The following is a 56,051-nucleotide window of genomic DNA, read 5'->3' as shown; positions in this document are numbered from 1 at the left end:
AAACCCTGCTGATCGATCACAAGAACTGCGAGTTCAAGGCAGCGAGCACCGCCCTCAGCCTGATCGCCAAGTACAACACCCACCTGGACCTGATCAACATGATGTCGCGCCTGGCCCGTGAAGAGCTGGTGCATCACGAGCAGGTCCTGCGGTTGATGAAGCGTCGCGGCGTGCCGCTGCGGCCGGTTTCGGCTGGGCGTTATGCGTCTGGCCTGCGCCGCCTGGTTCGCGCCCACGAGCCGGTGAAGCTGGTGGATACCCTGGTGGTCGGGGCATTCATCGAGGCCCGTAGTTGCGAGCGTTTTGCGGCCTTGGTGCCACACCTCGATGAGGAGCTAGGTACCTTCTATCACGGCCTGCTCAAAAGCGAAGCCCGCCATTATCAGGGTTACCTGAAGCTGGCCCACCAATACGGGGAGGAGGCGGACATCGCCCGCCGCGTCGAACTGGTACGCGCAGCGGAAGCGGAGCTGATCCAGTCTCCCGATCAGGAGCTACGCTTCCACAGCGGTATCCCGATGGCGCAAGCTGCCTGACGCCTAGTAGCGGCGCCCCAGCAGCAGGCCGATCACCAGGCCGAAGCCTGCAGACACGGCCACGGTCTGCCATGGATGGCCACCGATATAGTCCTGGGTGGCCTCCACCACCGGTTGCGCCTTGGCCCGCACCTGGCCGGCGGCCTCGCGCGCCTGGCGCAGTTTCAGGCTGACCTGCGCACGCAGGGTCTCAGCTTCTTCGCCAACCAGCGCGGCGCTTTCGTTGAGCAGTTTTTCCGATTCTTCAATCAATGCCTGCAGTTCACTGAACACCTGGTCCTTGATCTGATCACTGTCGGCCAGTGCGGCGGTTTTTCGGGCCATGAACACGTCCTCGTCGATGGGGGTGGTTTGAACAATGGATGCCTGCGCGCCAGGAAAGTTGCGACGGCTTTGCCGATGATGCGACGCCAGGGTGTAAGATAGCGGCCATTTTCAACAGGCAGGTACCTTCATGAGTTTCAATCTGGCCAACATGAGCTTCGAGGAACGGGCGCAGATCGAGGCAGAAAAGGCCCGGCTGTTCGAGATGTGGCAGAACAACCTGGGCAAGGCCAAGGGTGAAGCCGCGCGGCTGATCGCCGAAAAACCACGCCGCAAAGGCAAGTGGGCGGAATGGGTGCGTACCGAGCTGGACAATCTGTCGCCGCCGGAATACGCCAGCATGGTCCGCAGCGAAGTCAACAAGATGATGGCCGCCGCCAGCGCCAATCGCTGAACCATACCCCTACCAATACAGGCTGCCCTCCTTGGGCAGGTCCAGCTTGCCCTCGTCAGTGAAGCGCACGGTGCCCAACGGCCCGCCGGCGAGCTTGCCACGCAGCTTGTAGGGCATCCCTTGCAGCGAATCGAGCTTGCCCAGGCCATAGGCCTGGCGCAGGAAGGCGAACGCCGTGATGCTCACCGGCACCACGATCACGGCCTCGTCGTAGCGGCCGATGTGTCCTTGCTGGTCGCTTACACCGGCCGCCAGCGGCTGACCATTGACCTCCAGGTTCAGCGCAATGCCGTTGTAGTCGATGGCCGATTTGTTTGGGTTCTGCACCCTCATTTTCACCGCCATGCGCATTTCCAGCTCCTGCCCCGGCAGCGGCTCGATGCCGATCACGCTGATGTTCAGCGGGTCGCCGGCCTGGAACAGCGCGCAGGCGCTAAGCCAAGTGGCCAGCATCAGGACCAGCAGCAGACGAAGGGAGTGGCGTAAACGGGCAGCCATGGGTAAGGACCTTGCCGACACAGTAGTGCTTGCAGTGTGGCAAATGCGCGGCAACGTTGAAAGTGTTGGGTCTTATGAAAGATACTGTTTCTCATTAACGCCCGACAATTCCTCCTACTGGCAGTGCTTCTACCCCATGCTGACGTCTCCCGTGTCCGGTCTGCTGGCAAGTTTCCAGGAGCACTACGACGACCTGCTGCAGTTTCTTACCCGGCGCATGAGCGACCGGCAGCGTGCCGCCGACGTTGCGCAGGAGACGTACCTGAAGCTGGTGAAGATCGAAGAGCAGGCGGTGCCGGTGCTGCATGCGCGCAGCTTCATCTTCCGTGTGGCCGGCAACCTGGCCATTGACGCGCTGCGCCGTGAGCAGCGCATCGCAGCCAGCCATGAGGACAGCGATGGCGCAGGGGAGGTGGCCTGCCCGGCGCCAGCTCCAGAGGCGACACTGCTGGCCCGTGAGCGCCTGCAGATACTCGATGAAGCACTGCTGCAGTTGTCCAGTAATGCTCGCCAGGCGTTGCTGCTCAATCGGGTCGAGGGCCTGACCCAGGCGCAGATCGCGCAACGGCTGGGCGTTTCCGAGAGCATGGTGGCAAAATACATCGGCCAGGCCCTGCGCCATTGCCGCGACTGGCTCAAGCACAACCATGACTGATACCCCGACCATGCACGCTCCGCAGCCGATCAGTGACTTGTCCGACGATGCCCTCGACTGGCAGGTACTGTTGCACTCGGGCCATGCCAGTGCTACCGAACTGGCACGCTACCAGCGCTGGTGCCAGCTGAGCCCCGCACATGCCGAGGCGGCGCATGAGGCCGAAGCGCTGTGGCAGGATCTCGGTCATACGCAGGCTGCCCAAGTGTTTGAAGCAGCGCCCGCGCGCCGCCGCAGGCGCCATTGGGCAACGGGCATCGCCGCCTCCCTGGTGCTGCTGGTGGCAGTTTACGGCGGCTGGCAACAAGCGCCAGTGTGGTTGGCGGACTATCACACGGGCATTGGCGAGCAGCAGAGCATTACCCTAGCCGATGGTTCGCGGGTACTGCTCAACAGCGGCAGCGCGCTCAACGTGGCCTTTAGCGCTGGCGAACGCAGGGTGACGCTCGAGGCCGGCGAGGCCCTGTTCGAAACTACCAATGACCCACGTCCCTTCGTGGTCGAAACCGCCGGTGAGGCCGTGCAGGGTAGTGCGGCAACCTTCAGCGTGCGCCGTGACGGCCATGTGGTGCTGGCCAAAGGTGAAGCGCGGCTCGGCGATCACAGCCTGGCCATCGCAGCCGACGCCAGCGCGCAGACGGCCTGGCAGCGGGGCAAGCTGATCTTCAATGGCAAACCGTTGGGGCAAGTGCTGGCCGAGCTCGAACGCTACCAGCACGGCCGCATTCTGCTCTCCGACCATACGCTCTCGGCACTCGAAGTCAGTGGCGTATTCGACCTGAGCGAGCCACAGGCCCTGCTGCGCACGCTGGAGCAGCGTTACGGCCTCAAGGTCACCTACCTGCCGTGGCTGGCCGTAGTGCACTGAGCCTGTAAAAAATAATCGAAAATTTTTTCATTTGGCGCTGCAAGTTCGTGCAAGCCAGAACGTCGTAGTGGGACTGATCAGCAACCCATTCTCATTTACGACTTGTCTGGAAGCTCATTCGTGCCTCTTTTGCCCATGCCCACCCACCGTCGCGGCGGTCGCCTTCACCATGCCTTGATGTCCTGCAGTGCCCTGGCCATGTTCGCCGGTCCCCTGCAGGCATGGGCCGTCACAGACGTGCCAGCACAGGTTCAGGCGCGCCAGGTTCAACTGGAGCTGCCGGCGCAACCTCTGGATCAGGCTTTGACCGCATTCGCCGACCAGGCCGGCCTGCACTTGCTGTACACCACGGGGGATGTGGCAGGCCTGAGCAGCCCGGCGCTGCAAGGCAGCTACAGCATCGAACAGGCGCTGCAGCTGATGCTGGCCGGCAGCGACATGGCCTGGCAGTTCAACGATGCGCGCACGGTCACCCTGCGCAAGGCCGCGCCTGCGCCGCAGGCGGTCAACCTCAAGCCCATCGAAGTCAGCGTTGCCTCGCGCACCAGCAGTGCCATCAGCGAAATCCCCGGCACGGTGTGGGTGGTTGACCAACAGCAGCTGCGCGAACAGATCGACAGTGGTGTCAGCCTCAAGGAAGCCATCGGCAAACTGGTGCCAGGCCTCGACCTGGCGCCCGAAGGGCGCACCAACTACGGCCAGAACATGCGTGGGCGCAATGTGCTGGTGATGATCGATGGTGTCAGCCAGAACAGCTCGCGCGGCCTGTCGCGCCAGTTCGACAGCATTTCACCGTTCAACGTCGAACGCGTCGAGGTACTCTCCGGTGCCAGTGCGATCTACGGCGGTGGCGCCACCGGCGGCATCATCAACATCGTCACCAAGAAGGGCGAGCCAGGCCCGGCCCGCTTCGAAACCCAGCTGGGCGCCAGCAGTGGCTTCAACAACAGCGACGACCTGGCCACCCGCTTCGCCCAGTCGGTCAGTGGCGGCAACGAGCGAGTCAGCGGGCGCCTGGGAATCTCCGGCGAGCAGAACGAAGCGTTCTACGATGGTGCGGGCGATCAGATCTTCATCGACAACACCCAGACCGACCTGCAGTACAACCGCACCATCGACGTGCTAGGCACCCTCGGCCTGAAGCTCACCGATGAACAAAGCCTCGACCTGCTGGCCCAGTACTACGACTCCGGCAACCACGGCAGTACCGGTATCTACTTCCCCAACCTGAACTACAACGCCCCCTCCGACCTGGAGGATGCCGAGTTGCGCGGCGGCTATTCCTCGGACCTGGAGCCACGCACCCGGCGCCTGCTGCTCAACGCCAACTACCACCACACCGATGTGCTAGGCCAGGACTTCTACCTGCAGGCCTCATACCGCAAGGAAAACGACAACTTCTATCCCTTCCCGTACTACAACCGCGCCACGCCGACCGGTGCGCGCGGCGTGTACTTCGCCGCCTCGCAGCAGAACTTCGAGGTCACCAGCCTCAAGGGCCTGTTCGCCAAGCAGTGGGATACCCTCAAGCTCACCTATGGCGTCGACCTGGACCGCGAGCGCTTCAATGCCGACCAGACCACCTTCGATGCCCTGACTTCATCCGAAAGCGGCGGCCTGGACCTGGACAAGCAGAGCAAGGCCGAGCGCTATCCCAGCTATCGGGTCGATGGCGTTTCGGTGTACGCCCAGCTCGACTGGCATGCCACCGACAACCTCACCTTGTCTGGCGGCGCCCGGCGCCAGCAGATGGATGTGGATGTCAGCGACTTCAAGGGCGTGCCCGGTGGCAGCAACGACTATGAGGTCAACCTGTACAACGTCGGCGCCATCTATGACTTCAAGAACGGCCACCAGGTGTGGACCAACTATGGCGAAGGCTTCGACCTGCCGGACCCGGCCAAGTACTACGGCAAGCCTGGCCTGAGCGTCGCGGACAACCCGCTGGCCGGCATCAAGAGCCGCCAGGTCGAACTGGGTTGGCGTTATGCCGACCTGGATTGGGACGCGCAGGCGGCGCTGTACTACATCTGGTCGGACAAGATCATCAATGTCGACTCGCAAACCCTGACCATCAACGTCGAAGACCAGAAGAGCCGTGACTTCGGCTTTGAAGGCGCGTTGACCCGGCACTTCCAGACGGGCTGGGAGGCGGGGGGTACCCTTCACCTGACCCGTTCCGAGGAGGAAGATACCGACGGCGGCTGGATCAAGCGCGATGCCCGCTATGCCTCGCTGTCCAAGGCCACCGCGTTCGTCGGCTGGAAGGGCGATGGCCGCAGCGCGCGGCTGCAGGCCAACCATGCCTTCAGCCTGAAGGACGATGCCGACCATGAGATCGACGGCTACACCACCTTCGACCTTCTGGGCAGCCAGGACACCGGCTTCGGGACCTTCAGCGCGGGGATCCAGAACCTGCTGGACAAGCAGTACAGCACCGTGTGGGGGCAGCGGGCGACGTTGTTCTACTCGCCGACCTATGGACCGGCCTATCTGTATGACTACCAGGGCCGTGGGCGCACCTACACTCTGACCTGGAGCATGGCTTACTGATTGTCGTTGGCTCAACTGGCCCTTTCGCGGGCAAGCCCGCTCCTACAGGTTCAGCGTCTGCGCGGCCATTGTGGGAGCGGGCTTGTCCCGCGAAGAGGCCAGTTCAGGAGAACGCGTCCAGCAAATCCTCTACAAATGCCACCTGCGCCTCCCCAGGCACCTGTGCCCGATGCCGGGCCAAGGTGAAGGGCACTATAAAATCCAGCTCCGGATCCAGCGGCCGCAACATCCCCTGTTCTTCCCAGCTCGCCGCACAGTGACAGGGCAGATAACCAATATGCCGCCCTGACAGAATCAACGTCAGCACGCTCTCGATCTGCTCCGCCACTGCCATGCTGCGCCGGCTCTGGAACGACTCGCCGCCTTTGAGGAAGCGGTAGGGATGGCGCACCTGATCCGCCTCCAGCAACTGTTCATGGGTCACCTCGGCCGCATCGAACAGCGCATGCCCCTTGCCGCAGTACAAACGCTGCCGCTCCTCGAACAACGGCTGATAGTCGAACGCCGCCTGGTTGCCGGAAAAATAGCTGATGGCAAAGTCCAGCCGTTGCTCCAGCAGCAGCCGCTCCAGCTCCGCCGGGGGGGCGCTGATCAGCTCCAGCTGCACCGACTCCTCGCGCCCACGAAAGCGTGAAATGGCCGAGGCCAGGCGCAAGCTCACGGCCGCATCCTGGTTCTCGGCCATGCCCACCCGCACCGTGCCCAGCAGGCGCCCGGCCACGCCGTTGGCCTGCTGGCGGAACAACTCGATGTTCAGCAACAGGCCTCGTGCCGCCTCCAGCAGCAACTCGCCCTTGTCGGTCAGGCGAAAGCCGCCTTTGCCGCGGCTGCACAGGCGGTAACCCAGGCGTGTTTCCAGTTGCGCCATGCGCTGGCTGATGGTGGGTTGGCTCAAGCCCAGAACGCCTTGGGCAGCACTGAAGCCGCCGGCCTCTACTACAGTGACGAACAGCCGCAGCAGGTGCAGGTCGGGGTCGTGCAGTTGTCCGAGCATCACATTGCTCCCGATGAATGTCAGCTTTGCAAACTTGCCATTCTTGCAATGTTACCCGGCTGGCATGCTGGCGGCATCCACCCATTTGCCGAGGTGCCCGTCATGCGTCGATCGCTGTGCCTGTTGTCCCTGATCCTGGCCCTGCCGCTGCAGGCCGAAGAAAAGGTCGTCAATCTATACAGCTGGGCCGACTATGTCGCCCCGGAAACCCTCCAGCGCTTTGAAAAGGAAACCGGCTACAAGGTGCGCTACGACACCTTCGACACCACCGAAGTCCTCGAAACCAAGCTGCTCACCGGCCGCAGCGGCTACGACGTGGTCGTGCCGTCCGCCACCGTACTGGCCCGGGCGCTGAAGGCCAATGCCCTGCAACCGCTCGATGCGCAAGGCATGCCCGGTTACGCCAACCTCGACAAGGACCTGCTGGCCAAGCTGGCCGAGGCCGACCCAGGCAACCGGTACGCGGTGCCTTACACCTGGGGCACCCTGGGCCTTGGGGTGAATGTCGAGGCAGTGCGCCAGCGCCTGGGCGATGTGCCGCTGGACAGCCTCGACCTGCTGTTCAAACCCGAGTACGCCAGCCGCCTCAAGGAGTGCGGCATCGCCATGCCGGACTCGCCCCAGGAAGTGATCGGCGTCGCCCTCAACTACCTTGGCAAGGACCCCTACAGCCAGGACAAGGCTGACCTCGCGGCGGCGCAGAACCTGCTGAACCAGCTGCAACCGTCGATCAGCTACGTTGCCAATGGCCGGCAGATCAACGACCTGGCCAACGGCAGCGTGTGCCTGGCGCTGACCTACAACGGCGATGCAGCCATGGCCGCCGACCAGGCGCGCCGCGCCGGCAAGCCGTTCGAGCTGATCTACCGCATCCCCCGTGAAGGCACGCTGGTATGGCAGGACAACCTGGTCATCCCCAAGGACGCCCCGCACCCGGAAGCTGCCCGGGCGTTCATCGCGTTCATGCTGAAACCGGAGTCGGTGGCAGCGCTCACCAATACGCTGTTCTTCGCCAATGCCAACCAGGCGGCCACACCGTTGGTGGATGAAGCCGTGCGCAACGATCCGGATATCTACCCCCCTGCCGACGTGCGTGAGCGCCTGTATGCCGACCGCAGCATGGCGCTGTCCGACCTGCGACAGCGCAACCGGCTGTGGACGGCTTTTCGCAGCCGCCAGTAACCGATAACCCTAAAGGAGCCCAACCGTGGAACAAGCCCAGAACAACGACCAGGCCATGACCCGCGACAGCCTGTACGGTACCGCTGCGGAAAGTACCTACGCCGGTATTACCAGTTTCTCCCGTCGCCGCTACAGCCGCGATTTGCGCGGAGTGGATGTGGTGGTCAGCGGTGTGCCGTTCGACACCGCCACCAGCAACCGCCCTGGCGCGCGTTTCGGGCCGCGTGCAATCCGTGCCGCCTCGGTACAGCAGGCCTGGGCGCGCCACTGGCCCTGGGCCTTTGACCCGTTCGACCACTTGGCAGTGATCGACTATGGCGACTGTGCCTTCGACAGCGGCACCCCGCAGTCGGTACCTGACAGCATCCAGGCCCACGCCGAAAACATTCTTGAAGCCGGTTGCGCCATGCTCACCCTGGGCGGTGACCATTTCATCAGTTACCCGCTGCTCAAGGCCCATGCCCGGCGCCATGGCCCGCTGGCGCTGATCCACTTCGATGCGCACAGCGACACCTGGCCGGACGAGGAGGGCCGCATCGACCATGGCACCATGTTCTGGCATGCCGCCCGCGAGGGCCTGGTCGATCCGTCCTGCTCGGTGCAGATCGGCCTGCGCACCACCAATGACGACAGCCAGGGCTTCGCCATTCTCGATGCCCGGCAGGTGCACCGCCAGGGCACCGAAGCGATCATCGCGGCGATCCGTCAACGGGTCGGCGACCGGCCGGTGTATCTGACGTTCGACATCGATTGCCTCGACCCGGCGTATGCACCCGGCACTGGCACCCCGGTATGTGGCGGCTTGAGCACGGTGCAGGCGCTGGAGATCCTCGGTGGCCTGCGCGGCATCAACCTGGTGGGCATGGACCTGGTGGAAGTGGCGCCGGCCTATGACCACGCCGATATCACCGCGCTGGCCGGGGCCACCTTGGCCATGGAGATGCTGTGCCTGTACGCGGCACGGCACAAGATCGATGCCGCCCGGTGATCGGCGGGCCTGATGCACCCTGGCATCAGGCCCATACTGAAACATCAGGAATCGCATTCACACTTTTGCCGCGAACCCTTCGCGCCTTAGGCTATCCAAATGCCCAAGGTGCGCTTTTTCGTACAGGAGGTGAAGCATGAAACTCACAATGCCAACCTTGATCATCGGCTTGACGCTGGGCCTGCCGCTGCAGGCAGCGCCTACGCAGCCCTTGCAGCTCGCCGCCAGTAACAACAACCCCTACAACAGCCCGATCCAGCGTGCCAATCCCAATAGTCGCCAGGGCAGCATGCCGGCCACTCCGCCTGTTCGCGGCCCGTCCACCCAACCCATCTACCGCACGCCAAGCCTGGATAACCGCGGTATCGGCAATGGCGACAACATGCGCCGCCAGCAGCAGGCGCCCAACCTGGAGCCGACGCGGCCATCGCGTGATAGCCAGCGTGTGCCCTGACCCCATAGCGCATAGCGCGACCCCATAGATAGAAAGGAATCCTGCATGACCCGAACCCACTGGCTGACCACCCTGACCGCCGCTGCGCTGCTGCCCTTGCTGGCCCATGCCGCCCCTGAGCAGCAATTTCCCAGCGAAGAGGGGCAACTCACGGTCAGCACCGTGGCCGATGGCCTGCGCAACCCTTGGGCGCTGGCTTTCCTACCGGGTGGCAAGGACATGCTGGTCACCGAGCGCCCAGGCAACCTGCGCGTGGTGAGCGCCGAGGGCAAGGTCGGCCCACCCGTCAGCGGCGTGCCCAAGGTCTGGGCCGAAGGCCAGGGCGGCCTGCTCGATGTGGTGCTGTCGCCGGAGTTTGCCAAGGATCGCACGGTGTACCTGTCGTATGCCGAGGAGGGCAGTGATGGCAAGGCCGGTACGGCAGTGGGCCGTGGCCAGCTGTCCGAGGACCGCGCACGGCTGGAAAACTTCAATGTGATCTTCCGCCAGCAACCCAAGCTCTCCGAAGGCAATCACTTTGGCTCGCGGCTGGTATTCGACCGCGACGGCTTCCTGTTCATCGCCCTGGGCGAGAACAACCAGCGCCCGACCGCCCAGGACCTCGACAAGCTGCAGGGCAAGGTCGTACGGATCCTGCCCGACGGCGAAATACCGAAGGACAACCCCTTCGTCGGCAAGCAGGATGTGCGCCCGGAAATCTGGTCGTTCGGCCACCGCAACCAGCAGGGCGCGGCACTCAACCCCTGGACTGGCAAGCTCTGGACCCATGAACACGGCCCGCGTGGCGGCGACGAGATCAACATCCCGGAGCCTGGCAAGAACTATGGCTGGCCGATCGCCACGCACGGTGTCAACTATTCGCTGCTGCCGATCCCCGAGGCCAAGGGCAAGCATGTCGACGGCATGGTCGACCCGCACCATGTCTGGGAGAAATCGCCCGGCATCAGCGGTATGGCTTTCTATGACAGCCCGACCTTCAAGGCCTGGGATCACAACCTGTTCATTGGCGCGCTGGCGACCCAGGAACTGATCCGCCTGCAACTCGATGGCGACAAGGTCGTCCATGAAGAGCGCTTGCTGGGTAACCTGAAGGCGCGCATCCGTGATGTGCGGGTGGGGCCGGATGGCTACCTGTATGTGCTCACCGATGCCAAGGATGGTGAGTTGCTGAAGGTGGGGTTGAGCGAGGGCTGAAGCAGGATATTGCCGACGATCGGGTCAGTGCAGAGAATAGGGCTCTGACAGGCCAAGTGAACTGCCATGCCCATTGACCCGCAAACCCTCTACCATCAAGCCCTCAGCGAGCAGGGTTATGCCCAGGACCCGGCTCAAGGCCAGGCAGTCGATGCACTGCAAATCTGCTTCGAAGCCCTGGAGCATGGTCATACCCCCCAGGGCCTGTACCTCTGGGGCCCGGTCGGTCGCGGCAAGACTTGGCTCATGGACCTGTTCCACCGCTGCCTCAGCGTCCCGTCCCGGCGCCAGCACTTTCACCATTTCATGGCCTGGGTCCACCAGCGCCTGTTCCAGCTCAACGGCACTGCCGACCCGTTGAAGGCGCTGGCGCGGGAACTGGCCGGGCAGATCCGCGTGTTGTGCTTCGACGAACTGTTCGTCAGCGACATCGGCGATGCGATCATCCTCGGCCGCCTGTTCCAGGTGCTGTTCGATCACGGGGTCGTGGTGGTCGCCACCTCCAACCAGCCACCGCAACAGCTTTACCGCGATGGCTTCAATCGCGAGCGTTTCCTGCCGGCCATCAGCGCCATCGAGCGGCACATGCAGGTGCTTTCGGTGGCCGGCGAGCAGGATCATCGCCTGCACCCGGGGGCACAGCGCCAGCGTTACTGGGTGGCCGAGGCGGGGAGCAAAGGCGGCGCGCTCGAAGCCGTTTTCCAGCAGCTCAGCCCGGATGACCGCGGCAGCAACGCACCCCTGCTGATCGGTACGCGGCAGATCCAGGTGATCCGCCGCAGCACCCAGGCCATCTGGTGCCACTTTACCGAGCTCTGCGAACGGCCGTTGGCCGCCATGGAGTTCATGGCCTTGTGCGATCAGTTCCCGGCCATCCTGGTCGAGGGTATCCCGGCCTTGGGCGGTGAACAGCGGGCCGGGCGCATCGCCCGTGGCACCGAAGATGGCGCAGCGCGTGTCGCGGCAGGTGACCGCGAATTGCCGATGCTGTCGCCCAAGGATGACGCCGTGCGCCGCTTCATCGCCCTGGTGGACGAATGCTACGACCGCCGGGTGGCCCTATACCTGGAGGCGCAGGTTCCGCTCGATGCGCTCTACACTCAAGGGTATCTGGCGTTCCCGTACCAACGGACCCTGAGCCGGCTACGGGAGATGCAACTGCAACGCTTCGCCTGAAGGAGCCAAACCATGGAGCCGCTGTCGCATCATCTGCTGACCCAGGCCTACAACAATGGCTGGGCCAACCACCGCCTGTACAAGGCCTGCCTGCAACTGACCCACGACGAGTTCGTCGCCCCCCGTTGCAGCTTCTTCCCGTCGATCAAGGCCACCCTCAACCACCTGCTGACGGTGGACTGGTTCTATCTGGACATGCTCGAGTGCGAACAGCGCGGTGAGGCGCCGAACCCAGATGGCGACCGCTTCTTCGAGCCGGAGCAACCGTTCGCCACCTGCACCGACCTGCATGCCGAGCAGGCCCAGGCCGATCATCGGCTGATCGCCTATTGCAGCCTGCTGCAGGACGATCAGCTGGCGCGCTACGTGAACATCGTGCGGCCCGAACGGATCCAGCGCGAACAGCGCCTGCGCTTGCTGGCGCACCTCTTCGAGCACCAGATCCATCACCGTGGGCAGGTGCATGCGATGCTCAGTGATACGGCAGTAAGGCCGCCGCAGCTGGATGAGTTTTTCTGTGAGGAGGAAGCCGACCTGCGGGCGCTGGACTTTGCCGAACTCGGCTGGAGCGAACCGCAGGTCTGGAAGGGTTAACGGCCGAGCCACTCCACCAGCGTGCGGTTGAAGCGCCGTGGTTCCTCGATCTGCGGCGCATGCCCCATGCCTTCGAACGTCACCAGTTCGCCCTGAGGAATCAGCTTGGCGACCTCTGGACCCAGTTCCTTGTACTTGCCCAGCTTGGCCTTCACTTCAGGCGGGGCGATGTCGCTGCCGATCGCCGTGGTGTCCTGGTCGCCGATCAGCAGCAGGGTCGGCATCTTCAGGTCCTTGAACTCGTGATACACCGGCTGGGTGAAAATCATGTCGTAGATCAGCGCCGAGTTCCACGCTACAGCCTCATGCCCCGGCCCCTTGTTCAGCCCCACCAGCATCTGTACCCAGCGCTCGTATTCGGGCTTCCAGCGCCCCGCGTAGTAAGTCTTGCGTTCATATTCGCGCACGCCTTCGGCATCGAGCTTGAGCTCGCGGGCATACCACTGGTCCACCGTGCGGTAGGGCACGCCGAGGGCTTTCCAGTCTTCCAGGCCGATGGGGTTGACCATCGCCAGGCGCTCGACCTGCTGCGGGTACATCAGCGCGTAGCGGGTGGCGAGCATGCCCCCGGTGGAGTGGCCGAGCACGATGGCCTGCTTGACGCCCAGCTGTTCGAGCAGGGCATGGGTGTTCACCGCCAGCTGCTGAAAGCTGTACTGGTACTGGGCCGGCTTGCTCGAGGTGCAGAAGCCGATCTGGTCCGGGGCGATCACACGGTATCCCGCCTGGCTCAAGGCGTCGATGGTGGTCTCCCAGGTGGCGGCGCAGAAATTCTTGCCGTGCATCAGCACCACGCTGTGGCCATTGGCCTGGCCCTGGGCCGGCACATCCATGTAGCCCATCTGCAAGTGCTGGCCCTGGGATTGGAAGTCGAAATGCTTGAGTGGGTGAGGGTAGCTGAAGCCTTCGAGCTGTTTGCCGTAGGTGGGCGATTCGGCGGCGATGGCCGGGGCGCCGATGAGGCAGGCCAAGGCCAGGGCGGTTGCGCGCAGCATGGGGGAACTCCGTGTCGGACCATGTAGGAATTGGCGACGACTGTAGCAGTCAGTGGACCACCTTAAACGTTAAAGGTGTTACCAGGCATGAAACCAGCCCAGAGTAATCATCGCCAGGACGATGTAGCGCCCCCCTTTGGCCAAGGTCACCAGCAGCAGAAAACGCCAGAACGGTTCACGCATGATGCCGGCAATCAGTGTCAGTGGATCGCCGATCACCGGCATCCAGCTCAGCAGCAGCGACCATTGCCCCCAACGCTGGTAGCGCTGTTGCGCGCGCTCCAGTTGGCTGGCGCTGAAGGGGAACCAGCGCTTGTCGCGCAGGTGCTCGATGGCCCGGCCGAGCAGCCAGTTGACCACCGAACCGAGCATATTGCCCAGGGTGGCCACCAGCAGCAAGATCAACCAGGCTTCGGGTTGGCGCAGCAGCAGGCCGACCAGTACCGCCTCCGATTGCAGAGGCAGCAGGGTAGCGGCACCGAAAGCGCTGAAAAACAGCGCCCAGAGGCTCAGCATCAGTAGCTGGCGACCACGGTGTCCTGGCCATCCTGGGTCACGCCGATGACCTGGTAGGCATCCTTGTGGTCATCCATTTCCATGCCGGGCGACCCCATGGGCATGCCCGGCACGGCCAGGCCCTTGAGGTCGTTGCGCTTGGCCAGCAGGCGGACCTGTTCGGCGGGCACATGGCCCTCGACGAATTTGCCGTCGATCACCCCGGTGTGGCACGACGCCAGGCGCGGCGCCACGCCCAGGCGCTGCTTGACGGCGCTCATGTTCGGCTCGACGTGGTCGTTGACGCTGAAGCCGTTGTCGCGCAGGTGGCTGATCCAGGCCTTGCAGCAGCCACAGTTGGGGTCGCGATAGACATCGATGGTTTCGGCCGCCTGGGCCAGGCCGGTAATGGCCAGCAGGCCGAAGGTGATCAGGTGTTTACGCAGCATGGTCGAACAACTCCTTAGAAACGCAGGCGTATGCCTGCCACCAGACGGGTCTGGCCGAGGTCATCGCCGTCCTCGCGGGCCTGGCTGGCGCGATTGCCGTGCAGGCGTTCGAAGCTTACCCCGACATAGGGCGCGAAGCCCCGGCTGATTTCGTAGCGCAGGCGCAGGCCGACTTCGCTGTCGGCAAGCCCGGCGCCCTGTTCGTGGCCGGCATCGTTGCGGCCGTAGAGGTTGGCTTCCAGGTTCGGCTCGAGGATCCAGCGGTTGGTCAGCAGGATAGCGTAAGCGGCCTCCAGGCGCAGTGCGCTCTGTTGTCGCTCGCCGGCATAGGCGGTGGCTTCCAGCTCCAGGCCATACAGCGGAGTGCCCTGGATACCGAAGGCGGCCCAGGTCTGCCCGCTGGCCGGCTTGAAGTCCTGGCGCAGGCCGCCTACCAGCTCCCACCACGGGCTGATCGCATGGCCCCACAGCGCCTGCAACTCTGCCTTGTGGGTCGTGCCCTGTTCCCGTTCGCCCTCGCTGCGCAGCCACAGGCGATCGATGTCGCCACCGACCCAGGCCGTGGCGTTCCACTTGAGGGCGCTGCTGCTTTCGAAGTTCTGGTATTCCAGTTGATCGACGATCACTGCCCAGTTGAGTGCGCGATCATGCACTTGATGGCCTGGCAGGGGCGCGAAGGCGGCCTGGCGGTCGGCGTCGGTCAGCACGGGCAGCGCCGTGCGCGGTTGGCTCGGTGCGTTGGCCTGATTCATGTGGCTATGGCTCATCTGGCCATGGTTCATCTGACTGTGGTCCATCGGCATGGCGCCATGGTCCATGTGCTCCACGCTGGCGGCCATGGCCCGTTCGCTGGCCAGCAGCGCGGCCAGGGCGACACCCGTGACCAGGCGCCGGGTGTTGATCTCATTCATCGACCCGTACCTCGCGGAACATGCCGGTCTCCATGTGGTAGAGCAGGTGGCAGTGGTAGGCCCAGCGGCCCAGGGCGTCGGCCGTGACTCGGTAGCTGCGGCGGCTGCCGGGCGGCATGTCGACCGTGTGCTTGCGCACCCGGAAGCGCCCATGTTCGTCCTCCAGGTCGCTCCACATGCCGTGCAGGTGGATGGGGTGGGTCATCATGGTGTCGTTGACCAGGGTGATGCGCACCCGTTCGCCGTAGCTCAGGCGCAACGGCGCGGCATCGCTGAACTTGACCCCGTCGAACGACCAGGCGAAGCGCTCCATGTGCCCGGTCAGGTGCAGCTCGATATCCCGCGAAGGCTCGCGGCCATCCGGGTCGGGGTAGGGGCTGCGCAGGTCGGCATAGGTCAGTACCCGGCGGCCATTGCCGCGCAGGCCGATGCCAGGGTCGTCCAGGTTGGCGCGGGGGGCCATGGTCTGCATGTCGACCAGCGGGTTGCCGGTTTCGCTGTCGGGGTGGTCCTGCATGCTGCCCATGCTGCCGTGGTCCATGCCGGCCATGGCGCTATGGTCCATCGCCGCCATGTTGCCGTGGCCCATGTCGGCCATGCTCAGCACGGGGCGCGGGTCAGGCGCTGGCACCACGGCCTGCAGGCCCATGGCGCGGGCCAGGGTGCCGCGGGCGTAGCCGCTGCGGTCCATGCTCTGGGCGAACAGGGTGTAGGCGGGCAGGTCGCCGACGGTTACCAGCACGTCGTAGGTTTCGGCTACCGCGATACGCAGCTCGTCCACGGTCACCGGCGTCACCGGCAGGCCGTCGGCGGCGATCACGGTCAGCGTGAGGCCCGGAATGCGGAAATCGAAATAGGTCATGGCCGACGCGTTGATCAGGCGCAGGCGCACGGTTTCGCCGGGCTGGAACAGGCAGGTGAAGTTGCCGTCCGGGGGCTGGCCGTTGAGCAGGTAGGTGTAGCTGGCGGCGCTGATGTCCGCGAGGTCGGTCGGGCTCATGCGCATGCGCGCCCAGGCCAGGCGCTCATCGACGGTATTGCCCCACCCCTTGTCGGCGACGTCGCTGACAAAGTCGCCGACTGTGCGCTTGTGGTAGTTGAAGGCGTCGGACTGCTTCTTCAGGGTCGCGAGCAACGCTTCGGGCGCCTGGTCGGACCAGTCGCTGAACAGCAGCACATGGTCACGCTGATAGGTATGCGGCTCGGGCTCGCGCGGCTCGATGACGATCGCGCCATACACCCCGGCTTGCTCCTGCAGGCCGGAATGGCTGTGGTACCAGTAGGTGCCGCTCTGGCGCAGGGTGAACCGGTACAGGTAATCGCCACCCGGCGCAATGCCGGCGAAGCTCAGGCCCGGTACGCCGTCCATGTTGGCCGGCAGGAGGATGCCGTGCCAATGGATCGAGGTGCCCTGGTCGAGGCGGTTGCGCACGCGCAGGGTCACCGTGTCGCCTTCGCGCCAGCGCAGCAGCGGGCCGGGCAGGCTGCCGTTGATCGTCAGCGCGGTGCGCGGCCGGCCGGTGATGTTGACCGGTGTCTGGCCAATGAACAGCTCGAAGTGCTGGCCGGCCAGCTCGCGGCCATCGCTGGCCTGGGCCAGCGGCCGCCACAGGCCCAGGCCGGCCAGTGTGGTGGCGGCGCCCAAGCCTTTGACGAAGGTGCGGCGGGTAGGGTTGCGCGACATGGCGTGGCCTCATGCGGAAGAGCCACGATCCTCGCCGGTTGCGCCTGTCAGCTGGCTGAGGCGCAGATTACAGCCGTGTCAGGCAGCCTGTTCAGCGTTGCCCAGGTCGCGCATCAGCAGGCCGTACTCCAGCGCAACCTGCTCGGGAATCGGCAGGTACACCACATGGCCGTCGCCGGGCGCCACATCGATGGCGTGCTGTTGGCGGTCGAACAGGCGGTGCAGGTCGAAGTGGTAGTTGCCACGCGGGGTCATCAATTCCAGGTGGTCACCTAGGGCGAAGCGGTTCTTCACCTTGACCTCGGCCAGGCCATCGACGCGCACCCCCGTCAGTTCGCCGACGAATTGCTGGCGCTCGGACAACGAATTGCCGCGTAGGTAGTTCTGGTACTCGTCGTGTACATGGCGGCGCAGGAAGCCTTCGGTGTATCCCCGTTGCGCCAGCGATTCGAGGTTGTCCATCAGGGCCAGGTCGAACGGCCTCCCGGCGGCAGCGTCGTCGATGGCCTTGCGGTATGACTGGACCGCCCGGGCGCAGTAGAAATGCGACTTGGTGCGGCCTTCGATCTTCAGCGAGTGGACGCCCATGGCTGCCAGGCGTTCGACGTGCTGGATGGCGCGCAGGTCCTTGGCGTTCATGATGTAGGTGCCATGCTCGTCCTCGAAGGCCGGCATCTCGCTGCCAGGGCGATTGCCTTCCTGCAGCAGGAACACCTGCTCGGTGGGCGCTCCGACGCCCAGGGTCGGCTCGACCTCGCGAACGATGTTTCCGCTGGCATCTTCCGTGGCCGGCGTGGCTTCGTATTTCCAGCGGCAGGCATTGGTGCAGGTGCCCTGGTTGGCATCGCGCTTGTTCAGGTAACCCGACAGCAGGCAACGGCCGGAGTAGGCCATGCACAACGCGCCGTGGACGAACACTTCCAGTTCCATGTCCGGTACTTGCTGGCGGATTTCCTCGATCTCCTCCAGCGACAGCTCGCGCGACAGGATCACACGGCTCAGGCCCAGTTGCTGCCAGAACTGCACGCTGGCCCAGTTCACCGTATTGGCCTGCACCGACAAGTGCACCGGCATCTGCGGAAAATGCTGGCGCACCAGCATGATCAATCCAGGGTCGGACATGATCAGCGCATCGGGCGCCATCGCGATAACCGGTGCCAGGTCCTTGAGGAAAGTCTTCAGCTTGGCGTTGTGCGGCGCGATGTTGACCACCACATAGAAGCGTTTGCCTTGGGCATGTGCCTCGCTGATGCCCAGCGCCAGGTTGGCGTGGTCGAATTCGTTGTTGCGCACCCGCAGGCTGTAGCGCGGCTGGCCGGCATAGACCGCGTCGGCACCGTAGGCGAAGGCATAGCGCATGGTCTTGAGGCTGCCGGCGGGGGCAAGCAGTTCGGGCTTGGCGGGTAGGGTCATGGGCGCACCGGGGCAAAGGCGCGGATGCTAAAGGCTGGGCGGGGACGGGGTATTGATTTGAATCAAGGTCAGCGTGGCACTTTTGCGCAGGTGGTGTGCACTAATAACCATGACACCCAAGGAGCAGCCATGAATCAAGACGCCCTGCAGAACAAAGCCCTGGCAGTACTCCTGACACTGGTGACCATCGCCTTCGTGTGGATCCTGCTGCCGTATTACGGCGCGATCTTCTGGGCGGTGATTCTCGGCATCCTGTTTGCGCCGTTGCAGCGTCGCTTGCTGATTCGCTTTGGCCGCCGCCGCAACGTGGCGGCGGGCTGCACCGTGCTGGTGTGCCTGCTGGTGGCGGTGCTGCCGGTGATCGTCACCAGTGCCTTGCTGGTGCAGGAAGGCGCCACGCTGTACCAGCGAATCGAGAGCGGGCAGCTGGACATCGCCGGCTACGTCGAGCGCGGCAAGGACATGCTCCCGGCCTTCGCCCAGCACGGTCTGGACCGCATGGGCATGGGCAACCTGGACGGGCTGCGCGACAAGATCACCAAGTGGGCCACCCAAGGCAGCCAGGTGCTGGCCAGCCAGGCGTTCAACTTTGGCCAGGGCACCTTCGAGTTCCTGGTGAGCTTCGGCATCATGATGTACCTGCTGTTCTTCTTCCTGCGCGAGGGGGCCGACGTGGCGCGCCGGGTACGCCTTGCCGTGCCGCTGCCGGAACACCAGAAGCGCCGCCTGCAACTGAAGTTCAACCGGGTGGTACGGGCCACGGTCAAGGGCAATGTGCTGGTGGCCATTACCCAGGGGGCGCTGGGTGGTTTCATCTTCTGGGTGCTGGATATTCCCAGTGCGCTGGTCTGGGCGGTGCTGATGGCGTTTCTGTCGCTGTTGCCGGCGGTGGGGGCAGGGATTGTCTGGGCGCCGGTGGCCGCGTATTTCCTGCTCACCGGGGCGATTCTGCCGGGGGTGATCCTGACGGCGTTCGGAATACTGGTGATCGGCCTGGTGGACAACCTGCTGCGGCCGATCCTGGTGGGCAAGGACACGCGGATGCCCGATTACCTGATTTTGGTGTCCACCCTCGGCGGCTTGGCGGTATTCGGCCTCAATGGCTTCGTGATCGGGCCGTTGATCGCGGCGTTGTTCGTCTCCAGCTGGGCAATTTTTGCCGCGACCAAACCGCAGGTGCAGTTACCCTCCTGAGGCACCTGTTCAGCGGAAGCTGTACGAAACCCCGGCGTAGACGCCAAATCCTTCGCCAGGTGTCGAGCGGGCTACGTCCTGCCCGGCATCGTCGTACCCTGGCGTCACGGTTGCCGCGTAGCGCTTGTTGGTCAGGTTGCGCAGGTCCAGCCAGGTCTGCCAGTCCTGCTTCGGCGAATCCCAGCCCAGGCGTGCGCCGAGCAGGGCATAGGCGTCGGCGTGGTAGCTGTTGGCGTAGTCGACCTGCACCTTCGATGCCATCTGGGTGTTGACCCCGGCGTAGAACCCGCTTGGCCAGTCGTAGCGCAGCTCGGCCTGGTAGTAGTGCATGGGAATGCCAGGCAGGCGGTTGTCGTCGAATTTGTCGTCATCGCGGTAGTGGAAGTCGCTGAAGGTGTAGGCCTGGCGCAGGCTCAGCTTGCCAGTGCCGGCTTGCTCCCAGAGGATGCTGTCCAGGCCGGCCTCGAGGCCCTGGTGCACGGTGGGGCTGGCGTTGAACTCCTTGAACGGCAAGCCTTGCACGACTTCCACATTGAGCAGTTCATGACGCACCTGCGAGTAGTACCAGGCCAGGTCCCAATGCCCCAGCGCCGAATCGCCGCGGGCGCCCAGTTCCAGGGTGGTAGCGGTCTGATTCTGCATCTTCATCGGCTGGTTGTTTACCGGTGCACTCCACACCAGCGACCACGGGTGCGGTGGTTCCACCGAGCGGCTGAGGTTGCCATAGACCTGCAGATCCGGGCGAATGTCGTAACGCAGGCCCACCCGTGGCGCATAGTCCCAATCATGCTGGCTGACCTTGCCACCACTGGCCGGGTAAGTGACGTCGCTTTCCCGACGGGTGTAGATCATTGCCAGACCCGTGGTCAGCCACAGGTTCGGGATCAGTTCCAGGTCATTACCGGCATGCAATACCGTGTCCGAACCCTGGTAGCTGAAGTCGCGCGTACGTGCGCCGACCACATCGTTGACCCGCGAGAACTGCGAGGCGCCACTGTTGGGCAGGTGTTTGGTGGTGCGCCAGCCGAGCGTGGTCTTGCTCTCGTGGCCGAGCAACGTGTCACGCCGGAAGTAGTTCAGCGTGCCGCTGACATCGGTGTAGGCCACCTTGAGGCGCATCGGGCCTTCGCGCAGGTCCATCGGGTAGTCGTGATAGACCAGCCCGGCCTCCAGCCGCGAATCGTCATCGAGGAAAAAGGTGGTCTTGTTGCCCACCCAGGTGCTGCCGGGTTGCGGGCGACTGTCGTTGCGCGACAGGTAGCTTGGGTTGGCGGCACGTGGATCGTGCTTGATCTGCTCTTTGGTCAAGCGCCCGGCCAGCTCGTTTTCGGTTTCCCGATAACGCAGGTAGAAGCGCGTTTCCAGGTTCGGGTTGAAGCGGTAGCCGACGTTGGCGGCAATGCCTTTCGAGCTGCCGCTGCTGTGTTCCTGATAGCCGTCGTATTCCGAGTCGGTCAAAGCCAGGTAGTAGTCGAGGTTGCCCAGCACCTGCCCGGAGCTGATCTGCCGGTGCTGGTAGCCGCGGCTGCCAACTTCATAGCGCACCTGCAGCGGCGCGGCGTCGTAGCCGGTGTGGGTCACGTAGTTGATGGCCCCGCCCAGGGCGAGGGAGCCCTGATCGAAGCCATTGGCCCCGCGCAGCACTTCGGCGCGGCTCAGCCACAGTGGTTCGAACAGTTCGTAGGGCGTACCGCCGGGGCCGGTCAGCGGCAGCCCGTCGAACATCGTGTACACGCCCGAACCGTGGGCGCCAGGCGCGCGGTTGATGCCCGAGCCACGGATCGACAGCTTGATGCCGTCATTGCCCGCCGACTGGGCGAATACACCGGGTTGGTAGGCCAGCACGTCCTGATTGCTGGCGACCCGACCTTGCCCCACCTTGTCCATGTCCACCAGGTTGCTGGCGCCTGGGATCTCCCGCAGGCGCTCGGCGGCACTCTCCAGTTCGGTCTGTTGCTGTTCCTCGATCAGTACCTGGTCGAGTTCGATGCGGCCGGCGGCCTGGGCGGCGCTGGTGGCCAACAGGGCCAGCAGCGAAAAGGAGAGGGTGGGGCGCATTTCGGAGGTTCCAGATCGATAAGCGGGATTCTGACGCTGCAAGTGTCAGACGAAGCACAGCTTTCGTTCTGTAACCCGGAAAAAGAAAAACCCCGCCGAGGCGGGGTTTTCCGTATTGCCTGGCGATCAGCCGAGCAGTTGCAGGCCAGCGTGCTGAACCATCTCCAGCAGTGGCTGCGGGTACACGCCGAGGACGAAGGCGAGAATGGCGATGGCCAGCAGCATCACGCCGCCGGTGCGCTGTTCCCATTTCAGCGGGGCGTCGTGGCGACGCAGGTTCGGCTCGACAAGGTACAGGGTGACCATGACGCGCAGGTAGTAGTACACACCGATGGCGCTACCGATTACCAGGGCACCGACCAGCCACCACAGCTGCGACTCGACGCCGGTGGCGATGATGTAGAACTTGCCGATGAAGCCGGCGGTCAGCGGGATGCCCGCCAGCGACAGCATCATCACGGTCAGCACCGCGGTCAGGTACGGGCGGCGCCAGAACAGGCCGCGGTACTCGTACAGCGCATCGGCGTCGCGGCCGCCGTAAGGCGAGGACATCAGGGTGATGACGCCGAAGGCACCGAGGCTGGTGATCACGTAGGTGACCAGGTACACGCCCATGGCTTCCAGGGCCAGGCCCTTGCTGGCGACCAGGGCGATGACCAGGTAGCCGAAGTGGGCGATGGACGAGTAACCGAGCAGGCGCTTGAGGTTGCTCTGGGTCAGCGCCAGCAGGTTACCGATCAGGATCGAGGCCACGGCGATCACGCCCAGGACGGTGCTCAGCACGCCGCTGCTGGCGGCAGGGGAGAGCATGAACAGGCGCACCACCACGGCGAACACGGCAACCTTGCTGGCGGTGGCCAGGAACGCGGCGACCGGCGCCGGGGCGCCTTCGTACACGTCCGGGGTCCACAGGTGGAACGGTACCAGCGAAAGCTTGAAGGCCAGGCCGACCAGCATCATGCCCAGGCCCAGCTGGGCCAGCAGGCTTGGCATGCTGGTGGCGGCCAGCGCCTTGCCCAGCTGGTCGAAGGTCAGGCTGCCAGCGTCGGCGTACAGCAGGGCCATGCCGAACAGCAGGAAGGCCGAGCCGGCGGCCGACAGCACCATGTACTTGATGCCGGCTTCCAGCGAGCGCTTGTTGAAGAACGCATACGCCACCAGGCCATAGACCGGTACCGACAGCAGCTCCAGGCCGATGAACAGGCCGGCCAGGTGGTTGGCGCTGACCAGCACCAAGCCACCGAGGGCAGACATCAGCAGCAGCAGGTACAGCTCTTCACGGTTGCCCGGGAAGCCCTTGGAGCCTTCGCCGAGGTAGGCGTGGGCGAGGGTGACGCAGGCCAGCGTGGCGACCAGGATGATCGCCATGTACAGGCAGGCGAACTTGTCGATGGTGACCAGCGAGGTCACCGCTAACGGCGCGACCTTCAGCGCCGGCAGGATCGACAGCAGGGCCAGGTTCAGGCCCACGGTGGACAGCAGGAAGGTCTGCGAGTGGTTGCGCTTCCAGGCGATCGCCAGCATCACCACCACCGTGGTGATGGTGGTGATCAGCATCGGCGCCAATGCGATGAAGTGTTGAGTGGTGAATTCCATAGCGCTCTTACCGGGCCGAAGCGAGTTGAGTGAAAGCGGAACCGAGCCACTGCTGCACACCACTCATGGTGGCGGCAGAGGTGTCGAGGAACGGCTGTGGATACACGCCCAGCAGGATCAGCAGCCCGGCAAGGCCGAGGACCATGATCAGCTCGCGATTGTCCATGCCGGCCAGCACGGTGTCGGCCTTGGCCGGGCCGAAGTAGGCGCGGTGGATCATGATCAGCGAGTACACCGAACCGAACACCAGGCCGGTGGTGGCGATCACGGTGATCCACGGTACGTGCACGAAGCTGCCGATCAGGATCAGGAACTCGCCGACGAAGTTGCCGGTGCCTGGCAGGCCCAGCGACGCCGCGGCGAAGAACAGGCTGATGGCCGGCAGGTAGGCGATGCGGTGCCACAGGCCACCCATCTGGCGCATGTCACGGGTGTGCAGGCGCTCGTACAGCTGGCCGGACAGGATGAACAGCGCGGCAGCCGACAGGCCGTGTGCCAGCATCTGGATCACCGCGCCTTGCAGGGCCTGCTGGCTGCCGGAGTAGATACCGATCAGCACGAAGCCCATGTGCGAGACGCTGGAGAAGGCGATCAGGCGCTTGATGTCGGTCTGCGCGAAGGCCAGGAAGGCACCGTAGAAGATGCCGATCAGGCCCAGGGTCATGGCGATCGGCGCAAACTCGGCCGAGGCGTTCGGGAACAGCGGCAGGGCGAAGCGCAGCAGGCCGTAGGCCGCAGTCTTCAGCAAGATACCGGCCAGGTCCACGGAGCCTGCGGTCGGTGCCTGGGCGTGAGCGTCAGGCAGCCAGGAGTGGAACGGCACCACCGGCAGCTTCACCGCGAAGGCAATGAAGAAGCCCAGCATCAGCAGGTATTCGGTACCGGCTGGCAGCTGTGCCTTGAGCAGGTCGCTGTAGTTGAAGGTGATCACGCCAGTGTTGCTGTAGTTGACCAGTACCAGGCCCAGGATCGCCACCAGCATGATCAGGCCGCTAGCCTGGGTGAAGATGAAGAACTTGGTCGCCGCGTAGATCCGGGTCTTCTTTCCGTCTGCCGAGCTGTGACCCCAGAGCGCGATGAGGAAGTACATCGGCACCAGCATCATTTCCCAGAAGAAGAAGAACAGGAACAGGTCCAGGGCCAGGAACACACCGACCACGCCGCCGAGGATCCACATCAGGTTGAGGTGGAAGAAGCCGACGTGGCGCTGGATCTCTTTCCACGAGCACAGCACCGACAGCACACCGAGCAGGCCGGTGAGCAGGATCATCAGCAGCGACAGGCCGTCGAGGGCCAGGTGGATGCTGATGCCGAAGCGCTGGATCCATTGGACTTTGTATTCCACCGCCCAGTGGGGTTCGGCGCCTGGGGCAGGGGCCAGGGTGTAGTCGCCGTGGGCCCACAGCCACAGGCCGATGCCGAGCAGCAGGGACATGGTCAGCAGCGCGATCCAGCGCGGCAGGGTGGCGCCGAAGCGCTCACCCAGCCAGCACAGCAGGCCGCCGATGAAGGGGATCAGGATCAGCCAAGGCAAAATCATGACGGGTTGGTTTCCTTTCGCAGAGTCGCAAGGTTCGCAAAGTTCATGGTCATACCGCTGCCACTACCACAGCGCCGAGTACCAGCACTGCGCCAACGGCGATCGAAGCGGTGTACCAGCGCAGCTGGCCAGTCTCAGTCTTGCTCATGGCGACGTTGCCGCCGCGAGCCAGGCGAGGGATCAGGCCGATGCTGCGGTCAACCGGATCCTTGCGCAGGACGTGGCTGATCAGCAGGTAAGGTTTGACGAACAGCTTGTCGTAGATCCAGTCGAAGCCCCAGGCGGCGAACCACCAGGCCGACAGCACACGACCGATGCCGCTGTTGGCGACCGCGCTGACGAAGCTGCGCTTGCCGAGGAACAGCAGGGCCGACAGCAGGATGCCGGCGATGGCGATGGCACCGGAGGTAATCTCCAGCGCGTGCTTGGCTTCGCCACCAGCATGGCCGGCGCTTTCCGGCAGCACACCTGCCAGCGGTGGAGTGATCCAGGCGCCGACGAAGGTCGACAGCACGATCAGCACGCCCAGCGGCAGCCAGTGGCTGATGCCGTGGCCAGCGTGGGCTTCGGTCTTGGCTTCGCCGTGGAAGGCGATGAAGATCAGGCGGAAGGTGTACAGCGAGGTCATGAACGCGCCGACCAGGCCGGCGTACAGCAGGCCGGTGTTACCGCTGGCGAAGGCTTCCCAGAGGATCTCGTCCTTGGAGTAGAAGCCCACGGTCACGATCGGCAGGGCTGCCAGGGCAGCGCCACCGACTACGAAGCTTGCGTAGGCCAGTGGCAGTTTCTTCCACAGACCGCCCATCTTGAAGATGTTCTGCTCGTGGTGGCAGGCAACGATCACCGCACCGGAGGCAAGGAACAGCAGGGCCTTGAAGAAGGCGTGGGTCATCAGGTGGAAGATCGCCGCGTCCCAGGCGCCAACGCCCAGGGCCAGGAACATGTAGCCGATCTGGCTCATGGTCGAGTAGGCGAGGATACGCTTGATGTCGGTCTGCACCAGCGCGGCGAAGCCGGCCAGTACCAGGGTCACGCCACCTACCACACCCACCAGGTGCAGGATGTCCGGCGCCAGCAGGAACAGGCCGTTGGTACGGGCGATCAGGTAAACGCCCGCGGTCACCATGGTTGCCGCGTGGATCAGTGCCGAAACCGGGGTCGGGCCTGCCATCGCGTCAGCCAGCCAGGTCTGCAGCGGCAGCTGGGCCGACTTGCCGACCGCGCCACCCAGCAGCATCAGGGTTGCCAGGACCATCCAGGTGTCGCCAGCCTGGAACTTCTGCGGTGCCAGCACCAGCAGTTCCTGCACGTTCAGGGTACCCAGCTGGGCGAACAGGATGAACAGGCCGATGGCCATGAACACGTCGCCGATGCGGGTGACGATGAACGCCTTGAGTGCCGCGTTACCGTTGTTGCGGTTGCTGTAGTAGAAACCGATCAACAGGTACGAGCACAGGCCCACACCTTCCCAGCCGAAGTAGATGAACAGCAGGTTATCGCCGAGGACCAGGAACAGCATGCTGGCGATGAACAGGTTGGTGTACGAGAAGAAGCGCGAGTAACCGGCTTCGCCACGCATGTACCAGGAGGCGAACAGGTGGATCAGGAAGCCGACACCGGTGACCACGCCGAGCATGGTGACGGACAGGCCGTCGACATACAGGGTGAAGTTGGGCGCAAAGCCATCCACCGACATCCACTGCCACAGCAGCTGGCTGTACGCGCCGCCCTCAGGTGGGGCGACGTTGAATTGCCAGATGACATAGGCGGCCACGGCGGCCGAGAGGCCGACCGAGCCGACGCCGATCAGCGCGGACAGGTTCTCCGAGAACCGCCCGCGCGAGAACGACAGCAGCAGGAAGCCGATGAGGGGGAAGACGAAAGTCAGGAAGATAAGGTTCATCCGCGCATCTCACTGGCAGCATCGATGTCGAGAGTGTGGAAGCGGCGATACAGTTGCAGCAGGATCGCCAGGCCAATGCTGGCCTCGGCGGCTGCCAGGCTGATCACCAGAATGAACATCACCTGGCCGTCGGGCTGGACCCAACGGGCACCGGCGACGATGAACGCCAGGGCAGAGGCGTTCATCATGACTTCCAGGCTCATGAGCACGAAGAGGATGTTGCGGCGGACCATCAGGCCAACCAGACCTAAGCAGAACAGGATGCCGGCGACTGCCAGACCATGCTCGAGAGGGATTGCACCCATGATTTACTCCTTCGCCTCGTTGCGGCCCAGGTGGAAGGCGGTGACGGCTGCAGCGAGCAGCAGCATCGAGGCCAGTTCGACCACCAGCAGGTACGGGCCGAACAGGCTGATACCCACTTCTTTAGGGCTGACGGTGGTACCGCTGATGGCCGCGCCGCTCGGCGAGACGAACAGCACGTACAGCAGCTCCAGCAGCAGCAGGGCGGCCAGGATCACCGGCCCGGCCCAGATGCCGGGCTTGAGCCAGCCCCGCTCCTGGGCGACCGAGGCCGGCCCGAGGTTGAGCATCATTACCACGAACACGAACAGCACCATGATGGCGCCGGCGTAGGCGATCACTTCCAGGGCGCCGGCGAACGGCGCACCCAAGGCGAAGAAGATCATCGCGACGGAAATCAGCGAGATGATCAGGTACAGCAAGGCGTGCACGGGGTTGGTGCCGGTCACCACCCGAAGGGTGGAGACCACGGCGATCCCGGATGCGAAGTAGAAAGCGAATTCCATCTTTCTGTCCTTATGGGAGCAAGCTCTTCACGTTGATCGGCTCGGCTTCGTTCTGTGCAGCGCCCTTCGGCTTGCCAGCGATCGCCATACCCGCAACACGGTAGAAGTTGTAGTCAGGGTTCTTGCCGGGGCCGGAGATCAGCAGATCTTCTTTCTCGTACACCAGGTCCTGACGCTTGAACTCGGCCATTTCGAAATCCGGAGTCAGCTGGATTGCGGTGGTCGGGCACGCTTCTTCACACAGGCCACAGAAGATGCAGCGCGAGAAGTTGATGCGGAAGAACTCCGGGTACCAGCGGCCGTCCTCGGTCTCGGCCTTCTGCAGCGAGATGCAGCCGACCGGGCAGGCCACCGCGCAGAGGTTGCACGCTACGCAGCGCTCCTCGCCATCGGGGTCGCGGGTGAGGACGATGCGGCCGCGGTAGCGCGGCGGCAGGTACACGGGTTCTTCGGGGTACTGCAGGGTGTCGCGCTTGCGGAACCCGTGGGAGAACACCATTGCCAGGCTGCGCAGCTGGGTGCCGGTGCCCTTAACGATGTCGCCGATATACTTGAACATGGGTCAAATCCTCACTGGGCCGCGACGGCTGGCGTGTTGTAGAGCACGATCGCAGCGGTCACCAGCAAATTGATCAGGGTCAGCGGCAGGCAGAACTTCCAGCTGAAGTCCATCACCTGGTCATAGCGTGGGCGCGGGATCGAGGCGCGCAGCAGGATGAACAGCATGATGAAGAACGCGGTCTTCAGGGCGAACCACAGGAACGACAGTTGCGGCAGGATGCCGAACGGGCCGTGCCAGCCGCCGAAGAACAGGGTCACCAGCAGCGCCGAGATGAGGATGATGCCGATGTACTCACCGACGAAGAACATGCCCCATTTCATGCCGGCATACTCGATGTGGTAGCCGTCGGCCAGTTCCTGTTCCGCTTCCGGCTGGTCGAACGGGTGACGGTGAGTCACGGCGACGCCAGCGATGAAGAAGGTGCAGAAGCCGAAGAACTGCGGAATGATGAACCACAGGTTCTGTGCCTGGTATTCAACGATGTCGCGCATGTTGAACGAACCCACCTGCACCACCACGCCCATCAGCGCCAGGCCCAGGAACACTTCGTACGACACGGTCTGTGCCGAGGCACGCAAGCTGCCCAGCAGGGCGTACTTGTTGTTCGACGACCAGCCGGCGAACAGCACCGCGTAGACCGACAGGCCGGCCATGGCGAAGAAGAACAGCAGGCCGATGTTCAGGTCGGCGACGCCCCACAGCGGGGTGATCGGGATCACGCAGAAGGCGATCAGCAGGGCACTCATGGCCACCACTGGCGCCAGGGTGAAGATCATGCGATCGACGAAGGGTGGGTTCCAGTCTTCCTTGAAGAACATCTTCAGCATGTCGGCAGCGATCTGGAACATGCCGAACGGGCCGACGCGGTTCGGACCGTAACGGTCCTGCCACCAGCCCAGCAGGCGCCGTTCGACGAAGCTGAGCAGCGCGCCGCAGACCACCACCGCGAGCAAGACCACGACGGCCCGGACCACGGTGAGGATCACATCGATCACTTCGGGGGTGAACCAGCTCATTGTGCTGCCTCCTGCAGACCTTCGACGGATGCACCGAAGATGGCAGGCGGGATGCCGGCCAGGCCTTTGGGCAGGGCAACCAGGCCAGCGCCCAGTTCTTCATTGATGCGCAGCGGCAGGCGCAGGGCCACACCGGCAACGTTCAGGCTCAGCAGTGCGCCGTCGTTGACACCCAGGCGGTCGGCCTCGGACTTGGCCAGGCCCACGTAGGCGGCCGGGATGCGCTCCTGCACCGGGGCGGCGCGCGAGGAGCTCTCTTCGCTGCCGAACAGGTGGTAGAACGGTACCGCAGTCCAGGTACCACGGGCCGGGTTGAAGGCGCCCGGGATGGCGTTGAACCAGTTCAGGCGATCGCCTTGCGATTCGATCAGGCGCACGCCCGGGTCACCGGCACGCAGGTGGCCACCGACCTCGTCCTGGAACTTGTTCCAGGCTTGTGGCGAGTTCCAGCCCGGTGACCAGGCGAACGGCACCTGCTGACGCGGTTCGGCCGAACCCGAGTAGCCTTCCATGGAGAAGGCGAACGCGGTGTCCTTGTCTTGCGGGGTACGCGGCTCGTGCACGCTGATGTTGGCGCGCATGGCGGTACGGCCGGAGTAGCGCAGCGGCTCACGGGCCAGCTTCATGCCCTTGATGCGGAACGCGGCGCTTGGCGCGGCGTTGACGATGCCGGCCAGTTGCGGGGCGGCTTCGGCGCAGGCGCTGGTGACGTGGTCCAGCTGGGTCCAGTCGACCGGCTTGTTGAGCAGGGTGGCACGCAGGGCGTGCATCCAGCGCCAGCCTTCGTGAACCAGGATGCTGCTGTCCAGGTACTGCGGGTCGAACACCTGGAAGAAGCGCTGGGCACGGCCTTCCTGGCTGACCAAGGTACCGTCGCCTTCGGCGAAGGACGCGGCCGGCAGCACCAGGTGGGCGCGGTCGACCGTGGCGGTCTTGGAGTGGTCGGCGACGATCACCACCTTGGCCGCAGCGAGGGCAGCATCGACCTTGGCGGCCGGTACACGGGCGTACAGGTCGTTTTCCAGCACGACGATGGCGTCGGCCTTACCGCTGATGACGGCGTCCAGTGCGGCATCCACCGACTCGCCACCCATCATGGCCATGCCGAGGCTGTTGGCCTCAGGTACCACCAGGCTCAGCGAACCGTTCTTCTCGCGCAGCTTCAGGGCCTTGGCGATGTTGGCGGCGGCTTCGATCAGCGCCGGGTCAGCCAGCGAGGTACCGGCCACGACCAGTGGGCGCTTGGCGGCGACCAGGGCATCGGCGATGCGCTGGGCCAGGGCCTTGGCTTCGTCGTCCAGGCCGGCGACTGCCGGCGCGCTCGGGTCGATGGCGTGGGCCACGGCGAAACCGATGCGGGCGAGGTCAGCCGGGGCGGCGTGCACGCATTCTTCGGCAACGTCGTCCAGCTTGGTTTCAGCCAACGAGGCAATGAACAGCGGGTACAGCGCGTGCTGGCCGATGTTCTTCACGGCGGCGTCGAGCCACGGTTGAACCTTCATGGCTTCGGCCATGGCCTCGGCCTTGCCTTTGGTGGCCTGGCGCACGGCCAGGGCAACGCGGGCAGCGGTCTGGGTCAGGTCTTCACCGAGCACGAACACGGCGTCGTGGTCTTCGATGTCGCGCAGGGTCGGCACGGGCAGCGGGCTGTTGTTCAGCACGTTCAGGGCCAGGCGCACGCGGGCCAGTTCGCCAGCTTCCATACCGGAGTAGAAGTAGTCGGCGCCGACCAGCTCACGCAGGCCATAGTTGCTTTCGAGGCTGGCGCGTGGCGAGCCGATACCGACGATGGTGCGGCCGCGCAGCAGGTCGGCGGCCTTGTCCAGGGCAGCGTCCAGGCCCAGCTTGGTGCCGTCGGCCAGGTGTGGCTGGCGCGGGCGGTCCTTGCGGTTGACGTAGCCGTAGCCGAAACGGCCGCGGTCGCACAGGAAGTACTGGTTGACCGAACCGTTGAAGCGGTTTTCGACCCGGCGCAGTTCGCCATAGCGCTCGCCCGGGCTGATGTTGCAGCCGCTGGAGCAACCGTGGCAGATGCTTGGGGCGAACTGCATGTCCCACTTGCGGTTGTAGCGCTCGGAGTGGGTCTTGTCGGTGAACACGCCGGTCGGGCAGACCTCGGTCAGGTTGCCGGAGAACTCGCTTTCCAGCACGCCGTCTTCGACACGGCCGAAGTACACGTTGTCGTGGGCGCCGTACACGCCCAGGTCGGTACCACCGGCATAGTCCTTGTAGTAGCGCACGCAGCGGTAGCAGGCGATGCAGCGGTTCATCTCATGGGCGATGAACGGGCCGAGGTCCTGGTTCTGGTGGGTACGCTTGGTGAAACGGTAGCGGCGCTCGTTGTGGCCGGTCATTACCGTCATGTCCTGCAGGTGGCAGTGACCGCCTTCCTCGCACACCGGGCAGTCGTGCGGGTGGTTGGTCATCAGCCATTCGACGACGCTGGCGCGGAACGCCTTGGACTCGTCATCGTCGATGGAAATCCAGGTGCCGTCGGAGGCAGGGGTCATGCAGGACATGACGATACGACCACGGGTGTCGTTCTCGTCGGTGTACTGCTTGACCGCACACTGCCGGCAGGCGCCGACGCTACCGAGCGCCGGGTGCCAGCAGAAATAAGGGATGTCGAGGCCGAGTGACAGACACGCCTGTAACAGGTTGTCCGCACCGTTGACTTCGAGCGCTTTGCCGTCTACGTGGATAGTGGCCATTGTTCAAAGTTCTTCGTTGGCCCGCGTGAGCGGGCGTGGCTAATGGAAATCGGTGAGCTTGCGACACGCCACGATCGACTCGGGCCTGCCGGCAAGCTGGCGAGTGGCACGGACCACCCGCCTAATCATCTTGTTATGCGCCGACCACGATCGGCCCGCTGTTGTTAACGGAAAGGTTCGGGCGCAGGGTGTCTCCCGCGTTAGCGGGAGCAACACCGGCCTCGAACTCCGAGCGGAAGTACTTGATGGCACTGCCCAATGGCTCGACGGCACCCGGTGCGTGAGCACAGAAGGTACGGCCTGGGCCGAGGAAGTTGACCAGCCCCAGCAGCGTCTCGATGTCTTCGGCGCGGCCCTGGCCGTTCTCCAGTGCGCGCAGCATCTTCACGCTCCACGGCAGGCCGTCACGGCATGGGGTGCACCAGCCGCACGACTCGCGGGCAAAGAACTCTTCCATGTTGCGCAGCAGCGAGACCATGTTGACGCTGTCGTCGACCGCCATGGCCAGGCCGGTACCCATACGGGTGCCGACCTTGGCGATGCCGCCGGCGTACATCTGTGCGTCGAGGTGCTCGGGCAGCAGGAAGCCGGTACCGGCGCCGCCTGGCTGCCAGCACTTGAGCTTGAAGCCGTCGCGCATGCCACCGGCGTAGTCTTCGAACAGTTCGCGGGCGGTGACGCCGAACGGCAGTTCCCACAGGCCCGGGTTCTTCACCTTGCCGGAGAAACCCATCAGCTTGGTGCCGTGGTCTTCGCTGCCTTCACGGGCCAGCGACTTGTACCAGTCGTTGCCGTTGGCCACGATGGCCGGGACGTTGCACAGGGTTTCGACGTTGTTCACGCAAGTCGGCTTGCCCCAGACGCCAACGGCGGCAGGGAAGGGCGGCTTGGAGCGCGGGTTGGCGCGGCGGCCTTCCAGCGAGTTGATCAGTGCGGTTTCTTCACCGCAGATGTAGCGGCCGGCACCGGTATGCACGAACAGCTCGAAATCAAAACCGCTGCCGAGGATGTTCTTGCCCAGCAGGCCAGCAGCCTTGGCTTCGTCGATGGCGCGGTTGAGGTTCTTCGCCGCGGTGGTGTATTCGCCACGCAGGAAGATATAGCCACGGTAGGCCTTCAGGGCGCGGGCGCTGATCAGCATGCCCTCGACCAGCAGATGGGGCTGTTGCTCCATCAGCATGCGGTCCTTCCAGGTGTTCGGCTCCATTTCGTCCGCGTTGCACAGCAGGTAGCGGATGTTCATGGATTCGTCTTTGGGCATCAGGCCCCACTTCACGCCAGTGGGGAAGCCCGCGCCGCCACGGCCCTTGAGGCCGGAGTCCTTGACGCTCTGCACGATGTCGTCGGCGGACATCTGCGCCAGTGCCTTGCGGGCAGCGGCGTAGCCGTTTTTCGACTCGTACTCGGCCAGCCAGACCGGCTCGCCGTCATCACGCAGGCGCCAGGTCAGCGGGTGGGTTTCGGCCGTGCGCGCGATGCGGTTGGCCGGGCCGAAGGAAGTAATGGTCATACGTAACCCTCCAGCAGTTTGGAAACGCCAGCCGGCTGCACGTCACCGAAGGTGTCGTCGTCGATCATCAGCGCCGGGGCCTTGTCGCAGTTGCCCAGGCAGCACACTGGCAGCAGGGTGAAGCGCCCGTCGGCAGTGGTCTGGCCGAGGCCGATGCCCAGCTCGCTCTGGATCTGGCTGACCACCGATTCGTGGCCGCCGATGTAGCAGACCATGCTGTCGCACACACGGATGATGTGGCGGCCAACGGGCTGGCGGAAGATCTGGCTGTAGAAGGTGGCGACACCCTCGACGTCGCTGGCCGGGATGCCCAGCACTTCGCCGATGGCGTGGATGGCGCCGTCCGGCACCCAGCCGCGTTCCTTCTGGACGATCTTCAGGGCTTCGATGGACGCCGCGCGCGGGTCCTCGTAGTGATGCATTTCGTGCTCGATGGCCGAGCGCTCGGTTTCGCTCAGGGCGAAACGGTCTGTCTGGATAAGCGTGCTGTTCATGCTTAGCGGTCCACGTCAGCCATAACAAAGTCGATACTGCCCAGGTACGCAATGAGGTCGGCGACCATGCTGCCTTTGATCACCGAAGGGATCTGCTGCAGGTGCGGGTAGCTCGGGGTACGGATCCGGGTGCGGTAGCTCATGGTGCCGCCATCGCTCGTCAGGTAGTAACTGTTGATGCCCTTGGTCGCCTCGATCATCTGGAACGACTCGTTGGCCGGCATGACCGGGCCCCACGAGACTTGCAGGAAGTGCGTGATCAGGGTTTCGATGTGCTGCAGGGTGCGCTCTTTCGGCGGCGGCGTGGTCAGCGGGTGATCCGCCTTGTACGGGCCTTCCGGCATGTTGCGCAGGCACTGGTCGATGATGCGGATACTCTGGCGCATCTCCTCGACACGGACCATGCAGCGATCGTAGGCATCGCCGTTGTGGGCCAGCGGTACTTCGAACTCGAAGTTCTCGTAGCCGGAGTACGGGCGCGCTTTACGCAGGTCGAAGTCGCAACCGGTGGCACGCAGGCCGGCACCGGTGGTACCCCACTCCAGGGCTTCCTTGGTGTTGTACGCGGCAACGCCGATGGTACGACCCTTGAGGATGCTGTTTTGCAGGGCAGCCTTGGTGTACTCGTCGAGGCGCTTGGGCAGCCATTCGACGAAGTCCTTGACCAGCTTGTCCCAGCCGCGTGGCAGGTCGTGGGCGACGCCACCGATGCGGTACCAGGCCGGGTGCAGGCGGAAGCCGGTGATCGCTTCGATCACGGTGTAGGCGCGCTGGCGGTCGGTGAAGGTGAAGAACACCGGGGTCATGGCGCCGACGTCCTGGATGTAGGTACCCAGGAATAGCAGGTGGCTGGTGATACGGAAGAACTCGGCCAGCATGATGCGAATCACGTCGACCTTCTGCGGCACCTGGATGCCGGCCAGCTTCTCGACCGCGAGCACGTACGGCAGGTTGTTCATCACCCCGCCGAGGTAGTCGATACGGTCGGTGTAGGGGATGAAGCTGTGCCAGGACTGGCGCTCGGCCATTTTCTCGGCACCACGGTGGTGGTAACCGATGTCCGGTACACAGTCGACGATCTCTTCACCGTCCAGCTGCAGGACGATACGGAAGGCACCGTGGGCCGAAGGGTGGTTCGGGCCAAGGTTGAGGAACATGTAGTCCTCGTTGGCGCCCTGACGCTTCATGCCCCAGGCTTCCGGGTTGAAACGCGCCGATTCCTCTTCAAGCTGCTGCTTTGCCAGGGTCAGGCTGTAGGGATCGAACTCGGTGGCACGGGCCGGGTAGTCCTTGCGCAACGGGTGACCTTCCCAGGTCGGCGGCATCATGATGCGGCTCAGGTGCGGGTGGCCGGCAAAGTCGATGCCGAACATGTCCCAGACTTCGCGCTCGTACCAGTTGGCGTTTGGCCAGATGCCGGTCACTGTCGGCAGGTTCAGGTCGCCTTCGCTGAGCGACACCTTGATCATCACATCGCTGTTACGTTCGACCGACAGCAAGTGGTAGAACACGCTGAAGTCGGCAGCTGGCAGGCCACGGCGCTGGGTGCGCAGGCGCTCGTCGACGCCGTGCAGGTCGTACAGCATGCTGTAGGGCTTGGCGACGCCGCGCAGGAAGCTGAGCACTTCCTTGAGCTGGGCGCGCTTGACCCACAGCACGGGCATGCCGGTGCGGGTTTCCTGGGCGACGAATGCGTCGGCGCCAAAACGGTTGTGCAGTTCGACGACCACATCCTGGTCGTCAGCCTTGTAGGGCGGAATGAAAATAGCGTTGTCCGCTGTCATGGTCTCGGTCGCTTTGGGTCAGCGTTAAGAATGAAGCCAGGCCGCCGGCTCCATCGGGAGCGGGCGGCAGGTCGCTGGATCAGACTTCGTCGGGGCTGCGCAGGTTGGTTACCGCAATGCGCTGTTCACGACGCAAGTCTTTCTGGGCTGGCATCTCGGCACGGTAGATGCCTTGATCACCAACCACCCAGGAAAGCGGGCGTCGTTCTTGGCCGATCGACTCCTGCAGCAGCATCAAGCCTTGCAGGAAAGCCTCAGGGCGTGGCGGGCAGCCAGGCACGTAGACGTCCACGGGGAGGAACTTGTCGACCCCCTGAACGACCGAGTAGATGTCGTACATGCCACCGGAGTTGGCGCACGAACCCATGGAGATGACCCACTTCGGTTCGAGCATCTGCTCGTACAGGCGCTGGATGATCGGCGCCATTTTGACGAAGCAGGTACCGGCGATGACCATGAAGTCGGCCTGACGCGGCGATGCCCGGATGACTTCGGCGCCGAAGCGGGCGATGTCGTGGGGTGCCGTGAAGGCCGTGGTCATTTCCACGTAGCAGCAGGACAGGCCGAAGTTGTACGGCCAGAGGGAGTTCTTGCGACCCCAGTTGACCGCGCCACGCATCACATCTTCAAGCTTGCCCATGAAGATGTTCTTGTGGACCTGGTCCTCGAGCAGCTGGTCAGTGACGGTTTCCCGATCACCTACCGGGTATTGCTCGTTGGGCGCATCCGGATCGATTCTGGTGAGATTGTATTGCATTGCCAAAGCCTCATTGTTTCAGCTTCGCTTGCCGCTTGCGGCGACCTTCGGGTGCCCAGTCAAGAGCTCCGACGCGCCATAGGTAGACAAGACCAGCCAACAGAATTGCTATGAAAACGAGTGCTTCGACGAATCCGGTCCAGCCGCTTTCGCGGACGGACACAGACCATGCATACAGGAAGAGGGCTTCGATATCGAAGATCACGAACAGCATCGCGACCAGATAGAATTTGGCGGACAGGCGCAGGCGGGCGCTGCCGACGGGCAGCATGCCGGATTCGAAGGGTTCGTTCTTGGCGCGGCCCCAGGCCTTGCTACCGAGCAGGCTGGAGAGACCGAGCATGAAGGCACACAGGCCGACGACACCCAGAAGGAAGATGGCAAAGCCCCAGTTGTGGGCGATGAGTCCTGCCGAATCGGACATGCTAGAGATCCTTATACAGAGACCCAGCTCTGCAGTCTGAAATAAGTAGAGCGGCGACGTGGTGTCGCAGGTGCAGTGACCAAATGTCGCAGCTGAATCAATCGGGCTGATTTTATGGGTAAACCCGATGCAAGTAAAATTTCCGTTGCAAATTTATTCGTAGGATTTAGAACAAAACCCGCGCCTAACTGGCTGAAAGCCTTGAGATTCGGGCATTGCATACGGTTTTGTTAATTATGTTTCTTGCGAGTGGTAACGAATTACAAGCCTAGTAATGATAATTAATATCATTTGACTTGATGCCTTTGTATTTGGCTGTTCTGTGTCTTGTAAAGTTCATCTGCAGATTCCCCCTACTTGTAAATGCGAAAGACTCGTGTTCTAGCAGCTTCCGATACCGCGCGCACCGCTCTGGGTCAATACTTTATCGGTTGAGCCGTGACGGACTGACGATGCGATGGCCCACTGGCCGAGCCAGTAGGCGAGGATGATCAGGTGCGGCGCGGCGGCGAACGGCCTGACGAAGCGGTCGATGCCGATTAGGCTGTCGGAGAACACGAACAGGCAGGCGCCAATTGCGGCGACTCCGCTGCAGGCCAGCGCGCGCCAGAGCATGGCGCTGATGGCCAGTGCGTAGACCGCGACCGGGGCCAGCAGCGGGCCAAGGCCGTGGCTGGCCAGCACGCCGAACAGGGTGATGCCGGTGATGGCGCTCAACAGCAGTGCGGGCAGAGCGGGGCGCAGGGTCTTGCCGCAATAGGCGCGCAGGTAGGCCAGGTGGGCGCAGAGGAAGGCGGCCAGGCCAAACACGAACAGATCGGCAGGGATGGCCAGGAGGATGTCGCCCAATACCGAGAACGCCAGGCCGATGGTGATCCAGCGGCGGTAGGGTGTGGCGGGGGCGGTGTATAGCCAGGCAATCAATGCCATGACTGGAACGGGCTTGGCCAGCAGGCCGAGCAGGGCGTTGTCACTGGCCAGTGCATATAGATAGAGGGCGGCGGTAGCCAGGGCGAGCATCATCAGGTGGCTTGGACGGGGCATGGGCGGTCCTTGCTGCTGGGCTGCCACAAGCATAGCCCTGATCCTGGGTTTTGCGTTCTCAGGTCCGCTGCAATCCTTGTAGGAGCGGCCTTGTGTCGCGAAAGGGCTGCGCAGCAGCCCCAGCAATATGTGCATTAGCGCCAAAACCCTGGGGCTGCTGCGCAGCCCTTTCGCGACACAAGGCCGCTTCTACAGGTTGCGTGAAGCTCAAAAAAAGGCCCGGGGCTTTCGCAAGCCCCGGGCCTCTGTCAGCAACCCACTATCAGTGGAACTGCTCTTCCTCGGTCGAGCCGGTCAGTGCAGTCACCGACGAGGCGCCACCCTGGATCACGGTCGTCATGTCATCGAAGTAGCCGGTGCCGACTTCCTGCTGGTGCGCCACGAAGGTGTAGCCCTTGCTGGCGTCGGCGAATTCCTGCTCCTGCAGCTTCACGTAGGCGGTCATGTCGTTGCGGGCGTAGTCGTGCGCCAGGTTGAACATGCCGTGCCACATGTTGTGGATACCGGCCAGGGTGATGAACTGGTGCTTGTAGCCCATGGCCGACAGCTCGCGCTGGAACTTGGCGATGGTCGCGTCGTCCAGGTTCTTCTTCCAGTTGAAGGAAGGCGAGCAGTTGTACGACAGGATCTGGTCCGGGTATTCCTTCTTGATGGCTTCGGCGAAGCGGCGAGCTTCGTCCAGGTCCGGTTTGGCAGTCTCGCACCAGATCAGGTCGGCGTACGGGGCGTAGGCCAGGCCGCGGGCGATGGCCTGGTCGAGGCCGGCACGCACCTTGTAGAAGCCTTCACGGGTACGCTCGCCGATCACGAACGGTTGGTCGTACGGGTCGCAGTCGCTGGTCAGCAGGTCGGCGGCGTTGGCATCGGTACGGGCCAGGATGATGGTCGGCACGCCCGATACGTCGGCAGCCAGGCGCGCAGCCACCAGCTTCTGCACGGCTTCCTGGGTCGGTACCAGTACCTTGCCACCCATGTGGCCGCATTTTTTCACCGAGGCCAGCTGGTCTTCGAAGTGCACGCCGGCGGCGCCCGCTTCGATCATGTTCTTCATCAGTTCGTAGGCGTTCAGCACGCCGCCGAAACCGGCTTCGGCGTCGGCCACGATCGGTGCGAAGTAGTCGATGTAGCCGTCGTCACCTGGGTTCTTGCCGGCTTTCCACTGGATCTGGTCGGCGCGGCGGAACGCGTTGTTGATGCGCTTGACCACGGTCGGTACTGAGTCCACCGGGTACAGCGACTGGTCAGGGTACATGGACTCGGCCGAGTTGTTGTCGGCGGCGACCTGCCAGCCAGACAGGTAGATGGCCTGGATGCCGGCCTTGACCTGCTGCACTGCCTGGCCGCCGGTCAGGGCGCCCATGCAGTTGACGAAATCTTTTTCTGGGCGGAAGGATGGGTGGGCACCTTCGGTGACCAGCTTCCACAGTTTTTCTGCACCCTGGCGGGCAAAGGTGTGCTCAGGTTGCACGGAGCCACGCAGGCGAACGACATCGGCGGCGGTGTAGGTACGGGTCACGCCTTTCCAGCGCGGGTTCTCGGCCCAGTCTTTCTCGAGGGCTGCAATTTGCTGTTCGCGTGTCAGTGCCATGGAAATAAACCTCGTCGCATCGATCTTGGGTTAATTGTGCTGATGCTCGGGGCCGATCAGGGACTTGGCGGCTGTCCTGTCCGGGGGAGTGCGGCGGCGAACGCGAAGGCTCGAAGGGGAAGGAGGTGCAGGTCAGGCGCAGGTGTGCTCCGGCAGGTCGGCTCGTGGTTGCCTTGCTGCGGTGCTACGCGATTGCCATTACTGCGGTGATGCGCTTCCGTCCCTCGGGACAACTTCTTCGTTGCAGTCGCAATCCCGTCGAACCGCCTTGTGGGCCGTATAGACACGAGGTGCCTCCAGGGGTGGGAGGAGTACGCCTCGAAGGCCCTTGCCAGGGCCCCTGATTAGCGGGAGCGAGGCCATCATGCCTTTGGGAAAAAGACCCTGTCAACGGTTTTGTAGTGCTTTTTTCTACTTACTACATCTTTGGTCTAGTGCGACCTGGCGGTCAGTTTCAAGGCCTTTGGTCGAGGCCTTGAATTGCCTGGGTTCAGTCCAGAAGGTCGACTTTGACGCGCAAAGTCATGTTTTCACCCCGTTGTGTGCTGTACGTGCGACTTGACGGGGTGCGCTCGGCTTGGCTCTGCTGGTTGTAGCCGGCCAAGGTGATCCACTCGCCGAGCCTGCCACTAATTGTCGTGTCGGTACTTTGCACTTTCACTACATCGGCACGTTCCTGGCTCATTCGGTCATTATTGGTGCTTATTTGCAGACGAACCGTATCGCCGCTCAGGCTCGGCGTGACGTAGAAACCCTGGGTCACATTGCGGTATTCGGTGTTGCTCTGAATGCGCCCGTAGCCATCGGTGCTGGTACTGGTGATCGGGATGCTCTGGCCGATCTGGATCAGCGCTGGCTGGCCTTCGCTGGCCTGAATTTGCTGCAAGCCACCGTCGCGGTTGCTGGTGCCGTAGCGGATGACCTGGCCATCGCCGCGGGTGTCCTGGTAGTTGCTGTCATTGTTGTCGACGCTGATCAGCAGGCGTTTCGGGGCGGTGTCCAGCTGTTGCAGCAGGGCGCGCAGGTCGTCGATGCGTTCGGGGCTGGCATTCACGATCAGCTTGTTCTCGAAGGCGCTGACCGTGCCGTCGCGGCCGATGAAGGCCTGGGCGGCAGGCAGCAGTTCGGCGCTGCTGCGATGCTGCAGGGGCACCACCTCGGTGGCAGCCTGGGCGGTGAGGCTGGCGGCCAGCAGCAGGGCAGTGAAGAGGGGGCGTAGCGGCATGTCCATGATCTCCGCAGATGGAATCAACATGATGGCAAATTTGTCAGGAGTTTGCCGTGCTACGGGCTTTATCCTCAATTATCCGGCGAACTGTAAAATATAGTCCGCCGGATAATTGAGGATAAAAGCCGTGGCTCTGCGGTGGCCGCTGTCAGACAAATTCCGTAACATCGCGTCCCTTGATTTTCCGTACTGTCCGCTTGGACCGCACCACAGGATGCCCATGAAACCCGCCCGACTACGTGCCGACCTGCTCGCCGGCCTGACCACCTCGTTCGCCCTGGTGCCCGAGTGCATCGCCTTCGCCCTGGTAGCCCACCTCAACCCCTTGATGGGCTTGTATGGCGCTTTCATCATCTGCACCCTGACGGCGTTGTTCGGCGGTCGCCCAGGGATGATCTCCGGTGCCGCAGGCTCCATGGCGGTGGTGATCGTCGCCCTGGTGGTGCAACACGGTGTGCAATACCTGCTCGCCACGGTGCTGCTGAGTGGGGTGGTGATGATCCTGTTCGGCCTGCTGCGCCTGGGCAAGCTGGTGCGGCTGGTGCCGTACCCGGTGATGCTTGGTTTCGTCAACGGCCTGGCGATCGTCATCGCCATGGCCCAGCTCGAGCACTTCAAGGACGGTGAGCATTGGCTCAGCGGTGCACCGCTGTACCTGATGATCGGCCTGGTGGCGCTGACCATGCTGGTGGTCTACGTGCTGCCGAAGCTGACCCGTGCGGTGCCGCCGGCACTGGTGGCGATCCTCGGAGTTGGCGTGGCGGTGTACCTGCTTGACCTGCCGACGCGCACCCTCGGCGACATGGCGCACATTGCCGGTGGCCTGCCGCAGCTGGCGCTGCCGCAGGTGCCGTGGACCCTGGAAACCCTGAAGATCATTGCCCCTTACGCGGTGCTGATGGCCATGGTCGGCCTGCTGGAAACCCTGCTGACTCTCAACCTCACCGACGAGATCACCGAGAGTCGCGGCTACCCGGACCGCGAATGCGTGGCTCTGGGGGCGGCCAACATGGTCTCCGGCCTGTGCGGTGGCATGGGTGGCTGCGCGATGATCGGCCAGACCGTGATCAACCTCAGCTCCAACGGCCGTGGTCGGTTGTCGGGTGTGGTGGCCGGGGTGATGATCGTGCTGTTCGTGCTGTTCCTGTCGCCACTGATCGAGCGCATTCCGCTGGCGGCGCTGGTCGGGGTGATGTTCGTGGTAGCCCAGCAGACCTTTGCCTGGGCCTCGCTGCGGGTGTTGCACAAGGTGCCGGTGAGCGATGTGCTGGCGATCATCGCGGTGACCGTGGTGACCGTGTTCACGGACTTGGCCACGGCAGTGCTGTTCGGCATCGTCATCGCGGCAGTGAACTTTGCCTGGCAGCACGCCCGCGAGCTATATGCCGACAGCCACGTGGACGGGGAGGGGAGCAAGCATTACCAGGTGCATGGCACTTTGTTCTTTGCCTCGACCACGCCGTTTCTCAACCAGTTCAACCCCGCCAATGACCCTGCCAAGGTCACCCTCGATTGCCAGCATCTGAGCTTTGTCGATTATTCGGCGATTGCGGCGTTGAAAACCCTGCGTGAGCGTTATGCCAAGGCCGGCAAGCACTTGCGCGTGGTGCATCTGTCGGAGCGTTGCAAGAAGCTGCTGAAGCGGGCTGGCGAGCAGCACTGAAGTTCTGCGCTGCCTTTGCCGGCCTCTTCGCGGCACAGGAGTATGTCATTCCCCGCGGTTTTTTTTGACGATGCCATCGGCAATGCTCGCCGGCGCCTCGGCATAGCGGGTGAACTCCATCGAAAAGCTCGCCCGCCCCTGGGTCATCGAGCGCATCGAGGTGGCATAGCCGAACATCTCGCCTAGCGGCACCTCGGCGCGGATCACCTTGCCCGCCGGTGTCTCGTCGCCATCCTGGATCATCCCCCGGCGTCGGCTCAAGTCGCCGAGGATATCGCCCTGATACTCCTCCGGCGTCACCACCTCGACTTTCATCACCGGCTCCAGCAACACCGCGCCGCCTTTCTGCGACAGTTGCTTGGTGGCCATGGAGGCCGCGATCTTGTAAGCCATCTCGTTGGAGTCGACGTCGTGGTACGAGCCGTCGAACACCGCCGCCTTCAGGTTGATCAGCGGGTAGCCGGCCAGTACACCGTTCTTCATCTGCTCCTCGATGCCTTTCTGGATCGCTGGGATGTACTCCCGTGGCACCACGCCGCCGACGATCTCGTTGACGAACTCCAGGCCTTCCTTGCCTTCGTCGCCGGGGGCGAAGCGGATCCAGCAGTGGCCATACTGGCCGCGCCCGCCGGACTGGCGAACGAAGCGGCCCTCGATCTCGCAGGTATTGCGGATCTTCTCGCGGTAGGCCACCTGCGGCTTGCCGATGTTGGCGTCGACGTTGAACTCGCGTTTCATGCGGTCGACGATGATGTCCAGGTGCAGTTCGCCCATGCCGGAGATAATGGTCTGGCCGGTTTCTTCATCGGTGCGCACGCGGAACGACGGGTCTTCCTGGGCCAACTTGCCCAGCGCGATGCCCATCTTCTCCTGGTCGCCCTTGGTTTTCGGTTCCACCGCCACCGAGATCACCGGGTCGGGGAAGTCCATGCGTTCGAGGATGATCGGCTTGTCCATGTCGCACAGGGTGTCGCCGGTGGTGACGTCCTTCATGCCGATCAGCGCGGCAATGTCGCCGGCACACACGTCCTTGATCTCGGCGCGCTGGTTGGCGTGCATCTGCACCATGCGGCCGATGCGTTCCTTCTTGCCCTTAACCGAATTGAGCACGGCGTTGCCTGAACTGAGCACGCCGGAATACACCCGGGCGAAGGTCAGGGTGCCGACGAAGGGGTCTGTGGCGATCTTGAAGGCCAGGGCAGAGAAGGGCTCCTTATCGTCGGCATGGCGTTCCAGGTGCTTTTCTTCGTCGTCCGGGTCGGTGCCTTTGATCGCCGGGATTTCCGAAGGCGCGGGCAGGTAGTCGATCACCGCGTCGAGCATCAGCGGTACGCCCTTGTTCTTGAACGACGAGCCGAGAATGGTCGGGACAATTTCATTGGCGATGGTGCGCTGGCGCAAGGCGGCCTTGATTTCATCGACGCTCAGTTCCTCGCCTTCGAGAAACTTCATGGTCAGCTCATCATTGGCTTCGGCGGCGGCCTCGATCATGTGCGCACGCCATTCGTCGGCCAGCGCCTGCAGTTCGGCGGGAATGGCTTCTTCGCGGTAGCTGGTGCCCTGGTCGTTGTCGTTCCAGTAGATCGCCTTCATCTTCACCAGGTCGATCTGGCCGATGAAGTTCTCCTCGCTGCCGATGGCCAGCTGGATCGGCACCGGGTGGTGGCCCAGGCGCTGGTCGATCTGTTTGACCACCCTCAAGAAGTCGGCGCCCTGGCGGTCCATCTTGTTGATGTAGGCCAGGCGCGGCACATGGTACTTGTTGGCTTGGCGCCAGACCGTCTCCGATTGCGGCTCGACGCCGTCGGCGCCGCTGAACACCACCACCGCGCCATCGAGCACGCGCAGCGAGCGCTCCACCTCGATGGTGAAGTCGACGTGGCCGGGGGTGTCGATGATGTTGAAGCGGTATTTGTCGGCGAACTGCTTGGTCGAGCCTTGCCAGAAGGCCGTGGTCGCCGCCGAGGTGATGGTGATGCCGCGTTCCTGTTCCTGGGCCATCCAGTCCATGGTCGCGGCGCCATCGTGCACCTCGCCCATCTTGTGGTTGACCCCGGTGTAGAACAGGATGCGTTCGGTGGTCGTGGTCTTGCCAGCGTCCACGTGGGCGACGATGCCGATATTGCGATACAGCTCGATGGGCGTTGTACGGGCCATGGCGGACTACCTGCGGATGGGCGGATTCCCCCACGGTAGCAGAGCGGGGGAATCCTGCCCGACCGCCGGGCCGTCAGTCAGCCTGGGCTTGCAGCATCCACTGGCCGTCGATTTCGCGGGCCAGGCCGCTGGCTGGCAGCAGGGCCAGCAGGCGCTGGTGCAGGGCGGCTTCGGTGAAGGTCTTGAGTGTGGTGAGGTCCAGGGCGCCGATCAGACTGAGGTCGGCCTTGGTGTACGATAGCCAGGCCTTTTTCAGCACCTGGGCGACGTCGCTGCCGGCGGTGCTGGCGAAGCGGCGGTGCCACGGGCGGCCTTCGAAGGTGAAGTTGTGTGCGTGGCTGTAGGTGCTTTGGTCGCTGCCATCGGCGCAGCGGTGGCAGCGGCACGGGCCTTCGCCGAAGGCGTTGCGCAGGTAGCTGTTGAAATCCACGACGGGCTTGAGGGTCAGGCGTTTGTCGACCTCGAACAGGTCGGCGATCAGGGGTTCTTCGGCGCTCACTCAGGTGTCCTCGTGTGGTGTGGCGTGCATCGGCGGGCACCCTAACAGATCGGGGCGGGGGAGGCCATGTGGATCTGGTCGGCGGGTAGAGACAAGCGCCGAAGGCTGCCGTACTCTACGCGCCTTCATGCCTACACATCCCTTTGAGGTAACCCCGCTTGAGCACCAAGTACCCTTACACCGCCACCGTGACCATCAGCGCCGAAGACCGCGGAGGTGACACCGAAGCCTCGGAAAATCCGGGCATGCGCGTCGGTCTGGAAGCGGTAACCGAAACCCTGAAGAAGGTGCATTTCGTCGGTACGCTCGCGGCCCCCGAGAAAACCGCCACGCACATCTGCGTGACCCTGGAGAACGGCCTGACCTACTACGGCCCGATCGTCAACGGCCACGCCGAACTCGAAGGCGGCTGGATCGCCTTCGAGTCCGACATGCTCACCCCTGAAGAGCTGGGCCTGTAAGGCTCAGCTCAGTTCAGCCAGGCACCGCTCGAGGATATCCAACCCTTCCTCGAGCACCTCAGCCTCGATGGTCAGCGGTGCCAGCAGGCGAATGATGTGCCGCGCCTTGCCGCTGGGCATCAGCAGCAACCCCTTGGCCCGCGCCGCTTCCATCACCTTGGCCAACTGGGCTGGCGCCGGGCTGCCGTCGGCATTGACGAACTCGATGCCGCGCATGGCCCCGGTACCGGTCAGGCGGCCGATGTACGGGCTCAGGTTCGAGGCCTTCCAGCGGGCGTGGCGGCCGACGATCGCCTGTTCCTGGCGCTCCCCCCAAGTGGCGACGTTCGCGTCGGTCATCTGTGCCAGGCTCGCCAGCGCCGCCGCGCAGGCGATCGGGTTGCCCGAATAGGTGCCCCCCAGACCGCCCTTGGGCAGTGCCGCCATCAGGTCCTGACGCCCGACCACTGCGCCCAGCGGCATGCCGCCGGCGATGCTCTTTGCCAGCAGCAGCAGGTCCGGTTCGATACCCAGGCGCGGGAACGCAAAACGCTGGCCGGTACGGCCAAAACCGGACTGGATCTCGTCGATGATGATCAGGATCCCGCGCTCGTCACAGAAGCGCCGCAGCGCCTGGGCAAACGCTGGGTCAAGGGCGAGGAAGCCGCCTTCGCCTTGCACCGGCTCGAAGATGAACGCCGCCACCTCCTCCACCGCCAACTCGACGCTGAACAGGCGGTCCATGGCCTTGAGCGCCTGCTCGCAGGTCACGCCGGTATCGGGGCTGGGGTAGGGCAGGTGGTACACCGGCCCTGGCAGTTCGCCGACCCGCTGCTTGTAGGGCGCGACCTTGCCGTTGAGGTTGAGGGTGGCCAGGGTGCGGCCGTGAAAGCCGCCGTCGAAGGCGATGATGGCGCGTTTGCCAGTGGCGGCGCGGGCAACTTTCAGCGCGTTCTCGGCCGCTTCCGCGCCGCTGTTGGTGAGCATGCCGGCCAGCGGGTAGCTGACCGGGACGAACTGGCGCAGGCGCTCCATCAGTTCCAGGTACGGGCCATGGGGCGCGGCGTTGAAGGCGTAGTGGGTCAGGCGGCCGGCCTGGGCCTGGATCGCCTCGACTACGGCCGGGTTGCAGTGGCCCAGGTTGAGCACGCCGATACCGCCGACAAAGTCGATGTAACGTTTGCCGTCGGTATCCCAGACTTCGGCATTGCGGCCATGGGAAAGTGTGATCGGATGAACGATGGCGATGGATTGACTGATACTTTCCAGATTCATGGGCACGCGGACCTTGTTCGAGTTTCTTAATATCCAAGCGCGCCGCAGTATTATTCCGCAAACGAATTATTCGATTGCGATCATTCCCTGGATTCGCGAACTTTACCGATCACCTTCGGCCACCCGCTCGCGAATCCACTGTACGAAGGCCTTGACCTTGGGCACTTCGGCGGCGTGTTCGGCGTGGGCGATGAAATGCCGGCCATTGCTCGCCACCGGGTGGTCCCAGGCCACCACCAGTTTGCCTTCGCTCAGTTCTTCAGCCACCAGGTAGCGCGGAATCAGGGCAATGCCGCAGCCGGCGATGGCCGCGCGGATACACAGGTAGAACGTGTCGAAGCGCGGCCCGTGGTAGCTGTTCTGGCTATGCAGGCCCAGCCCCAGGAACCATTCGTGCCAGGCCTCCGGCCTTGATGCGCACTGCAGCAGCCGGTGTTCGGTGAGCGCCTCGGCGCTGTCGAAACGGTGCCGCGCCAGCAGCTCGGGTGCGCACACCGGCAGCACCTCCTCGCTGAACAGCTCGATGCAGGTGGCCCCCGGCCAGGTGCCCTGGCCGAAGAAGAAGGCGATATCGGCCTTGGCCTGCACCAAGTCGAACGGTTCCAGCTCGTTGCGGATGTCCAGGTGGATGCGCGGATGGCGGTCGCCGAAGCCCTTGAGCCTGGGCACCAGCCAGCGCGCACCGAAGGTTGGCTGGGTGGCGATGCGCAGCACCTCGGTCTCGTCACCGTAGCTGAGGATGTAGCGGCTGGAGATGTCGATCTGGGTGAGGATCTTGTTCACTTCGGTGAGGTACAGCGCGCCGGCCGGGGTCAGGTGCAGGCGCCGGCGAATGCGCTGGAACAGCGAATGCGACAGCATGTCCTCGAGCTGCGCGACCTGTTTGCTGACGGCGCTCTGGGTCAGGTGCAGCTCCTGTGCCGCACGGGTGAAGCTCAGGTGCCGGGCGGCGGCTTCGAAGCACTGCAGGGCGGTGGTCGAGGGCATCAGGCGTTTGGACATGGCAGGTGCGTACCGAGCAAAAAAGGATGAAGTTCATTCCATACTGGAATCATGTGCTTCGAAAAGGTCGTTTGTTGACCTCGCCCTATAGATTAATACTGACCTCGATCAATGATTACAACCGGTACGGCGAAGAGGAGGTAACTGCGCGACCGGCGATATAAAAAAACAAGAATCAGCAACACGACCTACAAGAATTCTGCTCCAACTTTTCAGCCGACGACGGCACTCAAGCCGCACGCCGGCCGACCCATTCGAGGGTTCTCCATGGCTTCGCTACACAACAACAAACAGCGTTCCTTGCAGCACGGCCTGACCTCGCGTCAGGTGTCCATGATTTCCATTGCCGGCATCATCGGTGCCGGCCTGTTCATCGGTTCTTCCAACGCCATCGCGACGGCGGGCCCGGCCATTCTGATTTCCTACGCCATGACCGGCCTGCTGGTGCTGCTGGTGATGCGGATGCTGGGCGAAATGGCCATCGCCAACCCCAACAGCGGCTCGTTCTCCACCTACGCCTCGGAGGCCATCGGCCCCTGGGCAGGCTTTACCATCGGCTGGTTGTACTGGTGGTTCTGGGTGCTGATCATTCCGGTCGAGGCCATCGCCGGTGCAGACATCCTGCACGCCTACTTCCCGGGCGTGCCGTCCTGGCTGTTCGCTTTCCTGATCATGGTCGTGCTGTCGGGCAGCAACCTGGTCAGCGTGAAGAACTTCGGTGCGTTCGAATACTGGTTCGCATTGGTCAAGGTGGTCGCCATCATCGCCTTCATCGGCGTCTGCAGCCTGGCTGTGTTCGGCTTCTGGCCGCTGGCAGAGGTGTCCGGCATCAGTCGCCTGTGGGACAACGGCGGGTTCATGCCCAACGGTTTCGGCACCGTGCTCGGTGGCGTACTGATTACCATCTTCTCGTTCTTCGGCGCCGAGATCGTCACCATCGCCGCCGACGAGACCGCCAACCCGAAAGACAAGATCCGCCGTGCCACCAACCTGGTGGTGTACCGCATCGCGATCTTCTACCTGGCGTCGATCTTCCTGGTGGTGTCGCTGGTGGCCTGGAACGACCCAAGCCTGAAGGCGGTAGGCTCGTTCCAGCGCGCGCTGGAAGTGCTCAACGTGCCGGGCGCCAAGTTGCTGGTAGACCTGGTGGTGCTGGTGGCCGTGACCAGCTGCATGAACTCCGGCCTTTATACCGCTTCGCGGATGCTCTATTCGCTGGGTGCCCGCGGCCAGGCGCTGAGTATGACCAAGCGTATTTCCGGTGCTGGCGTACCGACCGTGGCGGTGATCCTCTCGACCCTGGCCGGCTTCGTCGGTTGCTTCGTCAACTATGTACTGCCGGGCAAGGTCTTCGGTTTCCTGTTGTCCACCACTGGCGCCATCGCCTTGCTGGTGTACCTGGTGATCGCCGTGTCGCAACTGCGCATGCGGGCCCGCGCCGAACGAGAAGGGCGGCCGCTGGAGCTGAAGATGTGGCTGTTCCCGTGGCTGACCTGGCTGGTGATCGGCACCATCGTCATGGTCCTGGGCTACATGCTGTTCAGCGATGTTTACCGCTACGAGACGCTGATGACCGCTGGCGTGACCCTGTTCATCCTGCTGGTGTCGCTGACCCAGAAGGGCGGCAAGGTGGTTGCCCAGCCGGCTTGAGGTTTCTGCTTTAATGGGGGCGTTTCGCGCCCCCATTCCAACAAGCACAGGCAGCGTATGAACGATTACTCCCTTTCCCTCCAGGCTCTCGCCGCCCCCGAAGGCACCTGCTTCGGTTGTGGCTGCTCCCACCCTTCCGGCCTGCACCTGCACAGCCACTGGGATGCCGATGGCATCCACCTGTTGTGCCGACACTCCCCCGACAGCACTTATATCGGCTGGCCCGGCCTGGTCTATGGCGGCTTGCTGGCCATGCTGGTCGACTGCCATTCCAACTGGACAGCCATGGCCTACCACTACCGCGCCGAAGGCCGCGAAGCGGGCAGCTTACCGCGCATCGATTGTGTCACCGGCAGCCTCGGGCTGAACTACCTCAAGCCCACCCCGATGGGCGTGGAGTTGCTGCTCAAGGCACGCGTGGAAGGCGAGGTCGGGCGCAAGACCCGGGTCATCTGCGAGGTCTGGGCGGGAGATGTGCTGACGGTCAGTGCCGACTCGGTGTTCGTGCGGGTGGACACCGAAAAGCTCAAGCTCAAGGCGCACGGCCAGGCCAGCTGATCAACGGCGGGTGATGGTCAGCCAGCCGGGATGTCTCTACAGTGACGGTTCCCTCTCAAGCCCAAGGTTGAACATGACCGATCTGAGCGCTTTCCCCATCACCCGTAAATGGCCCGCGAAGCATCCCGAGCGCCTGCAGCTTTACTCGCTGCCCACGCCCAACGGCGTCAAGGTGTCGATCATGCTGGAGGAGATCGGCCTGGCCTACGAGCCGCACAAGGTCAGCTTCGACAACGATGACCAGCTGAGCCCCGAGTTCATCTCGCTCAGCGCCAACAACAAGATCCCGGCGATCCTCGACCCCAACGGCCCGGGCGGCCAGCCGCTGCCGCTGTTCGAGTCGGGGGCGATCCTGCAGTACCTGGCGGAAAAGAGCGGGCAGCTGCTGAGCCAGGATCCGGCCCAGCGTTACCAGACCCTGCAATGGCTGATGTTCCAGATGGGCGGCATCGGGCCGATGTTCGGTCAGGTTGGCTTCTTCCATTTCTTTGCCGGCAAGGAATACGAAGACAAGCGCCCGCGCGACCGTTACGTCAATGAATCGAAGCGCCTGCTGGGAGTGCTGGACCGGCACCTGAAGGGGCGCGAGTGGATGGTCGACGAGTACAGCATCGCCGACATCGCCATCTTTCCCTGGGTGCGCAACCTGGTGGAGCGCTATAACGCACGGGAGCTGGTGGGCTTCGATGAATTCAAGGAAGTGCAGCGGGTGCTGGCGACATTCCTCGAACGGCCAGCGGTGCAGCGTGGCCTGAAAATCCCTGCCTGATCCGCTCACACCGGCCCTTTTTGTAGGAGCGGCCTTGTGTCGCGAAAGGGCCGCAAAGCGGCCCCAGGATTTCAGCGTTAAGCACATATTGCTGGGGCTGCTTCGCAGCCCTTTCGCGACACAAGGCCGCTCCTACAACGCCTGTGTTTCAGTCTAGAAAATCTGGTTCAGCAGCCAGTACAGGCTACCGGCCAACAGCATCGCCGCCGGCAGCGTCAGCACCCAGGCCATCAGCAGGTTGATCAGCGTGCGCTTCTGGATCCCCGAGCCGTTGGCAACCATGGTCCCGGCCACCCCCGAGCTCAGCACGTGGGTGGTCGACACCGGCAGCCCGAACATGTCCGCCGCACCAATGGTGCACATCGCAACCACTTCCGCCGAAGCCCCCTGGGCATAGCTCAGGTGGGTCTTGCCGATCTTCTCGCCCACGGTCACCACGATACGCCGCCAGCCGACCATGGTGCCCAGGCCCAATGCGATGGCCACGGCGACCTTCACCCACAGCGGGATATAGCGGGTGGCATCGTCCAGCTGCGTCTTGAACAACAGCACATGGCTGCGGGTGTCGGCGTCGAGCGCCACCAGCTGTTGCTTCTCGATCAGGCGGATGGCTTCGCTGGTCAGGTACATGTCGTTGCGCACGTTGGCCATGGCTTCCGCCGGCACTCGCTGCAGCGAACCATAGCCTTTGACCTGGTCACCGATCATGCCGGTGAGCGCGGCCAGTGCCGGCACCAGCTGCGGGCTGGCCTTGGGCTCGGCGATGAAGGCGGTCAGCGCCTGGCGCGGATCGGCCGGGGCGGGCCCGGGATCGGTGCGCAGCAAAGCTTGGCGCGTGACTTCGGCAACGGCTGAGAATTGCAGCGCCTGCTCGCTGGGCATGGTCTTGTTCAGGGCATAGGCCATCGGCAGGGTGCCGACCAGGATCAGCATGATCAGGCCCATGCCTTTCTGCCCGTCGTTGGAGCCGTGGGCGAACGACACGCCGGTGCAGGTCAGGATCAGGATGCCGCGGATCCACCATGGAGGCGGCGTGCGGCCTTCTGGTGCCTGATACAGTTCCTTGCGCTTGACCAGCGCCCGCAGGGCCAGCAGCAACAAGGCTGCACAGGCAAAGCCGATCAGTGGTGAGAACAGCAGGGCATAACCCACCTTGCTGGCCTGGCTCCAATCGACGCCGCTGGTACCGTCACGCCCGTGCATCAAGGCGTTGGCCACACCGACGCCGATGATCGAGCCGATCAGCGTGTGCGAAGATGACGCCGGCAGTCCCAGCCACCAAGTGCCGAGGTTCCAGATGATGGCCGCCAGCAGCAAGGCGAACACCATGGCGAAGCCCGCCGAGGAGCCGACCTTTAGAATCAGCTCCACCGGCAGCAGGGCGATGATGCCGAACGCCACCGCGCCACTGGAAAGCAGCACACCCAGGAAATTGCACAACCCGGACCAGACCACCGCCACTGGCGCCGGTAACGAGTGGGTATAGATCACCGTGGCCACCGCGTTGGCGGTGTCATGGAAACCGTTGACGAATTCGAAGCCCAGGGCGATCAGCAGCGCCAGGCCCAGCAGCAGGAAGGGCGTGACGGTGGTGATTACCGTGCCGCTGGCGGTCACGTCCTGCTTGAGGTTCCAGGCGGTGTAGGCGATACCGGCCAGCAGCAGGCCGAAGAACAGCACGAGGGTGGCTCGCCCGGGTTTGTGCGAGAGTTGCGGGCGGGAATCGCTATGGCCCAGTGGCGGCTGGCTGGCCAGGGACGGGGTTGCCATGGGGGCTCCGATTGGCGTCGGCGAGGGTGGCTCTGAGGATAGAAACAATTCCTCGCCCGGACGTGACCTCGGTCAATGAATTACCTAGGCTCAAGACAGACGGTAAAGGCAGGAGAACCTCATGATTCGCTGCAAGCGCGTCTATGACGCGGCAGAGAAGGAAGATGGCCAGCGTGTGCTGGTCGACCGGCTGTGGCCGCGCAACAAGCGCAAGGACCAACTGCATGGCGAGTGGCTACGCGACGTGGCGCCATCCACTGAGTTGCGCAAGGCGTTCCACCAGGGTGAGGTGGATTTCGCAGGGTTCACCCAGCGCTATCAGCAGGAACTGGCGGCGCACCCGGAACACTGGTACCCGCTGTTGGACCTCGCAGCCAAAGGCAACCTGACCTTGCTGTATGCTGGCAAGGACACCGAGCACAACAACGCCCAGGTACTGGCAGCCTGGCTGGAAGACGAACTGGAGCGGCGCGGCCCGGGCAGCTCGCCGGTGTGCTATGCCCGTTGAGCTGATCGCCGCGAGCGATGCCTGGCGCACCTTTGCCCGCGACGTCACGCGACGGGCGATGTTGCCCTATTACCGCGAGTTCGACCTGTTGTGGATCGAGGAGGCCTTTGACGAAGCCTGGGGCTGGCGCGAGCAGTGGCTGGTGACGGAAGGGGAGACCGTGCTGGGTTTCTGCAGCCTTAGCCAGGACCGGCAGGCGTTGTTCATTCGTGAGTTGCACCTGTTGCCAGAGCAGCGTGGGCACGGGGTGGGCAGTCAGGTGCTGGACACGCTGGCCGAATGGGCGGCGCAGCGGCGTTTGCCGCTCTTGAGGTTGATGGTGTTCAAGAGCAACCCGGCGCGGCAGTTGTACTTGCGCCATGGGTTTGTCGAAATGGGCGAGGATGGTTGCTTTGTGAGAATGCAGCGGGTTATCGGTTGACCTCTGCCGGCCTCTTCGCGGGCTCGCCCGCTCCCACAGGATCACCACAATTCTGAATGCTGTGGAGTACCTGTGGGAGCGGGCAAGCCCGCGAAGAGGCCGGTGCAGTTACAGCAGATGCTGGATCACTGCTGCCTTACCCGCACCGTCTCACCCTGGCGAACCGTGGCCTCGAGCAGCTGCCCCTGCAAGGGCAACAAGTCTCCGATCAACAGGTTCTGCAACAACGGCTTGCCATCGAAGCTGTTGCCCCCCAGCACCACATCCTGCACACCCTCCACCCGCACCAGCGCCTTGCCGACCCGGCCCAGGCGGTTGCCGCTGAGTACCAGTGGCCCGGCCAGCGGCGTGGCATTGCGCAGGCTGATGGCATATTCCGCCGTGTTGCCGATGCGGTTGTCGAGCAGCGCCACGGCGCCCACCTCGCTGGCATCCACCGCGCTGCCCTGGCTGCTGGCCAGCAGGTTGTCATCGATTACCAGCGGTGTCGCTGCAGTGGGCCCCAGGTTGCGCAGCTGGATGCCATTGCCCCGGCTATCGCCGATGCGGTTGCCGGCCAGCAGCACTGCGCCCTGTTGCTCGCTGACTTCGATGGCGGCCTTGGTCGCACCGAGGATCAGGTTGCCTTCGACCAGGGCGCGGGTCTGGCCACGCAGGCGCACGCCGCTGTTGTTGTCGATGCCACGCAGCTGGTTGCCCTGCAGCTTGACCTGGCTGTTCTGCACATCGATGGCGTACTGCTGCGACTGCTCGAACTGGCTGCCACTGATGCTCGCCTGGCTGTGCTGCAGCTCCACCGCGCTGGACATCTCGCTGAACTGACTGTCGCGGATGATGACTGTGGCCGGGCGCGTGCTGGCGGCCTGCTGGGTGCTCAACGCCGTGGTCAATCCACGCGAGAGGTTGGCGTTGTAGCCCAGGCGCTTGAGCGTCGAGCCGATCACCTGGGTATGGCTGCCAGCCCAGGCCACCACGAATGGCCGCCAGGCGCGGTCGGTGCTACCGGGCCTGGCGCCGGCCATGCTCTCCAGCCTGGACTGGTTGAGCCCGAACCAGCCCTGGTTGATCAGCGCCGTGCCGGAGAAACTCGACAGGTACAGGCTGGTGCCTTCGAGCACCAGCCCGGCATCGCTGCCGATCATCAACGGATAGCTGAGCAGGTAGCCGTCCTTGTAGCGCTTGAGGATGCGCGGGTCGTTCATTGCGTCGTGCAATTGCGCCAGGGTGATGCTGCCACCACGCAGCATCACCACCTGCGGGTGGTGCGCCTGGTAACCGGCGATGGCGCGGAACAGGCCGTTGTTGACGAACGGCTCGAACGGCCAGCTGCCGGCCTGAGCAGAGAACATCGGCTGCAGGCTGACGCTGGCGCGCCCGGCCGGGCGTTGCCGTTCGGCCTGCTGGAAGGCCACGGCCTGGCGCACCTGCCGGCGCAGCTGGTCGGCCTTGAGCTGGCGTTGCTCAGCGGGCAGGGTGTCGACGGTCTGGTTGACCGGCAGCGATTGGCTGGCGGCATGGGCAGCGCCTGCCAGGCACAGGGCGGCCAGGCAGGTGAGGGAAAAGCGGGCGAGGGCAGCCATGGGTCAGCTCCTTGATCCGGGCATTGGGGGGTAGAACGCTTTGATCGGGCCGCCGAGCTGGCTGTAGTTGTCCACCTCGCCGTCTTCGCTGTCGTATAACTGGCGCGCCAGCGCATGGCCGGGGTTGCGCTGCAGGAACGGGATCAGCCAGGCCAGCTTGTACGGTGCCACGTCCGCCTGGGACTGGCCCTTGAGTTCGGGCAGGTCGCCGGGGTCGAGCACCGTGCGGGCAGCGAAGTTGGCCAGCAGGTCGAGGGTCTGCTGGTCTTCGTTGCTCCACGGCAGGCCATTGGCGCGTGCCGATTCGGCCAGCAGCACCAGCGGCACCAGCGCGTACTGGCTGTAGTTGGCCGCCAGCTTGCTGCGCGCCACTTCCAGCGGCAGGTAGGCGTAGTTGCCGTTGCTGGCACGCACGGCCTGGGCCAGGCCGCGGCGCAGGTTGCCATCGGCCCACTGGATGAAGTCGTCGCGGCCGACCAGCATGCCGGTGGCGGCCACGGCCCAGGCGGCCCAGTAGTCATGGTTGTTGAAGTACACACCGCTGGCGCGGCGCCGTGGGTCGTACTCGCGGATTACCAGATCGGCGAGGCGGGTGAACCAGCTGCGCTGCGTTTCGCTCAGTTGCAGCTTGCCGTCGGCTGCCGACTGGGTCAGCAGCACAGCACCGGCCATGGCCGCCAGCGCCCACTTGCGCGCGGCCATGCCGGTGCCGCTGGCATCCGGGTTGAGCAGGGCGCCGGCTTCGGCCCAGTGTTGCAGCCACTGGTCCTGGCAGGCCAGGGCCATGTTGGCGTCCTGGGGTTTCTTGGCGCCCTGGAAGCGTTTACTGGCGTAGATCAGGCCGCCGACGAACTGTTTGACCTGCTTGGCGATCTGCTCGCTGTTGGCATCGGGGTTGCTGCGCAGGGTCGACTTGCTGGCGTCGCGCTGGTCGTACTTGCTTTCCAGGTGCAGGCTGCCGGTGTAGGGCGCGGGCGGTTCCTTGGTGCAGGACAGGGTGCGGTAGTCGGCGACCATGGCCGACTGCGGGGTGCTGTGGGCGGGCCAGATGGATTGCGCCGCCTGTGTCAGTGGGCTAATCAGGAACATCATGAGCATCACTGGGGCTGCTTTGCAGCCCTTCGCGGGCATGCCCGCGAAGGGACGCAAAACGGACCCAACCAACAGTATCCCAAGCACCGCCA

At 63.9% G+C, this 56,051-nt stretch carries 51 protein-coding genes and 1 pseudogene (1 of these 52 running past the window's edge); 19 read left to right on the top strand and 33 right to left on the bottom strand.

The annotated features are described in order from the left end of the window. Positions 1–536, top strand: partial view of a tRNA-(ms[2]io[6]A)-hydroxylase gene (locus ACLEJU_RS24760; RefSeq protein ID WP_159411327.1) — the 3' portion only. The gene continues 82 nt to the left of window position 1, outside the view; the window shows 536 of its 618 coding nt (coding positions 83–618); its start codon lies beyond the left edge, outside the window; its stop codon occupies positions 534–536. A 3-nt stretch (positions 537–539) separates the two neighbouring features. Here ACLEJU_RS24760 and ACLEJU_RS24755 read toward each other — a convergent pair whose 3' ends face one another. Continuing rightward, positions 540–860, bottom strand: a complete 321-nt coding sequence (locus tag ACLEJU_RS24755; RefSeq protein ID WP_103446682.1) for a DUF883 family protein — start codon at positions 858–860, stop codon at positions 540–542. Between the two features lie 130 nt (positions 861–990). Between ACLEJU_RS24755 and ACLEJU_RS24750 the strand changes: the two genes are divergently transcribed. Continuing rightward, complete coding sequence (locus ACLEJU_RS24750) at positions 991–1,254, top strand: hypothetical protein (RefSeq protein ID WP_435424344.1); 264 nt, start codon at positions 991–993, stop codon at positions 1,252–1,254. Positions 1,255–1,263: 9 nt separating this feature from the next. Here ACLEJU_RS24750 and ACLEJU_RS24745 read toward each other — a convergent pair whose 3' ends face one another. Then, positions 1,264–1,752 (bottom strand): LEA type 2 family protein, encoded by a 489-nt coding sequence (locus ACLEJU_RS24745; protein ID WP_435424343.1) that lies wholly within the window; start codon positions 1,750–1,752, stop codon positions 1,264–1,266. Positions 1,753–1,888: 136 nt separating this feature from the next. Here ACLEJU_RS24745 and ACLEJU_RS24740 point away from each other — a divergent pair. From ACLEJU_RS24740 to ACLEJU_RS24730, 3 genes and pseudogenes are all read left to right on the top strand, one after another. Continuing rightward, a pseudogene (locus ACLEJU_RS24740) lies at positions 1,889–2,395 on the top strand (RNA polymerase sigma factor); the annotation flags it as partial. Between the two features lie 4 nt (positions 2,396–2,399). Continuing rightward, positions 2,400–3,275, top strand: coding sequence for a FecR family protein (locus ACLEJU_RS24735; protein ID WP_435424342.1), 876 nt, complete (start codon positions 2,400–2,402; stop codon positions 3,273–3,275). A 129-nt stretch (positions 3,276–3,404) separates the two neighbouring features. Further along, positions 3,405–5,828 carry a TonB-dependent receptor gene (locus tag ACLEJU_RS24730; RefSeq protein WP_435424346.1) on the top strand — a complete coding sequence of 808 codons (2,424 nt, stop codon included), beginning with the start codon at positions 3,405–3,407 and terminating at the stop codon, positions 5,826–5,828. A gap of 103 nt (positions 5,829–5,931) precedes the next feature. On the opposite strand, the gene ACLEJU_RS24725 is transcribed toward ACLEJU_RS24730, so the two are convergent. After that, the gene (locus ACLEJU_RS24725; protein WP_435424341.1) at positions 5,932–6,822 is read right to left on the bottom strand and encodes a LysR family transcriptional regulator; all 891 of its coding nucleotides are present in this window, start codon (positions 6,820–6,822) and stop codon (positions 5,932–5,934) included. Positions 6,823–6,924: 102 nt separating this feature from the next. Here ACLEJU_RS24725 and ACLEJU_RS24720 point away from each other — a divergent pair, with 102 nt between their 5' ends. From ACLEJU_RS24720 to ACLEJU_RS24695, 6 genes are all read left to right on the top strand, one after another. Further along, positions 6,925–8,004, top strand: coding sequence for an extracellular solute-binding protein (locus tag ACLEJU_RS24720; RefSeq protein WP_435424340.1), 1,080 nt, complete (start codon positions 6,925–6,927; stop codon positions 8,002–8,004). A gap of 25 nt (positions 8,005–8,029) precedes the next feature. Continuing rightward, the gene (speB, locus tag ACLEJU_RS24715; protein ID WP_435424339.1) at positions 8,030–8,992 is read left to right on the top strand and encodes an agmatinase; all 963 of its coding nucleotides are present in this window, start codon (positions 8,030–8,032) and stop codon (positions 8,990–8,992) included. A gap of 136 nt (positions 8,993–9,128) precedes the next feature. Beyond that, complete coding sequence (locus ACLEJU_RS24710) at positions 9,129–9,446, top strand: hypothetical protein (protein WP_435424338.1); 318 nt, start codon at positions 9,129–9,131, stop codon at positions 9,444–9,446. Between the two features lie 45 nt (positions 9,447–9,491). After that, positions 9,492–10,640 carry a PQQ-dependent sugar dehydrogenase gene (locus ACLEJU_RS24705; RefSeq protein ID WP_435424337.1) on the top strand — a complete coding sequence of 383 codons (1,149 nt, stop codon included), beginning with the start codon at positions 9,492–9,494 and terminating at the stop codon, positions 10,638–10,640. Positions 10,641–10,706: 66 nt separating this feature from the next. After that, a complete protein-coding gene (gene zapE / locus ACLEJU_RS24700; protein WP_435424336.1) occupies positions 10,707–11,816 on the top strand; it encodes a cell division protein ZapE in 1,110 nt (369 codons plus the stop codon). A gap of 12 nt (positions 11,817–11,828) precedes the next feature. Continuing rightward, positions 11,829–12,410 (top strand): DinB family protein, encoded by a 582-nt coding sequence (locus ACLEJU_RS24695; protein ID WP_435424335.1) that lies wholly within the window; start codon positions 11,829–11,831, stop codon positions 12,408–12,410. Here ACLEJU_RS24695 and ACLEJU_RS24690 read toward each other — a convergent pair. The 6 genes from ACLEJU_RS24690 to trhP form a co-directional block, all read right to left on the bottom strand. Beyond that, positions 12,407–13,405, bottom strand: coding sequence for an alpha/beta fold hydrolase (locus ACLEJU_RS24690; RefSeq protein ID WP_435424334.1), 999 nt, complete (start codon positions 13,403–13,405; stop codon positions 12,407–12,409). The genes ACLEJU_RS24695 and ACLEJU_RS24690 overlap by 4 nt on opposite strands. A 78-nt stretch (positions 13,406–13,483) precedes the next feature. Continuing rightward, a complete protein-coding gene (locus ACLEJU_RS24685) occupies positions 13,484–13,921 on the bottom strand; it encodes a YqaA family protein (RefSeq protein WP_435424333.1) in 438 nt (145 codons plus the stop codon). Next, complete coding sequence (locus ACLEJU_RS24680) at positions 13,921–14,349, bottom strand: DUF411 domain-containing protein (RefSeq protein WP_435424332.1); 429 nt, start codon at positions 14,347–14,349, stop codon at positions 13,921–13,923. Before ACLEJU_RS24680 ends, ACLEJU_RS24685 begins: the two co-directional genes overlap by 1 nt. Before the next feature lie 14 nt (positions 14,350–14,363). After that, positions 14,364–15,260 carry a copper resistance protein B gene (locus tag ACLEJU_RS24675; protein ID WP_435424331.1) on the bottom strand — a complete coding sequence of 299 codons (897 nt, stop codon included), beginning with the start codon at positions 15,258–15,260 and terminating at the stop codon, positions 14,364–14,366. Next, the gene (locus ACLEJU_RS24670) at positions 15,253–16,944 is read right to left on the bottom strand and encodes a copper resistance system multicopper oxidase (protein ID WP_435424330.1); all 1,692 of its coding nucleotides are present in this window, start codon (positions 16,942–16,944) and stop codon (positions 15,253–15,255) included. Before ACLEJU_RS24670 ends, ACLEJU_RS24675 begins: the two co-directional genes overlap by 8 nt. Positions 16,945–17,022: 78 nt before the next feature. Then, entirely contained in the window at positions 17,023–18,357 is a 1,335-nt protein-coding gene (gene trhP, locus ACLEJU_RS24665) for a prephenate-dependent tRNA uridine(34) hydroxylase TrhP (protein ID WP_435424329.1), read from the bottom strand. Between the two features lie 129 nt (positions 18,358–18,486). Between trhP and ACLEJU_RS24660 the strand changes: the two genes are divergently transcribed. Then, positions 18,487–19,551 (top strand): AI-2E family transporter, encoded by a 1,065-nt coding sequence (locus tag ACLEJU_RS24660; RefSeq protein ID WP_435424328.1) that lies wholly within the window; start codon positions 18,487–18,489, stop codon positions 19,549–19,551. A 9-nt stretch (positions 19,552–19,560) separates the two neighbouring features. Here the strand turns inward: ACLEJU_RS24660 and ACLEJU_RS24655 are convergent, their stop codons facing one another. The 17 genes from ACLEJU_RS24655 to ACLEJU_RS24575 all read right to left on the bottom strand — a co-directional run bounded on the left by ACLEJU_RS24655 (position 19,561) and on the right by ACLEJU_RS24575 (position 40,572). After that, positions 19,561–21,609: a TonB-dependent receptor family protein gene (locus ACLEJU_RS24655; RefSeq protein WP_435424327.1), complete on the bottom strand. Its 2,049-nt coding sequence runs from the start codon at positions 21,607–21,609 to the stop codon at positions 19,561–19,563. A 126-nt stretch (positions 21,610–21,735) separates the two neighbouring features. After that, on the bottom strand, positions 21,736–23,205 hold the full coding sequence (gene nuoN / locus ACLEJU_RS24650) for an NADH-quinone oxidoreductase subunit NuoN (protein WP_435424326.1): 1,470 nt from the start codon (positions 23,203–23,205) through the stop codon (positions 21,736–21,738). A 7-nt stretch (positions 23,206–23,212) separates the two neighbouring features. Beyond that, positions 23,213–24,745 (bottom strand): NADH-quinone oxidoreductase subunit M, encoded by a 1,533-nt coding sequence (nuoM, locus tag ACLEJU_RS24645; RefSeq protein ID WP_435424325.1) that lies wholly within the window; start codon positions 24,743–24,745, stop codon positions 23,213–23,215. 49 nt (positions 24,746–24,794) lie between these two features. After that, positions 24,795–26,648: an NADH-quinone oxidoreductase subunit L gene (gene nuoL / locus ACLEJU_RS24640; protein ID WP_435424324.1), complete on the bottom strand. Its 1,854-nt coding sequence runs from the start codon at positions 26,646–26,648 to the stop codon at positions 24,795–24,797. Beyond that, complete coding sequence (gene nuoK, locus ACLEJU_RS24635; RefSeq protein WP_008096201.1) at positions 26,645–26,953, bottom strand: NADH-quinone oxidoreductase subunit NuoK; 309 nt, start codon at positions 26,951–26,953, stop codon at positions 26,645–26,647. Before nuoK ends, nuoL begins: the two co-directional genes overlap by 4 nt. 3 nt (positions 26,954–26,956) lie before the next feature. Continuing rightward, on the bottom strand, positions 26,957–27,457 hold the full coding sequence (gene nuoJ, locus ACLEJU_RS24630; protein ID WP_027920603.1) for an NADH-quinone oxidoreductase subunit J: 501 nt from the start codon (positions 27,455–27,457) through the stop codon (positions 26,957–26,959). A 10-nt stretch (positions 27,458–27,467) separates the two neighbouring features. Next, positions 27,468–28,016, bottom strand: a complete 549-nt coding sequence (nuoI, locus tag ACLEJU_RS24625; RefSeq protein WP_016488223.1) for an NADH-quinone oxidoreductase subunit NuoI — start codon at positions 28,014–28,016, stop codon at positions 27,468–27,470. Between the two features lie 11 nt (positions 28,017–28,027). After that, positions 28,028–29,035 carry an NADH-quinone oxidoreductase subunit NuoH gene (gene nuoH, locus ACLEJU_RS24620; protein ID WP_027920602.1) on the bottom strand — a complete coding sequence of 336 codons (1,008 nt, stop codon included), beginning with the start codon at positions 29,033–29,035 and terminating at the stop codon, positions 28,028–28,030. Next, positions 29,032–31,746 (bottom strand): NADH-quinone oxidoreductase subunit NuoG, encoded by a 2,715-nt coding sequence (gene nuoG, locus ACLEJU_RS24615; RefSeq protein WP_294340868.1) that lies wholly within the window; start codon positions 31,744–31,746, stop codon positions 29,032–29,034. The genes nuoH and nuoG overlap by 4 nt, the downstream gene beginning before the upstream one ends. A 133-nt stretch (positions 31,747–31,879) precedes the next feature. After that, positions 31,880–33,256 (bottom strand): NADH-quinone oxidoreductase subunit NuoF, encoded by a 1,377-nt coding sequence (nuoF, locus tag ACLEJU_RS24610; RefSeq protein WP_435424323.1) that lies wholly within the window; start codon positions 33,254–33,256, stop codon positions 31,880–31,882. Then, positions 33,253–33,750 carry an NADH-quinone oxidoreductase subunit NuoE gene (gene nuoE / locus ACLEJU_RS24605; RefSeq protein WP_003251433.1) on the bottom strand — a complete coding sequence of 166 codons (498 nt, stop codon included), beginning with the start codon at positions 33,748–33,750 and terminating at the stop codon, positions 33,253–33,255. The genes nuoF and nuoE overlap by 4 nt, the downstream gene beginning before the upstream one ends. 2 nt (positions 33,751–33,752) lie before the next feature. Beyond that, complete coding sequence (nuoC, locus tag ACLEJU_RS24600; RefSeq protein ID WP_027920599.1) at positions 33,753–35,534, bottom strand: NADH-quinone oxidoreductase subunit C/D; 1,782 nt, start codon at positions 35,532–35,534, stop codon at positions 33,753–33,755. Positions 35,535–35,613: 79 nt separating this feature from the next. Then, positions 35,614–36,291 (bottom strand): NuoB/complex I 20 kDa subunit family protein, encoded by a 678-nt coding sequence (locus ACLEJU_RS24595; RefSeq protein WP_027920598.1) that lies wholly within the window; start codon positions 36,289–36,291, stop codon positions 35,614–35,616. A gap of 10 nt (positions 36,292–36,301) precedes the next feature. Then, positions 36,302–36,715 carry an NADH-quinone oxidoreductase subunit A gene (locus ACLEJU_RS24590; protein ID WP_011534614.1) on the bottom strand — a complete coding sequence of 138 codons (414 nt, stop codon included), beginning with the start codon at positions 36,713–36,715 and terminating at the stop codon, positions 36,302–36,304. A 381-nt stretch (positions 36,716–37,096) separates the two neighbouring features. Further along, positions 37,097–37,759 (bottom strand): lysoplasmalogenase, encoded by a 663-nt coding sequence (locus ACLEJU_RS24585; protein WP_435424322.1) that lies wholly within the window; start codon positions 37,757–37,759, stop codon positions 37,097–37,099. Between the two features lie 262 nt (positions 37,760–38,021). After that, complete coding sequence (gene aceA, locus ACLEJU_RS24580) at positions 38,022–39,347, bottom strand: isocitrate lyase (protein ID WP_054913919.1); 1,326 nt, start codon at positions 39,345–39,347, stop codon at positions 38,022–38,024. Positions 39,348–39,837: 490 nt separating this feature from the next. Next, entirely contained in the window at positions 39,838–40,572 is a 735-nt protein-coding gene (locus ACLEJU_RS24575) for a secretin N-terminal domain-containing protein (RefSeq protein ID WP_435424635.1), read from the bottom strand. Positions 40,573–40,795: 223 nt separating this feature from the next. On the opposite strand from ACLEJU_RS24575, the gene ACLEJU_RS24570 reads away from it, so the two are divergent. Further along, the gene (locus tag ACLEJU_RS24570; RefSeq protein WP_435424636.1) at positions 40,796–42,238 is read left to right on the top strand and encodes a SulP family inorganic anion transporter; all 1,443 of its coding nucleotides are present in this window, start codon (positions 40,796–40,798) and stop codon (positions 42,236–42,238) included. A 45-nt stretch (positions 42,239–42,283) separates the two neighbouring features. Here ACLEJU_RS24570 and fusA read toward each other — a convergent pair whose 3' ends face one another. Then, complete coding sequence (gene fusA, locus ACLEJU_RS24565; protein WP_110639122.1) at positions 42,284–44,395, bottom strand: elongation factor G; 2,112 nt, start codon at positions 44,393–44,395, stop codon at positions 42,284–42,286. Between the two features lie 73 nt (positions 44,396–44,468). Continuing rightward, the gene (locus ACLEJU_RS24560) at positions 44,469–44,894 is read right to left on the bottom strand and encodes a hypothetical protein (protein WP_435424637.1); all 426 of its coding nucleotides are present in this window, start codon (positions 44,892–44,894) and stop codon (positions 44,469–44,471) included. Positions 44,895–45,052: 158 nt separating this feature from the next. Here ACLEJU_RS24560 and ACLEJU_RS24555 point away from each other — a divergent pair, with 158 nt between their 5' ends. Then, entirely contained in the window at positions 45,053–45,355 is a 303-nt protein-coding gene (locus tag ACLEJU_RS24555) for a hypothetical protein (protein ID WP_054884890.1), read from the top strand. A gap of 3 nt (positions 45,356–45,358) precedes the next feature. Here the strand turns inward: ACLEJU_RS24555 and ACLEJU_RS24550 are convergent, their stop codons facing one another. Together ACLEJU_RS24550 and gcvA are read right to left on the bottom strand one after the other, a co-directional pair. Next, positions 45,359–46,609 carry a 2-aminoadipate transaminase gene (locus ACLEJU_RS24550; RefSeq protein ID WP_435424638.1) on the bottom strand — a complete coding sequence of 417 codons (1,251 nt, stop codon included), beginning with the start codon at positions 46,607–46,609 and terminating at the stop codon, positions 45,359–45,361. A 102-nt stretch (positions 46,610–46,711) separates the two neighbouring features. Beyond that, positions 46,712–47,611 carry a transcriptional regulator GcvA gene (gcvA, locus tag ACLEJU_RS24545; protein WP_435424639.1) on the bottom strand — a complete coding sequence of 300 codons (900 nt, stop codon included), beginning with the start codon at positions 47,609–47,611 and terminating at the stop codon, positions 46,712–46,714. 267 nt (positions 47,612–47,878) lie between these two features. Between gcvA and ACLEJU_RS24540 the strand changes: the two genes are divergently transcribed. The 3 genes from ACLEJU_RS24540 to ACLEJU_RS24530 all read left to right on the top strand — a co-directional run bounded on the left by ACLEJU_RS24540 (position 47,879) and on the right by ACLEJU_RS24530 (position 50,588). After that, positions 47,879–49,261 (top strand): amino acid permease, encoded by a 1,383-nt coding sequence (locus ACLEJU_RS24540; protein WP_435424640.1) that lies wholly within the window; start codon positions 47,879–47,881, stop codon positions 49,259–49,261. Positions 49,262–49,318: 57 nt separating this feature from the next. After that, complete coding sequence (locus tag ACLEJU_RS24535) at positions 49,319–49,819, top strand: PaaI family thioesterase (RefSeq protein ID WP_435424641.1); 501 nt, start codon at positions 49,319–49,321, stop codon at positions 49,817–49,819. 73 nt (positions 49,820–49,892) lie between these two features. After that, positions 49,893–50,588 (top strand): glutathione S-transferase N-terminal domain-containing protein, encoded by a 696-nt coding sequence (locus ACLEJU_RS24530; RefSeq protein ID WP_435424642.1) that lies wholly within the window; start codon positions 49,893–49,895, stop codon positions 50,586–50,588. 153 nt (positions 50,589–50,741) lie between these two features. Here the strand turns inward: ACLEJU_RS24530 and ACLEJU_RS24525 are convergent, their stop codons facing one another. Beyond that, on the bottom strand, positions 50,742–52,358 hold the full coding sequence (locus ACLEJU_RS24525; RefSeq protein ID WP_435424643.1) for an inorganic phosphate transporter: 1,617 nt from the start codon (positions 52,356–52,358) through the stop codon (positions 50,742–50,744). Positions 52,359–52,479: 121 nt separating this feature from the next. Between ACLEJU_RS24525 and ACLEJU_RS24520 the strand changes: the two genes are divergently transcribed. Together ACLEJU_RS24520 and ACLEJU_RS24515 are read left to right on the top strand one after the other, a co-directional pair. Continuing rightward, entirely contained in the window at positions 52,480–52,866 is a 387-nt protein-coding gene (locus ACLEJU_RS24520) for a DUF488 domain-containing protein (RefSeq protein WP_435424644.1), read from the top strand. Next, on the top strand, positions 52,856–53,287 hold the full coding sequence (locus ACLEJU_RS24515) for a GNAT family N-acetyltransferase (protein WP_435424645.1): 432 nt from the start codon (positions 52,856–52,858) through the stop codon (positions 53,285–53,287). Before ACLEJU_RS24520 ends, ACLEJU_RS24515 begins: the two co-directional genes overlap by 11 nt. 125 nt (positions 53,288–53,412) lie before the next feature. Here the strand turns inward: ACLEJU_RS24515 and ACLEJU_RS24510 are convergent, their stop codons facing one another. Then, on the bottom strand, positions 53,413–54,867 hold the full coding sequence (locus tag ACLEJU_RS24510; RefSeq protein ID WP_435424646.1) for a right-handed parallel beta-helix repeat-containing protein: 1,455 nt from the start codon (positions 54,865–54,867) through the stop codon (positions 53,413–53,415). A 3-nt stretch (positions 54,868–54,870) separates the two neighbouring features. Then, positions 54,871–55,959 (bottom strand): polysaccharide lyase, encoded by a 1,089-nt coding sequence (locus ACLEJU_RS24505; RefSeq protein WP_435424647.1) that lies wholly within the window; start codon positions 55,957–55,959, stop codon positions 54,871–54,873. Between the last annotated feature and the right edge of the window lie 92 nt (positions 55,960–56,051).

The organism is Pseudomonas sp. SMN11 (assembly GCF_052041945.1).
Lineage (GTDB): Bacteria > Pseudomonadota > Gammaproteobacteria > Pseudomonadales > Pseudomonadaceae > Aquipseudomonas.
Note: the sequence above shows the minus strand (reverse complement) of the source record. Positions and strands in the feature narration are given on the sequence as shown.

Bases quoted from the DNA above. Each gene is read 5' to 3' on its own strand.
- ACLEJU_RS24540 (WP_435424640.1), top strand. From the start codon at position 47,879: ATGGCTTCGCTACACAACAACAAACAGCGTTCCTTGCAGCACGGCCTG.
- nuoF (WP_435424323.1), bottom strand. From the start codon at position 33,256: ATGACCATTACTTCCTTCGGCCCGGCCAACCGCATCGCGCGCACGGCC.
- nuoK (WP_008096201.1), bottom strand. From the start codon at position 26,953: ATGGGTGCAATCCCTCTCGAGCATGGTCTGGCAGTCGCCGGCATCCTG.
- ACLEJU_RS24750 (WP_435424344.1), top strand. From the start codon at position 991: ATGAGTTTCAATCTGGCCAACATGAGCTTCGAGGAACGGGCGCAGATC.
- ACLEJU_RS24535 (WP_435424641.1), top strand. From the start codon at position 49,319: ATGAACGATTACTCCCTTTCCCTCCAGGCTCTCGCCGCCCCCGAAGGC.
- nuoC (WP_027920599.1), bottom strand. From the start codon at position 35,534: ATGACAGCGGACAACGCTATTTTCATTCCGCCCTACAAGGCTGACGAC.
- ACLEJU_RS24590 (WP_011534614.1), bottom strand. From the start codon at position 36,715: ATGTCCGATTCGGCAGGACTCATCGCCCACAACTGGGGCTTTGCCATC.
- ACLEJU_RS24660 (WP_435424328.1), top strand. From the start codon at position 18,487: ATGAATCAAGACGCCCTGCAGAACAAAGCCCTGGCAGTACTCCTGACA.
- nuoG (WP_294340868.1), bottom strand. From the start codon at position 31,746: ATGGCCACTATCCACGTAGACGGCAAAGCGCTCGAAGTCAACGGTGCG.
- nuoH (WP_027920602.1), bottom strand. From the start codon at position 29,035: ATGAGCTGGTTCACCCCCGAAGTGATCGATGTGATCCTCACCGTGGTC.
- ACLEJU_RS24655 (WP_435424327.1), bottom strand. From the start codon at position 21,609: ATGCGCCCCACCCTCTCCTTTTCGCTGCTGGCCCTGTTGGCCACCAGC.
- fusA (WP_110639122.1), bottom strand. From the start codon at position 44,395: ATGGCCCGTACAACGCCCATCGAGCTGTATCGCAATATCGGCATCGTC.
- ACLEJU_RS24680 (WP_435424332.1), bottom strand. From the start codon at position 14,349: ATGCTGCGTAAACACCTGATCACCTTCGGCCTGCTGGCCATTACCGGC.
- nuoM (WP_435424325.1), bottom strand. From the start codon at position 24,745: ATGATTTTGCCTTGGCTGATCCTGATCCCCTTCATCGGCGGCCTGCTG.
- nuoN (WP_435424326.1), bottom strand. From the start codon at position 23,205: ATGGAATTCACCACTCAACACTTCATCGCATTGGCGCCGATGCTGATC.
- ACLEJU_RS24505 (WP_435424647.1), bottom strand. From the start codon at position 55,959: ATGATGTTCCTGATTAGCCCACTGACACAGGCGGCGCAATCCATCTGG.
- nuoJ (WP_027920603.1), bottom strand. From the start codon at position 27,457: ATGGAATTCGCTTTCTACTTCGCATCCGGGATCGCCGTGGTCTCCACC.
- ACLEJU_RS24690 (WP_435424334.1), bottom strand. From the start codon at position 13,405: ATGCTGCGCGCAACCGCCCTGGCCTTGGCCTGCCTCATCGGCGCCCCG.
- ACLEJU_RS24725 (WP_435424341.1), bottom strand. From the start codon at position 6,822: ATGCTCGGACAACTGCACGACCCCGACCTGCACCTGCTGCGGCTGTTC.
- ACLEJU_RS24710 (WP_435424338.1), top strand. From the start codon at position 9,129: ATGAAACTCACAATGCCAACCTTGATCATCGGCTTGACGCTGGGCCTG.
- ACLEJU_RS24570 (WP_435424636.1), top strand. From the start codon at position 40,796: ATGAAACCCGCCCGACTACGTGCCGACCTGCTCGCCGGCCTGACCACC.
- ACLEJU_RS24670 (WP_435424330.1), bottom strand. From the start codon at position 16,944: ATGTCGCGCAACCCTACCCGCCGCACCTTCGTCAAAGGCTTGGGCGCC.
- aceA (WP_054913919.1), bottom strand. From the start codon at position 39,347: ATGGCACTGACACGCGAACAGCAAATTGCAGCCCTCGAGAAAGACTGG.
- ACLEJU_RS24695 (WP_435424335.1), top strand. From the start codon at position 11,829: ATGGAGCCGCTGTCGCATCATCTGCTGACCCAGGCCTACAACAATGGC.
- ACLEJU_RS24585 (WP_435424322.1), bottom strand. From the start codon at position 37,759: ATGCCCCGTCCAAGCCACCTGATGATGCTCGCCCTGGCTACCGCCGCC.
- gcvA (WP_435424639.1), bottom strand. From the start codon at position 47,611: ATGTCCAAACGCCTGATGCCCTCGACCACCGCCCTGCAGTGCTTCGAA.
- ACLEJU_RS24525 (WP_435424643.1), bottom strand. From the start codon at position 52,358: ATGGCAACCCCGTCCCTGGCCAGCCAGCCGCCACTGGGCCATAGCGAT.
- ACLEJU_RS24755 (WP_103446682.1), bottom strand. From the start codon at position 860: ATGGCCCGAAAAACCGCCGCACTGGCCGACAGTGATCAGATCAAGGAC.
- ACLEJU_RS24530 (WP_435424642.1), top strand. From the start codon at position 49,893: ATGACCGATCTGAGCGCTTTCCCCATCACCCGTAAATGGCCCGCGAAG.
- nuoI (WP_016488223.1), bottom strand. From the start codon at position 28,016: ATGTTCAAGTATATCGGCGACATCGTTAAGGGCACCGGCACCCAGCTG.
- ACLEJU_RS24575 (WP_435424635.1), bottom strand. From the start codon at position 40,572: ATGCCGCTACGCCCCCTCTTCACTGCCCTGCTGCTGGCCGCCAGCCTC.
- ACLEJU_RS24520 (WP_435424644.1), top strand. From the start codon at position 52,480: ATGATTCGCTGCAAGCGCGTCTATGACGCGGCAGAGAAGGAAGATGGC.
- ACLEJU_RS24595 (WP_027920598.1), bottom strand. From the start codon at position 36,291: ATGCAATACAATCTCACCAGAATCGATCCGGATGCGCCCAACGAGCAA.
- ACLEJU_RS24510 (WP_435424646.1), bottom strand. From the start codon at position 54,867: ATGGCTGCCCTCGCCCGCTTTTCCCTCACCTGCCTGGCCGCCCTGTGC.
- zapE (WP_435424336.1), top strand. From the start codon at position 10,707: ATGCCCATTGACCCGCAAACCCTCTACCATCAAGCCCTCAGCGAGCAG.
- ACLEJU_RS24735 (WP_435424342.1), top strand. From the start codon at position 2,400: ATGACTGATACCCCGACCATGCACGCTCCGCAGCCGATCAGTGACTTG.
- ACLEJU_RS24550 (WP_435424638.1), bottom strand. From the start codon at position 46,609: ATGAATCTGGAAAGTATCAGTCAATCCATCGCCATCGTTCATCCGATC.
- nuoE (WP_003251433.1), bottom strand. From the start codon at position 33,750: ATGAACAGCACGCTTATCCAGACAGACCGTTTCGCCCTGAGCGAAACC.
- trhP (WP_435424329.1), bottom strand. From the start codon at position 18,357: ATGACCCTACCCGCCAAGCCCGAACTGCTTGCCCCCGCCGGCAGCCTC.
- ACLEJU_RS24705 (WP_435424337.1), top strand. From the start codon at position 9,492: ATGACCCGAACCCACTGGCTGACCACCCTGACCGCCGCTGCGCTGCTG.
- ACLEJU_RS24720 (WP_435424340.1), top strand. From the start codon at position 6,925: ATGCGTCGATCGCTGTGCCTGTTGTCCCTGATCCTGGCCCTGCCGCTG.
- nuoL (WP_435424324.1), bottom strand. From the start codon at position 26,648: ATGAACCTTATCTTCCTGACTTTCGTCTTCCCCCTCATCGGCTTCCTG.
- ACLEJU_RS24745 (WP_435424343.1), bottom strand. From the start codon at position 1,752: ATGGCTGCCCGTTTACGCCACTCCCTTCGTCTGCTGCTGGTCCTGATG.
- ACLEJU_RS24515 (WP_435424645.1), top strand. From the start codon at position 52,856: ATGCCCGTTGAGCTGATCGCCGCGAGCGATGCCTGGCGCACCTTTGCC.
- ACLEJU_RS24675 (WP_435424331.1), bottom strand. From the start codon at position 15,260: ATGAATGAGATCAACACCCGGCGCCTGGTCACGGGTGTCGCCCTGGCC.
- ACLEJU_RS24685 (WP_435424333.1), bottom strand. From the start codon at position 13,921: ATGCTGAGCCTCTGGGCGCTGTTTTTCAGCGCTTTCGGTGCCGCTACC.